Source organism: Streptomyces sp. DSM 116793, from assembly GCF_057320905.1.
The window spans coordinates 7418646-7476316 of sequence record NZ_CM170494.1 but is presented as its reverse complement, the minus strand read 5'-3'; the positions used below and the strand labels follow the sequence as shown (position 1 = coordinate 7476316).

General features: G+C 72.6%; 38 protein-coding genes and 2 pseudogenes (2 of these 40 cut by a window edge). 18 read left to right on the top strand and 22 right to left on the bottom strand.

The genetic code is table 11. From position 1 onward, the window contains the following. The 3 genes from murC to ACSMXW_RS29370 form a co-directional block, all read right to left on the bottom strand. Positions 1-1017, bottom strand: the 5' portion of a protein-coding gene (murC, locus tag ACSMXW_RS29380) for a UDP-N-acetylmuramate--L-alanine ligase (RefSeq protein ID WP_485800756.1). 381 nt of this gene lie to the left of the window's left edge; 1017 of the gene's 1398 nt are visible here — the first part of the coding sequence; it begins with the start codon at positions 1015-1017; its stop codon lies beyond the left edge, outside the window. Between the two features lie 782 nt (positions 1018-1799). Continuing rightward, on the bottom strand, positions 1800-2273 hold the full coding sequence (locus tag ACSMXW_RS29375; RefSeq protein ID WP_485800754.1) for an indole-3-glycerol phosphate synthase: 474 nt from the start codon (positions 2271-2273) through the stop codon (positions 1800-1802). Between the two features lie 343 nt (positions 2274-2616). Next, the gene (locus ACSMXW_RS29370; protein WP_485808387.1) at positions 2617-3393 is read right to left on the bottom strand and encodes a pyrimidine reductase family protein; all 777 of its coding nucleotides are present in this window, start codon (positions 3391-3393) and stop codon (positions 2617-2619) included. Positions 3394-4057: 664 nt separating this feature from the next. Between ACSMXW_RS29370 and zapE the strand changes: the two genes are divergently transcribed. Next, positions 4058-5218 carry a cell division protein ZapE gene (gene zapE / locus ACSMXW_RS29365; RefSeq protein WP_485800753.1) on the top strand — a complete coding sequence of 387 codons (1161 nt, stop codon included), beginning with the start codon at positions 4058-4060 and terminating at the stop codon, positions 5216-5218. A gap of 305 nt (positions 5219-5523) precedes the next feature. Continuing rightward, positions 5524-5706: a hypothetical protein gene (locus ACSMXW_RS29360; RefSeq protein WP_485800751.1), complete on the top strand. Its 183-nt coding sequence runs from the start codon at positions 5524-5526 to the stop codon at positions 5704-5706. A gap of 174 nt (positions 5707-5880) precedes the next feature. On the opposite strand, the gene ACSMXW_RS29355 is transcribed toward ACSMXW_RS29360, so the two are convergent. Together ACSMXW_RS29355 and ACSMXW_RS29350 are read right to left on the bottom strand one after the other, a co-directional pair. After that, positions 5881-6549: an ABC transporter gene (locus ACSMXW_RS29355; RefSeq protein ID WP_485800749.1), complete on the bottom strand. Its 669-nt coding sequence runs from the start codon at positions 6547-6549 to the stop codon at positions 5881-5883. A gap of 446 nt (positions 6550-6995) precedes the next feature. Beyond that, a pseudogene (locus ACSMXW_RS29350) lies at positions 6996-7823 on the bottom strand (ABC transporter ATP-binding protein); the annotation flags it as partial. Positions 7824-8399: 576 nt separating this feature from the next. Here ACSMXW_RS29350 and ACSMXW_RS29345 point away from each other — a divergent pair. Together ACSMXW_RS29345 and ACSMXW_RS29340 are read left to right on the top strand one after the other, a co-directional pair. Then, the gene (locus ACSMXW_RS29345; protein WP_485800747.1) at positions 8400-9194 is read left to right on the top strand and encodes a peptidyl-tRNA hydrolase; all 795 of its coding nucleotides are present in this window, start codon (positions 8400-8402) and stop codon (positions 9192-9194) included. Between the two features lie 525 nt (positions 9195-9719). Further along, the gene (locus ACSMXW_RS29340; RefSeq protein ID WP_485800746.1) at positions 9720-11201 is read left to right on the top strand and encodes an MbnB/TglH/ChrH family RiPP precursor modification enzyme; all 1482 of its coding nucleotides are present in this window, start codon (positions 9720-9722) and stop codon (positions 11199-11201) included. Positions 11202-11222: 21 nt separating this feature from the next. Here the strand turns inward: ACSMXW_RS29340 and hemQ are convergent, their stop codons facing one another. Both hemQ and hemG read right to left on the bottom strand, forming a co-directional pair. After that, positions 11223-11966: a hydrogen peroxide-dependent heme synthase gene (gene hemQ, locus ACSMXW_RS29335; protein ID WP_485800745.1), complete on the bottom strand. Its 744-nt coding sequence runs from the start codon at positions 11964-11966 to the stop codon at positions 11223-11225. 4 nt (positions 11967-11970) lie between these two features. Next, entirely contained in the window at positions 11971-13626 is a 1656-nt protein-coding gene (gene hemG, locus ACSMXW_RS29330) for a protoporphyrinogen oxidase (protein WP_485800743.1), read from the bottom strand. A gap of 893 nt (positions 13627-14519) precedes the next feature. Here hemG and ACSMXW_RS29325 point away from each other — a divergent pair. Next, a complete protein-coding gene (locus tag ACSMXW_RS29325; protein ID WP_485800741.1) occupies positions 14520-15914 on the top strand; it encodes an FAD-dependent oxidoreductase in 1395 nt (464 codons plus the stop codon). A 125-nt stretch (positions 15915-16039) separates the two neighbouring features. Here ACSMXW_RS29325 and hemE read toward each other — a convergent pair whose 3' ends face one another. Then, positions 16040-17047 (bottom strand): uroporphyrinogen decarboxylase, encoded by a 1008-nt coding sequence (gene hemE, locus ACSMXW_RS29320; RefSeq protein WP_485808386.1) that lies wholly within the window; start codon positions 17045-17047, stop codon positions 16040-16042. Between the two features lie 217 nt (positions 17048-17264). Between hemE and ACSMXW_RS29315 the strand changes: the two genes are divergently transcribed. From ACSMXW_RS29315 to ACSMXW_RS29290, 6 genes are all read left to right on the top strand, one after another. Further along, on the top strand, positions 17265-17954 hold the full coding sequence (locus ACSMXW_RS29315) for a DUF3000 domain-containing protein (protein WP_485800739.1): 690 nt from the start codon (positions 17265-17267) through the stop codon (positions 17952-17954). A gap of 481 nt (positions 17955-18435) precedes the next feature. Beyond that, the gene (locus ACSMXW_RS29310; protein ID WP_485800737.1) at positions 18436-19098 is read left to right on the top strand and encodes a LuxR C-terminal-related transcriptional regulator; all 663 of its coding nucleotides are present in this window, start codon (positions 18436-18438) and stop codon (positions 19096-19098) included. A 122-nt stretch (positions 19099-19220) separates the two neighbouring features. After that, the gene (locus ACSMXW_RS29305) at positions 19221-20519 is read left to right on the top strand and encodes an HRDC domain-containing protein (protein WP_485800735.1); all 1299 of its coding nucleotides are present in this window, start codon (positions 19221-19223) and stop codon (positions 20517-20519) included. A 368-nt stretch (positions 20520-20887) separates the two neighbouring features. Next, positions 20888-22114, top strand: a complete 1227-nt coding sequence (locus ACSMXW_RS29300) for a thiolase family protein (protein ID WP_485800734.1) — start codon at positions 20888-20890, stop codon at positions 22112-22114. Then, entirely contained in the window at positions 22111-24243 is a 2133-nt protein-coding gene (locus tag ACSMXW_RS29295; protein WP_485800732.1) for a 3-hydroxyacyl-CoA dehydrogenase NAD-binding domain-containing protein, read from the top strand. The genes ACSMXW_RS29300 and ACSMXW_RS29295 overlap by 4 nt, the downstream gene beginning before the upstream one ends. A gap of 297 nt (positions 24244-24540) precedes the next feature. Then, positions 24541-24933: a PIN domain-containing protein gene (locus ACSMXW_RS29290; RefSeq protein WP_485800730.1), complete on the top strand. Its 393-nt coding sequence runs from the start codon at positions 24541-24543 to the stop codon at positions 24931-24933. A 195-nt stretch (positions 24934-25128) separates the two neighbouring features. Here ACSMXW_RS29290 and ACSMXW_RS29285 read toward each other — a convergent pair whose 3' ends face one another. The 10 genes from ACSMXW_RS29285 to ACSMXW_RS29240 all read right to left on the bottom strand — a co-directional run bounded on the left by ACSMXW_RS29285 (position 25129) and on the right by ACSMXW_RS29240 (position 39074). Further along, complete coding sequence (locus ACSMXW_RS29285; protein WP_485800728.1) at positions 25129-26601, bottom strand: amino acid permease; 1473 nt, start codon at positions 26599-26601, stop codon at positions 25129-25131. Positions 26602-26888: 287 nt separating this feature from the next. Then, positions 26889-28799: a 1-deoxy-D-xylulose-5-phosphate synthase gene (gene dxs, locus ACSMXW_RS29280; protein ID WP_485800727.1), complete on the bottom strand. Its 1911-nt coding sequence runs from the start codon at positions 28797-28799 to the stop codon at positions 26889-26891. Between the two features lie 291 nt (positions 28800-29090). After that, positions 29091-30380 carry a sugar ABC transporter permease gene (locus tag ACSMXW_RS29275; protein ID WP_485800725.1) on the bottom strand — a complete coding sequence of 430 codons (1290 nt, stop codon included), beginning with the start codon at positions 30378-30380 and terminating at the stop codon, positions 29091-29093. Further along, a complete protein-coding gene (locus tag ACSMXW_RS29270) occupies positions 30377-31165 on the bottom strand; it encodes an ATP-binding cassette domain-containing protein (protein WP_485800723.1) in 789 nt (262 codons plus the stop codon). Before ACSMXW_RS29270 ends, ACSMXW_RS29275 begins: the two co-directional genes overlap by 4 nt. 347 nt (positions 31166-31512) lie before the next feature. Continuing rightward, complete coding sequence (locus ACSMXW_RS29265; RefSeq protein WP_485808384.1) at positions 31513-32616, bottom strand: ABC transporter substrate-binding protein; 1104 nt, start codon at positions 32614-32616, stop codon at positions 31513-31515. A 133-nt stretch (positions 32617-32749) separates the two neighbouring features. Continuing rightward, entirely contained in the window at positions 32750-33949 is a 1200-nt protein-coding gene (locus ACSMXW_RS29260) for an ROK family transcriptional regulator (protein ID WP_485800721.1), read from the bottom strand. Positions 33950-34378: 429 nt separating this feature from the next. Further along, a complete protein-coding gene (locus tag ACSMXW_RS29255; RefSeq protein WP_485800719.1) occupies positions 34379-35296 on the bottom strand; it encodes a carbohydrate ABC transporter permease in 918 nt (305 codons plus the stop codon). Continuing rightward, complete coding sequence (locus ACSMXW_RS29250; protein WP_485800716.1) at positions 35296-36216, bottom strand: carbohydrate ABC transporter permease; 921 nt, start codon at positions 36214-36216, stop codon at positions 35296-35298. The genes ACSMXW_RS29255 and ACSMXW_RS29250 overlap by 1 nt, the downstream gene beginning before the upstream one ends. Positions 36217-36296: 80 nt before the next feature. Next, positions 36297-37742: an N-acetylglucosamine/diacetylchitobiose ABC transporter substrate-binding protein gene (ngcE, locus tag ACSMXW_RS29245; RefSeq protein ID WP_485800713.1), complete on the bottom strand. Its 1446-nt coding sequence runs from the start codon at positions 37740-37742 to the stop codon at positions 36297-36299. A gap of 489 nt (positions 37743-38231) precedes the next feature. After that, positions 38232-39074: a metallophosphoesterase family protein gene (locus ACSMXW_RS29240; protein ID WP_485800711.1), complete on the bottom strand. Its 843-nt coding sequence runs from the start codon at positions 39072-39074 to the stop codon at positions 38232-38234. A gap of 611 nt (positions 39075-39685) precedes the next feature. Between ACSMXW_RS29240 and ACSMXW_RS29235 the strand changes: the two genes are divergently transcribed. From ACSMXW_RS29235 to ACSMXW_RS29215, 5 genes are all read left to right on the top strand, one after another. Next, positions 39686-40804: a hypothetical protein gene (locus ACSMXW_RS29235; RefSeq protein WP_485800709.1), complete on the top strand. Its 1119-nt coding sequence runs from the start codon at positions 39686-39688 to the stop codon at positions 40802-40804. A 349-nt stretch (positions 40805-41153) separates the two neighbouring features. Next, the gene (locus ACSMXW_RS29230; protein WP_485800707.1) at positions 41154-43919 is read left to right on the top strand and encodes a helix-turn-helix transcriptional regulator; all 2766 of its coding nucleotides are present in this window, start codon (positions 41154-41156) and stop codon (positions 43917-43919) included. 746 nt (positions 43920-44665) lie between these two features. Continuing rightward, positions 44666-45625, top strand: coding sequence for a 4'-phosphopantetheinyl transferase family protein (locus tag ACSMXW_RS29225; RefSeq protein WP_485800705.1), 960 nt, complete (start codon positions 44666-44668; stop codon positions 45623-45625). A 308-nt stretch (positions 45626-45933) separates the two neighbouring features. Then, complete coding sequence (locus ACSMXW_RS29220) at positions 45934-46920, top strand: SRPBCC family protein (protein WP_485800703.1); 987 nt, start codon at positions 45934-45936, stop codon at positions 46918-46920. Further along, positions 46917-48086 (top strand): zinc-dependent alcohol dehydrogenase, encoded by a 1170-nt coding sequence (locus ACSMXW_RS29215; RefSeq protein ID WP_485800701.1) that lies wholly within the window; start codon positions 46917-46919, stop codon positions 48084-48086. The genes ACSMXW_RS29220 and ACSMXW_RS29215 overlap by 4 nt, the downstream gene beginning before the upstream one ends. Before the next feature lie 178 nt (positions 48087-48264). Here ACSMXW_RS29215 and ACSMXW_RS29210 read toward each other — a convergent pair whose 3' ends face one another. After that, the gene (locus ACSMXW_RS29210; protein ID WP_485800700.1) at positions 48265-48789 is read right to left on the bottom strand and encodes a GNAT family N-acetyltransferase; all 525 of its coding nucleotides are present in this window, start codon (positions 48787-48789) and stop codon (positions 48265-48267) included. A gap of 248 nt (positions 48790-49037) precedes the next feature. Beyond that, on the bottom strand, positions 49038-51767 hold the full coding sequence (acnA, locus tag ACSMXW_RS29205; protein WP_485800698.1) for an aconitate hydratase AcnA: 2730 nt from the start codon (positions 51765-51767) through the stop codon (positions 49038-49040). A gap of 617 nt (positions 51768-52384) precedes the next feature. On the opposite strand from acnA, the pseudogene ACSMXW_RS29200 reads away from it, so the two are divergent. Together ACSMXW_RS29200 and ACSMXW_RS29195 are read left to right on the top strand one after the other, a co-directional pair. After that, positions 52385-52762 (top strand): annotated as a pseudogene (locus ACSMXW_RS29200) (MerR family transcriptional regulator); the annotation flags it as partial. 496 nt (positions 52763-53258) lie between these two features. Continuing rightward, positions 53259-54788: a helix-turn-helix domain-containing protein gene (locus tag ACSMXW_RS29195; RefSeq protein ID WP_485800696.1), complete on the top strand. Its 1530-nt coding sequence runs from the start codon at positions 53259-53261 to the stop codon at positions 54786-54788. A gap of 257 nt (positions 54789-55045) precedes the next feature. Here the strand turns inward: ACSMXW_RS29195 and ACSMXW_RS29190 are convergent, their stop codons facing one another. After that, positions 55046-56602 carry an MFS transporter gene (locus ACSMXW_RS29190; protein ID WP_485800694.1) on the bottom strand — a complete coding sequence of 519 codons (1557 nt, stop codon included), beginning with the start codon at positions 56600-56602 and terminating at the stop codon, positions 55046-55048. 115 nt (positions 56603-56717) lie between these two features. Further along, positions 56718-57671, bottom strand: the 3' portion of a protein-coding gene (locus tag ACSMXW_RS29185) for a glycoside hydrolase family 13 protein (protein ID WP_485808382.1). 702 nt of this gene lie beyond the right edge of the window; only the last 954 of its 1656 coding nucleotides appear in the window; its start codon lies beyond the right edge, outside the window — the gene reads right to left on this strand; the stop codon is at positions 56718-56720.

The following is a 57671-nucleotide window of genomic DNA, read 5'->3' as shown; positions in this document are numbered from 1 at the left end:
GGTGGGGTGGTGTGCGTAGGAGTCGATGACCTGCACCCCCGCCTGCTCGCCGCGGAGCTGGAGGCGGCGCTTGACACCGGTGTAGGAGGCGAGTGCGGGGGCGAGGTCGGCGGCCGGGACGCCCAGCGCCACGCCCGCGGTGAGCGCCGCCACGGCGTTGTGCGCGTAGTGCCGGCCCGGCACGGAGACGGTGAAGGTCAGCTCGGCACCGTCCATCAGCACCGTGACCTCGCTGCGCAGCCCCTGCGGCCGCACGGACAGCACGCGCACGTCCGCGTCGGCCGCCGCACCGTACGTCACCACACGGGGCCCCTCGGGCAGGCTGCGCGTCAGCTCCCGGGCCCCCTCGTGGTCGGCGGACACGACGAGCGTCCCGCCGTCGGCGATCCGGCCCGCGAAGGTCACGAACGCGTCGTGGATCTCGTCCATGGACGCGTAGGTGGTGTGGTGGTCGAGTTCCACGTTGAGGACGACGGCGACCTCGGGCGCGTACTTGTGGAAGCTGCGGTCGCTTTCGTCCGCCTCCGCCACGAAGATGTCGCCCTTGCCGTGGTGGGCGCTGGAACCCGGCGCGTCCAGGTCGCCGCCGATGACGTACGTCGGGTCGAGGCCCAGGGACGTCAGCGCCACCGCCAGCATGGAGGTGGTCGTGGTCTTGCCGTGGGTGCCGGCCACGGCGATCGGCCGCAGGCCCGTCATCAGGGCGGCGAGCGCGTCCGCGCGGTGCAGGACCGGGATGCCCAGCTCGGCGGCGCGGACCAGCTCCGGATTGTCCGCCCGGATCGCCGAGGAGACGACGACGCAGCTCGCCTCCGGCGCCACGTGCTCCGGGTCGTGCCCGATGTGCACGGTCGCGCCCAGCTCGCGCAGGGCCTGTACGGTCGCGGACGCCCGTGTGTCACTGCCCGTGACGGCCGCGCCGCGCTCGGCCAGGACCCTCGCGACGCCTGACATTCCGGCGCCGCCGATGCCGATGAAGTGCGGTCGGGTCAGCTCGGCAGGAAGGCCGGGTGCCATGCGTGTCTCTCCAGGTGCGTGTGTGCGGACGGTTCTGTGGATGGTCATGGACGGACGGACGGACGGACGGTCGGGCGGACGGTGCGGGGCCGGGGCCTTCGCGGTGTGTGCGGGCGGTACGGCACGGGGTGCGTACGCGCGCGTACGGGGCGGGGCCACGGGGCCGGTCGCATCGGTGCCCGCACGCGGGACGCCCACGGGCGGGCCCAGCCTATGCCCTCGGGTCCCGGACCGCCGCGACCGGCGCCCACGGCATACGGCGCGGGACCGCGAGGGCATGCGGCGCGGGCTCGTACGGTTTGCGGCGCGGGGGCCCGTCCGGCCTGCGGCGCGGGGGCCCGTACGGCCTGCGGCATGGGCTCGTTCGGTCTGCGGCGCGGGGCCGGTACGACCTGCGGCGCGGGGCTCGTTCAGTCCCCGGCGTCGGGGGGAGGTGGGTGCGCGGTGGGCATCCCGGGGCCGGCCGGGGACCGTCGAGGGGCGCGGTCAGGTGTGGCGCGGGGGATACGGAGACCTGCGCGGAGGTACGGCTGTCCGCGGGGGCGGATGTGTGCCGGGCAGAAGGGGGGCTGGCGCGAGTCGTGGCGCGGGATGCGTACGCGGCGGAGGCGTACGCGGGTCTGCGTGCGCGGAGGGGCGTATGGGCGCGAACGGGGCGTGCCGGCGGGCGGTCTGCGGGGGTGGCGGGGGGCCGGGCCGGTCCGGGCACGTGGGGTGCGGACCTGCGGGCGTGCGGGCGTGCGGAGTTCCTGCGGGGCGGGGCGGCCTGGGGTGCGGGCGCCCTACGCCTTGCTGTGCGAGAAGAGCTTCAGCACCGGAACGCCCACCTTGTGGCGGGCCCGCGACGCCCAGTCGCGGTGGAAGAACTCCTCCACATAGTGCGGATCGGTCAGCACGATCACCTCGTCCGCGTCGGCCTCCTCCACCAGCGACTTCAGCGCGTCCAGCGGGTGGTCCTCGATCAGCCGCCCCTCCGCCTCGCAGCCCGCCGCGTGCAGCGCGGCCAGCGAGACCTCCAGGGCCTGCTCGGCCTGGCCCTCGGTGTCCCGGCCCGCGGACGACGGGGGCTCGTGCGCCGCCTCGTCCAGCTCGCCCATCGCCACGTCGTCGATGGCTCTCAGCAGCCGGTCGGCCTGATCGCCACGGGGCTGCAGCATCACCTGGAAGGAGACGCCCTCGTCTCCGTGCAATGTGGTGACGAATTCGACGTCGGCGGATGTCAGGGCTTTCTCGATCATCAGTACGCTCGTGAACACGACAGACGCCCCTCTCCTCCTCGGGCCCGCCCTCGTCAGGCCCCTGCGGAAACCATCCTGCCCCTTGGGCACACACACGCGGTGTCTTTCCGTGTGCCCGGCAACGGCAATGCGGAACTTCTCGTCCTCCTTGCCACCCGGAGCGGGTGCAGCGGCCGAAGTGGCTGGTCGAGCCGGTCGAGATGGCCCGACAGGCATGACTCGTATGATCGATTGTGCGTGTCGCCCAGGGGGAACACACGCGCCACGTTCACCTATTCGGGTATGTCGCGACGACCATTCCGCTAACGCCATCGACATTTTCCGACCGTTGTGTTAGTGGAATTGTCCCGGCGGTGGGGCACTACGGCTCGGGGGATTCCGCCGCCCGGCGGTACCGGGTGAAGAGGAAGCCGTCCTCCTCCAGGATGGAAACCAGTTCGAAGCGGTGCGGCACCGTGACGCGCGGCCCTTCCGCGATGCGCGGGGCCCGGCCCGCGGTGAGCACCGGGGACAGGGTCAGGCAGAGCTCGTCGAGCACGCCGGCTGCCACGAACTGGCCCAGCAGCCGTGGCCCGCCCTCCAGCAGCAGCCGCCGGTGGCCGCGCTCGGCCAGCGCCCGCACCACCTGCGACGGCTCCGCGCCGGCGCCCGCGCCCGCGATCACCACCTGTGCGCCGGCCGCGCGCGCGGCGGCCAGCCGGTCGGCCGGTGCCCCGGCCCCGGTGACGACCAGCGTCGGCACCAGCGGGTCGGTGAACAGCGGCCGGGAGAAGTCCAGATCCAGGCCGGCGCTCACCACCGCGATGGCGGGCGCGGGGCCCTGGCCGGCCGCCGCCCGGCGAGCCGCGAACGCCTGGCGCGCGCGTGCCGGACGGTACCCCTCGTCGCGCACGGTGCCCGCGCCGACGATCACGACGTCGGCGAGGGCCCGCAGCACTCCGAAGACGCGCATGTCGGCGGGGCTGGAGAGGGGCTGCGAGCGGCCGTCGTGCTCGCCTGCGCCGTCGAGGCTGGAGACCATGTTGGCGCGCAGCCAGGGGCGGGGGGCGGCGCCCCCCGCCCGGGTCCGGTTCCGGGTCCGGTCCTGCTCCCGGGACCAGGCGTCCGGGGTGCTCCTGCGGTCCGGTACATCCCGGATATCCGGGGCGTCCGGGGCGTCCGGGGCGTCCCGGGTTGGGGCGCGGCCACTCCCCGCCTCTGCGCTGCGGCTCCGCTGTGAGCCCCTCGCTGTCTCGTCGCCGGGTGACGGCCCCTCGGGGCTGGTCGCGCAGCTCCCCGTGCCCGTTTCCCGGCGCTTCGCGCCCCCGTCCCGGCGGCCGGACAGCGTCTCCCCGGGCCCCCTCCGCCCGGGCTCCTGCCCCGCCCCCGGCCCCTGCCCCTGCCCCGGCTCCGGCTCCGGCTCCGGCTCCGGCTCCGGCTCCGGCTCCGGGTATGCGTACGCGTCGGCGAGTTCGTCGAATCCCCACTCGGGGCTCTCCGGGTCCGCCGGGCGTCCGGGCGTCGCGGGCCGTGCGGGCGCGGGCTCCGGGCCGGTACCGGCCGTGGCGCCCGGCGCCGTCCTCGGCTCCGCCACCGCGTCGGCACCGGGTCCCAGAAGCCCCGTGGGCTCGCCGGACGCTCCGGGTTCCCCGGGCTCTCCGGGTGCCCCGGCCCCCGGCGGCGCCCCGGGTCCCCCGGTCTCCCCCGCGCCCGGGGTCCGCTCCCGTGCCCCCCGACGCCCCGTCCTGTCTGGTGTCTCCTCGGTCACAGGGAAGAGTCGTCGCATGCCGTGCAGTCTCGCACGGTGCTTACGCTGGGGAAGCGTGTCATGGTCCGCCGCCTCCCCCGAGAACGGCCCCCGGCCCGCCCTGGAGCCGGCGTCGCTGTCCGCCCGCGTGCCCGAGGCCGGGGCGGACCGGCTGGTCGCCGAGCTGGTGCCGCCGCCGCGCTTCGGCTCCGCACGCTTCGCGACATACGTGCCGGATCCCGGGATCCCCAGCCAGGCGGCGGCCGTACAGGCGCTCAGCGCCTTCGCGGCGGAGGTCGGCGGCTCCGGCGATGGGCGGTCGGGGCGATCGGGGCGGTCGGGGCGATCGGGGCGGTCGGGGCGACGCCGCTGGTTCGGGGCGCGGACGGCACCGCCGGCGGGTCCTGGCGGCGTGTACCTGGACGGCGGCTTCGGGGTCGGCAAGACGCACCTGCTCGCCGCGCTCTGGCACGCCGTCCCGGTTCCCGTCGAGCGCAAGGGCTTCTGCACCTTCTCCGAGCTGACGCATCTGGTGGGTGCGCTGGGCTTCCGGGAGACGGTACGGGCGCTGAGCGGGCACCGGCTGCTGTGCATCGACGAGTTCGAGCTCGACGACCCCGGGGACACCGTTCTCGTCTCGTCCCTGCTCGACCGGCTCGGCGAGGCTGGCGTGGCGCTCGCCGCCACCTCGAACACGCTGCCCGGCCGGCTCGGCGAGGGCCGGTTCGCTGCCGGGGACTTCCTCCGTGAGATCCAGGGCCTCGCGGCACGGTTCCGGACGTTCCGCATCGACGGGTCCGACCACCGCCACCGCGGGTCGGCGCCCGCCCCGCCGCCGGTACCGCCGGAGCAGGTCGTCAGGGCGGCGCACACCCTGCCCGGGGCCTGTCTCGACGACTTCCCGCGGCTGCTCGGGCACCTGGCCGGGCTGCATCCGAGCCGCTACGGTGCGCTGCTCGACGGGGTCACGGCCCTCTGTCTCACCGGGGTGCGCCCGGTGGCGGACCAGGCGGCGGCGCTGCGGCTCGTGGTCCTCGCCGACCGGCTGTACGACCGGCAGGTGCCCGTCCTCGCCGCGGGCGAGCCGCTCGACCTGCTCTTCGGCGAGGAGATGCTGGCCGGGGGCTACCGGAAGAAGTACCTCCGCGCCCTGTCCCGCCTCACCGCCCTGGCCCGCGAGGCCCGGGACCTCCCCGTGCCGACGGTCCCGGCCGCCCGGCCTCCCGCGGAGGACTGAACGGAGAGCGGATACCCGGCGCGGGCACGCCCCGCCGTCCCGGTACGGGGCCGGTCCCGGCGCACGTACGGCACCGGGACCGCGCCCTCTGGCGGCGGGGGAGCGCCCACTCGCGGTGGCGGAGAGCTCGCCGTGGCGGAGAGACGGGGAAGAGATTCCTGGTGAGGACCGTTAAGGCAGGTGTGGCTGCTGGTGAGCCACAGGCGTGTCGTGCCGGTGAGCCACGGGTGCGTCTGACGGTGAGCCACCGAGAGCGTCGAGGGGCGCGGGCAGGCACAGGGCACAAAGCGCGGAGGGAGCAGGACGTGGCGGACGAGTGTGGGACCGGTACGGTCGGCCGGGCCCCGGCGGGCGAGACGGCCGGGCCGCCGTACGCGGAGTGCGTGCTGTGCCGGGCCACCACGGAGTACCCCGAGAGCCACCGGGGCATCACGCTCTGCCCGGTGTGCGAGTGGCAGGAGGCGCAGCGCACGGCGTGCTCCGGATGAGAGCGGCGGGGCACGCCCGCACTGCGCCCGCCGGGTGCCGGGCGGCGGCCTCGGGACCGCCACGGGAGGGCGCCGGTCGACGCGACGGTCGTCACCGGCGCTGCCACGCGTCGGCGGGGAGCCGCGGGCACGGCCCCCGGCCGACGGCCCTCAGTCGCGGCGGGAGGTCGGCCCTCAGTCGCGGCGGGAGGTCAGCGCACAGGCCACGGCGGTGGCCGCGCCGGCGATGACGGCGCCCGCGACGAAGGGCAGCAGCGGCACACGGATCGCGCCGTCCTGGGAACCGGTGACCATGTCCGTGAGGGCCTGCCGGGCCGGCGAACCCGCCAGGACCAGCGCCAGGATCACGGCCAGCACCAGCGCCGGCACGGCACGCCCCGTGGTGCGCAGCAGCGGCCTGCTGGTGACGGCCCCGACCGCGGTGCCCAGCAGGGCGCAGGCCAGCATGGCGAGCAGCCCGGCGCCGGCGGCGGGCACCTTGGGCACCGGCACCTGGTGGTCACTGCTCGCCGGGTCGCTGATCGCGGTGATGAGCAGGACGGCCACGGTGCCGAGCAGCGCCGCCGTGCAGAACGCGACCAGCAGCGAGGCGAGGTGCGCCCGACCCGGGCCGGCGGGCGCGGCCACGCAACCGCGCGCCGCGGGCGGCTCGTTCGTCACGCAGATGCGCGCCAGCCAGGCCGCCACGGGCAGCAGGCAGGCGGCCGCATATCCCAGGCTGTCCAGCACGGGCTGGCCGGATCTGACGCCGACGCCGAGGAAGACGGCGTAGAGGAAGAGCGGCGGCAGCCAGCGCTGGGAACGCACCAGCAGGGCGAAGTGGTAGTGGAGCAGCGCGCTCACGCGGCGCCTCCGTCCGTCGCCGGGGCCGGCACGGAGGGGGCGGTGCGCGGCGCGGGCGTGAGGGGCGCCCTGCTTGCGGCACCTCCGGTGCTTCCGGTGTCCGCGGCGCCTCCGGTGCTCCCGGTGCTCCCGGTCCTTCCGCCGGCTTCGGTGCTTCCGGTGTTTTCGGCGCTTCCGGTCCTTCCGCCGGCTTCGGTGCTTCCGGCTCTCCCGGTGCCTCCGCCCCCGGTGGCACCGCCGTGTTCGGCGTTCCCAGTACTCCCGGTGCTCCCGAAGCCCCCGGTGGCCCTGCCGTGTTCGGCGTCCCCGGCACTCCCGAGGCTCCCGGTATTCCCAAGGCTCCCGCTGCTCCCGGTGGTTCCGTTCCTCGCAGACGGTTCCCCCGTGGTCGGCGTCACCACCGGGGTGGCCGGCGGCACGGTGGGCGCTTCGGGGGCGGTCCTCGTCGGCGTCACCGAGACCACGTGCCACGGCGGCCGTGCGGTCAACAGGCCGCGGAGGACGGCGTCCGAATCGGTGGCGGGCACCGTCAGCCGGAGAGCACCGGAGGGCGTGCGCGTGACCGGGAGCGGGCCGACGGGCGGCGGCGCGGCCGGGTCGGCGCCCGGAGGGGCGAGGGTCTCGACGGTGACGGACGGGACGGGGGCCGCGGTCACCCGGCGGTGCAGGGTGCCGTCCGCCACCATGTACGTCGCGTCGGGCAGACCCGCGAGCCGGTGGGGGTCGTGGTCGACGAAGACGACGGCGCAGCCCGCGGCGGTGCGTTCGAGGACGGCGGCGTCGAATTCCGCGCGGGCGGCGGTGTCCAGTCCTGTCCAGGCCTCGTCGAGCAGCAGCAGGTCCGGTTCGGCGAGCAGCGCCTGGGCGACGGCGACCTTCTGGCTGCTGCCCTTGGACAGCTCGGACAGCGGTGTGCGCAGGTGCTGCGCGGCGCCGAAACGCTCCAGCCACCGGGCGGCGCCACGCTCAGCGGCGGCGCGGGTGAGGCCGTGCACCCGGCCGAGGTGGATCAGGTATCCCTCGGCGGTGAAGGGCAGCTGGGCCGGGAAGCGCTCGGGTACGTAGGCGGTGCGCGGACGGCCGGTGACTCGGCCCTCGCTGGGTGCGTCGATGCCGGCGAGCAGGCGCAGCAGCGTCGACTTGCCGCTGCCGTTCACGCCGTCGATCCTCAGCAGTGCCCCGGCGGGCACCTCCAGGTCTACCCCGCGCAGCACCCACGGGCCCCGCAGGCCGTACCGGCGGCCGGCCCCGTCCAGCCGGACACGGGCGGCCATCGGGTCGCGGGTGCGGTCCGGGGCGTTGCGGCCCGGGGAGCGGCGGCCCGGACCGCTGGGGCGGGAGACGTGAGCACGCGTCATGCGCCCCATCCTGGCGCCCGGGACGGACAACGCCAAGCGACGCCGTGGACGGGCCGGTTCCGGTGATCCCGGTGGGCTTCAGGGGCGGGCGGAAGGACGTGCGCGGCGGCGCCGGGGCTCCGCACGTGCCGCCGGAACGCGTCCGGTACGCGTCCGGCGCGGCGCGTGTCCGGCGCGGCGCGTGTCCGGCGCGCCCACAGGCGTCCGCCCCGGAACGTCCGAAGCCGTAGGCCAGGTAGGCCATGGCCATGGGTCGGACGACCGGCGGGCCCGCACCGGCCACCCCTCCGTACCGACCGCACGTCCGCACGGCCCTCCCACCGTAACCGCGGGCCGGGAGCCAGCCGGCCGGAGGCCGAGGTCCGCAGACGACGGAGCCGGAAGCCATGGGGCCGACGGCCACGGAGCCGTGCGCCACGAGGCCGGAAGCCACCGGAAGGAGACGGGGGCCGGGGCTGCGGGAGCCGCGCGAGTTGCTGGCAGACTGGACGCGTGACCAGTGAGAACGCCAGTGAGAACACGGGTGGGGACAGCGCGGCGCCGCGGGTGGCCGAGGGGCTGGACGACGGCCGGGACAGCCCGTTCCAGGACGTCGGGTCGGCGCGCGACGAGGCGCGGGAGTTCGTGCTGCCGCTGGTCGTACGGATCGAGCGCGCCGCTCCCCCGGCCCGTACCGACGCGTTGGAGACCGCGGCCCGTGCGGTGCTGGTGATGCTCAGCGACCCGCGGTCCCTCGGCGCGGGGCTCTGGGCGCAGGCCGTGCGGGACTGGCAGGACGCCCGGATCCGGAAGGTGGTGCGCCGGGCGCGCGGCGCCGAATGGCGTCGCGCGGGCGCGCTGGACGGCATCACGGTCACCGGACGGAGCGCCGAGATACGGGTCTTCCCCCCGGTCCCGCTGGACGGCTGGCCGAAGGAACTGGCCCGGCTCCAGGTCTCCGGCACCCAGCTCGACGACCCGGAGCCGCCCGGCGAGCCCGACCCCGCGGCCCCCGTGCTGTGGATAAGTCCGCATGTCGATATGACCGCGGGCAAGGCCATGGCCCAGGCCGGGCACGGCGCCCAACTCGCCTGGTGGGACCTGTCCGAGCCGGAGCGCACGGCGTGGCGCCAGGCCGGTTTCCCCCTCTCCGTGCGCACCGCCGACCCCGCCCACTGGCGCACCGTCACGGCAAGCGGGACGCCGGTGGTGCGCGACGCGGGCTTCACGGAGATCGCGCCCGGCGACACGGTGGCGGTCGAGGGCCATCACCGGGTGACGGGCCTGTCCGGCACCCGGCGGCCGTAACGCGGCTGCGCGCCAGGGGAACGCGGCGCGCCGGGCAGCGGCACGGCGGCCGCCTCGCCCCGAGGCCGCCGAGCCACCCGAGCCACCCGAGCCACCGGGGATTCTCGGCATCGGCACCGTCGAGATGGCGGAGGCCCTGCGCACGCAACGCGTCGGCGCTGCGGCGCACCGCGGCCATGCGGCCCGCACGGATCGTGGCGCGTCGAAGTACGGCACCGCGACGGCCGGGGCCCCAGGGGCACCGCACCACTTCCACCGCACGACGGCAGCGTCCGGCCGCAAAGCTCAAATGTTCCTCTGAAGGCGCGCACCGACGATTCGCAGGCCGCCACCCTGGTCATGACAACGTCACGGCGCGGCACAGGTCCGGCGCGGCGATGCGGCGCGCCCCGGGCACGGGGGGCTCGGGGCGGGGCGCCGGTCCCCGCCGGCCCGGCGGGGACACGGCGTGAACCGGCCGCACGGCGGAGACAGGGAGAGGACCGGCCGGACGGCAACGACGAAGGAGACGAAGGGGGAGGGCACATGGAGCAGCTGGGGACCGGGATCGGCTGGCGGCCCGAGATCGCCGAGGCGGTGGAGCGGATGTCCGGCGTCGACTGGGTCGAGGCCGTCGCCGAGAACCTCTGTCCGGACCACCTCCCCGACTCCCTGCTGCGCCTGCGCGAACGCGGCGTGACCGTGGTGCCGCACGGCGTCGGCCTCGGACTCGGCGGCGCCGAGCGGCCCGACCCCGGGCGGCTCTCCGATCTCGCCGCGCGTGCCGAGGCCCTCGGGTCTCCGCTGGTCACCGAGCACATCGCCTTCGTGCGGGCCGGTGGCGAGCTGACCGCGTCGCCGCGGCTGGAAGCGGGCCACCTGCTGCCGGTGCCCCGCACCCGGGACGCGCTGGACGTGCTCTGCGAGAACATCCGGATCGCCCAGGACGCCCTCCCGGTGCCGCTCGCGGTGGAGAACATCGCGGCCCTGTTCTCGTGGCCGGCCGAGGAGATGACGGAGGGCCGGTTCCTCTCGGAGCTGGTGGAGCGCACCGGTGTGCGGCTGCTGATCGACGTGGCCAATCTGCACACCAACCACGTCAACCGCGGCGAGGACCCCGCGACGGCCCTCGACGAACTGCCCGTGGAGGCCATCGCCTACGTGCACGTGGCGGGCGGCTTCGAGCGGGACGGCGTCTGGCACGACAGCCACGCCCACCCGGTCCCCCGCCCGGTGCTCGGCATCCTCGCCGACCTGGCCGCGCGGATGGCCCCGCCCGGCGTCCTCCTGGAGCGCGACGAGAACTTCCCGGCCCCGGCCGAGCTGGAGGCCGAACTCCGGACGATCCGCGAGACGGTCACGGCGGCACGGCACGGCCGGCTGGCCACCAAGGGGACCACTGCGGGGGGAAAGACCGCCTTCGGGGGAGAGGCGGCCACGGGGGGCGCGGTGGTGGAAGCTCCGGAGGCCGGCACGGCCGCCGCGGCTTCCACCACCGCGACGACGCACCGCACACCGGCACCGGCATGGGCACCGGCGCCGGGTGCGCCCACCTCACCGGAAGCCCCGGCCGGCACGCCCGCCACCGGCACGCAGGCCGCACCGGGCACCGACCCCGCGCGTCAGCGGCTGGCTCTGGCGCAGGCCGCGCTGCTCTCCTCTCTGGTGGCCGGCACGCCGGCGCCGGAGGGCTTCGACCGGGCCCGGCTCGCGGTGCAGGGCCGTGCGCTGGCCGGCAAGCGTGCGGACATCGTGGCGAAGGTCGCGCCGGAGCTGCCCGGCATCCTCGGTGACGCCTACCGCGCCGCCTTCCTCTCGTACGCCCACACCCGTCCGTTGACCGATGGGTACCGGCGCGACGCGCTCGACTTCGCCGAGCACTTGCTCCTCGCCGGCCGCCCGGACGAGGCGGGCGCCCGGCGCCGCCTGACGGCCTGGTGGCTGGAGCGCTCCGGCCCGAAGCCGCCGTCGAGCCATCCGGTCACCCGGATGGTGCGGGCGGCCCGGGTGGCGCTGACGCGGGTGTGACGGCGCCGGCCGCCGGAGGCGTCAGGCGAGCCCGGCCACCAGGTCGGCGATGGGCTTGCGGCGGCCCGTGAAGAAGGGCACCTCCTCGCGCACGTGCCGGCGGGCCTCCGAGCCGCGCAGATGGCGCATCAGGTCGACGATGCGGTGCAGCTCGTCGGCCTCGAAGGCGAGGATCCACTCGTAGTCGCCGAGCGAGAACGAGGCGACCGTGTTCGCGCGCACGTCCGGGAAGCCGCGGGCCATCTTGCCGTGTTCCGCGAGCAGGGTGCGCCGCTCGTCGTCGGGCAGCAGATACCACTCGTAGGAGCGCACGAACGGGTAGACGCTGACGTACGCGCGGGGCGACTCGTCGGCGAGGAACGCCGGGATGTGCGAGCGGTTGAACTCGGCCGGGCGGTGCAGGGCCATGTTCGACCAGACCGGCTCCATGGCGCGGCCGAGGCGGGTGCGGCGGAAGAGGTTGTACGCCTCCTGGAGCTGGTCGGAGCTCTCCGCGTGCCACCAGATCATCAGGTCGGCGTCGGCCCGCAGCGCCGAGAGGTCGTAGGTACCGCGGATGGTGACGTCCTTGGCGGCGAGCTGGTCGAACAGCTCCTGGACCTCGGCGATGTGCGCCGCGCGGTCCTCGGGCAGCGCCTCGCGGAGCCGGAAGACGGACCACAGCGTGTAGCGGATGGTCTCGTTCAGGTCCTTGGCCTTCTTGCCGGCGTTCGGGATCCGCTCGGGGGCCTGGGGCTCGCGGGCATCGGGGTCAGCAGCACTCATGGGGCTATTCTCCCGCGCCGCCGTGCAGACTCTGCACCGGGTTCCGGGTGAGGTCGGCCGTGCCGGACGGGTCGCCCGCGAGGTGGTCCACCGCGGCCTGGGCGCCGGCGATGCAGGCGGGGATGCCGACGCCGTCGTACGCCGCGCCGCACACCGCGAGGCCCGGGAGCTTCGCCAGCTGGTCGCGTATCCGGGCCACCCGCGCCTGGTGACCCACCGGGTACTGCGGCAGGCCCTGGTGCCAGCGGGTGACGACGGACGCGACGGGGGTGGCGGCGAGCCCCGTCGCGGCGCCCAGGTCGCGGCGGGAGGCGGCCACCAGGTCGGCGTCCGGGCGGTCGAGGACCTCCTCCTCTCCGTGGCGGCCGACCGAGGTGCGCAGCAGCAGCAGGCCGGGGTCCTCCTCGGCGGCCCACGACCACTTCTGGCCGGAGAACGTGGACGCCTTGATGGTGCGCCCGTCGACCGGCGGCACCAGGAAGCCGCTGCCGGCGGGCAGCGCCGCCTCCGCACGGCGGTAGGCGAGGGTCACCAGGGCCATCGACGCGTACTCGATGCGGCTCAGCTCCGCTGCCGCCGCCGGTGACTCGGGGGCCAGCAGGCGGGCGGCGGCGGGGGCGGGGAGGGCGAGGACGACCGCGTCGGCGTCGATGGTGCGGCCGGGAGCGCCCGCGGGGGGTGCGCCCGAGCCACTGCCGGGGCCCGTGGGAGCGCCGGCGCCCGTGCCGCCCGGGCTCTCCCCGGAGCCTGGCCACGCCCCGGTCGCGCCCGGGCCGGGGCCGGCCGGTCCGCTCTCCGGGGCCGGTCCGCCCGCCCCCGCCGGGCCGCCGACGGTGATCCGCCACCGGCCGCCCGCCGGGTCCCCGGCCGCGCCGCCGGCCCCCGCTGCGGGCCGTGCCCTGCGCAGGGCGGTGACCGGGGCCTCGGTCAGGATCTCGCCGCCACCGGCCCGTACCGCGTCCGCGACCGCCGCGGGCAGGCTTCCCACGCCGCCCTCGATGCCCATGAACACCGGGCCCTGCTGCTGCCGCCCGGCCGCGCGGCGCTGGATCTCGCGCACGCCCTCCGTGAGCGAGGTGTGCGCGCGGGCGGCCTCGAAGAGCGGGGGGACGGCGGCGCGCATCGAGATGCGGTAGGCGTCGCCCGCGTAGACACCGCCCAGGAGCGGCTCCACCAGGCGGTCGACGACCTCGCGGCCGAGCCGCCGGGCGACGTACTCCCCCACGGCGACGTCGTCGCCGACCTCGGTGCGCGGCAGGGTGCGGTCCTCCTCGATGCGGCGCAGGCCCTCCTCGGTGAGCACGCCGGCGAGCGCCGCGGCGTCCGCGGGCACGCCCATCACATGGCCCCTGGGCATGGGCCGCAGGGCGCCGCGCGTCCAGAGCGCGGCGGTGGCCGTCGCGGGTGGCTGGAGGCGGTCGCCGAGGCCGACCTCCCGGGCCAGCGCGACCGCCTCGGGCCGCCGCGCGAGCATCGACTCCGCGCCCAGGTCCACCCGGGCGCCCGCCAGCTCGCCGACGAGCAGCTTGCCGCCCAGCCGCGGGGAGGCCTCGAGCAGTGTCACCGCCGCGCCCCTGGCGAGCAGTCGGTGTGCCGCGGCGAGGCCGGTGATGCCGCCTCCGATCACCACGACGTGGCGGCCGCCCATGCCCGCATTCATCTCCGCGCTCCTCTCCGCGCCGTGCCCGCGCCCGGCCCCGCCGCGCTCTCGGCTCCGGCCATGTCCCCACTCTCTCAGACCGGTCCGTCACGCCGTCCGGGCCTGTGGGTATCTCCCATTCCGCTTTCGCCCGCGCGACGGGCGGGGCGGCGTGGGGCCGCACCCCGGGGTGCGGTGGGCCCCGCGGCCGGCCGCGCACACGCCTGCGGCGGGCCTCCGCCTGCGGCGGGACCTGCGCCTGCGGCGGGCCACCCCGGTCTCTGCCCCGTGCGGTCTCGCGACGGACCACCGGCCGGTGGGGGCTGGTCGCGCAGTTCCCCGCGCCCCTGACGGACACCGGGCGAACCCCCCGCCGCCTCGCGCCCCACCACCAGCGAGAACCACCCCCGCCCCTACCCCCTACGGCCTCGCGACGGACCACCGGCCAGGTGGGGGCCGGTCCCGCAGTCCCCCGCGCCCCTGACGGACACCGGGCGAACCCCCCGCCGCCTCGCGCCCCACCACCAGCGAGAACCACCCCCGCCCCTACCACCTGCGGCCTCGCGAACGGACCACCGGCCGGTTGGGGGCCGGTCGCGCAGTCCCCCGCGCCCCTCACGGACACCAGGCGAACCCCCCGCCACCCCGCGCCCCCCACCAACCAGAACCACCACCCCCGCCCCTCCCCCTGCGGTCTCGCGACGGACCACCGGCCGGTGGGGGCCAGCCGCCCGCGCAGTGCCCCGCGCCCCTCACGGACACCAGGCGAACCCCCCGCCGCCCCGCGCCCCCCACCAGCCGGTGGAGGCCGCCCGCGCAGTCCCCCGTGCCCCGCGCGGAGCACCGGGCGAACCCCCTGCCCCGCCCGTGCCCCTGCTGGGGCGGGCGCAGGTGGGGGACCGTAGCGTGTGGCCATGAGTGGAGCTGAGGGGCGCGAGCGGCTGGTGGTCGTCGGGGGTGACGCTGCGGGTATGTCCGCCGCGTCGCAGGCACGTAGGCTCAGGCCGCCGGACGACCTGGAGATCGTCGCCTTCGAGCGGGGCAGGTTCACGTCGTTCTCCGCCTGCGGCATCCCGTACTGGGTGGGCGGGGAGGTCGACGACATGGAGCGCCTGGTGGCCCGGTCGCCCGAGGAGCACCGGGCCCGCGGGATCGACGTGCGGATGCGCACCGAGGTGACCGCCGTCGACGTCGCCGGCGGCCGGGTCCGCAGCCGCGACCTGGACTCGGGGGCGGTGGAGTGGACCGGCTACGACCGGCTGGTGATCGCCACCGGCGCCCGGCCCGCACGCCCTCCGCTGCCCGGGATCGACGCGCCCGGAGTGCACGGTGTGCAGACCCTGGACGACGGGCAGGCGCTCCTCGACGCGCTGCGCGGTACACGGGGCCGCCGTGCGGTGGTGGTGGGCGCCGGGTACATCGGCCTGGAGATGGCCGAGGCGATGCTGCGCCGCGGGTACGAGGTGACCGTCGTCAACAGCAGCAGCGCACCGATGTCGACCCTGGACCCGGACATGGGGCGCCTGGTGCACGACGCCATGACCGCCATGGGCGTCACGGTCGTGAACGGCGCCGAGGTGACCAGGATCCTCACCGGCGGGGACGGCCGGGCCCGCGCCGTGGCCACCGACGACGCCGAGTACCCGGCGGACGTGGTGATCCTCGGCATCGGCGTACGGCCGGAGACCGCGTTGGCCCGGGAGGCCGGGCTGCCGCTCGGCGAGAGCGGCGGGCTGCTGACGGACCTGTCGATGCGGGTGCGCGGGCACGAGAACATCTGGGCCGGCGGCGACTGCGTGGAGGTCCTGGACCTGGTGTCGGGCCGGCAGCGCCATATCGCGCTGGGCACGCACGCCAACAAGCACGGCCAGATCATCGGCACCAACGTCGGGGGCGGCTATGCCACGTTCCCCGGGGTCGTCGGGACCGCCGTCAGCAAGATCTGCGACCTGGAGATCGCCCGGACCGGGCTGCGGGAGAAGGACGCGCGGGCGGCCGGCCGCCAGTTCGTGACGGCGACCGTCGAGTCCACGGCACGCGCCGGGTACTACCCGGGCGCCGGCATGATGACGGTGAAGATGATCGCCGAGCGCCGCACAGGACGGCTGCTCGGTGTCCAGATCATCGGCCGTGAGGGGGCGGCGAAGCGGGTGGACGTGGCGGCGGTCGCCCTCACCGCGGGCCTCACCGTCGAGCAGATCGTCAACCTGGACCTCGGCTACGCCCCGCCGTTCTCCCCGGTGTGGGACCCGGTGCTGGTGGCCGCCCGGAAGGCGGCCAAGGCGGTGCAGGGCGCCACGCGCGCGTGAACGCTGCCCCCGAGGGGACACGGACGTAGTCGCCCACCGGACCACAGGAGCCCGGGGGCCACACCCGAGGCCCCCCGCGCCCATGACGGGGCCCCGCGCCCATGACGGGGCCCCGCTGCCGCGAGCTACCGCCCCGTGCGCTCGTGCACGAACTCCACCAGCCGGGTCAGGGCGTCGGGATCGGTGGTCGGCAGGACGCCGTGACCGAGGTTGAAGACGTGCCCTTCGAGGTCGCGGGCGGCGTCCAGGACCTCGGCCGCCTTGGCGCGCACCGCCTCCTCGGGGGCGAACAGCACCGCGGGGTCGAGGTTCCCCTGGAGTGCCTTCCCCGGACCGACCCGGCGGGCGGCCTCGTCCAGCGGCACCCGCCAGTCGACGCCCACGACGTCCGCCCCGGCCTCGCCCAGCAGGCCGAGCAGCTCGCCGGTGCCGACGCCGAAGTGGATGCGCGGCACCCCGTATCCCGCGACCGCGGACAAGACCTTGACGGAGGCGGGCAGCACGCTGCGGCGGTAGTCGGCGGGCGCCAGGGCGCCCGCCCAGGAGTCGAAGAGCTGCACCGCCGAGGCGCCCGCCTCGATCTGCACCTTCAGGAAGGCGGCGGTGATCCCGGCGAGCCGGTCGAGCAGCTCGGCCCAGAGCTCCGGATCGCCGTACATGAGCGCCTTGGTGCGTTCGTGATTGCGTGAGGGGCCGCCCTCCACCAGGTAGCTGGCCAGGGTGAACGGCGCCCCGGCGAACCCGATGAGCGGGGTGCCGCCGAGCTCGGCCGTCAGCAGCCGGATGGCCTCGGTGACGTAGGGGACGTCCTCGGGGGTGAGGTCCCGCAGCCGGGCGAGGTCGGCCCGGGTGCGGATGGGCTCGTCCACGACGGGGCCGACGCCCGGCTTGATGTCCAGGCCGACGCCGATGGCCTTGAGGGGGACGACGATGTCGCTGAAGTAGACCGCGGCGTCCACGCTGTGCCGCCGCACCGGCTGGAGGGTGATCTCGGTGACCAGCTCCGGGATCGTGCACGACTCCAGCATGGGGACGCCCTCGCGCACCTTGCGGTACTCGGGGAGCGAGCGCCCGGCCTGCCGCATGAACCAGACGGGGGTGTGCGGCACCGGCTCGCGGCGGCAGGCCCGCAGGAAGGCGGATTCCCTGGGGCTCTCCTTGACATCCGGCTTGACGTCGTCCTTGACGCCGCCCTGGACGGGGGACGCGCCGGAGCGGGGGGTGCGGGGAAGGTCGTTGGCACTCACACGGCAAAGTCTCGCATGCGGGGGACGACACGATCCGGACAGCCCGCGCCCCGCCGGGTGTCCCTGCCTGCACCCGGGCCCGGTTCCCCTTACTCTTCCCCGCATGGCTGCGGCTCAGGGACGACTGTCGGACGGCGCCGACGGAACGAACGGGACGGACAACGGCACGGGCGGAGCGGGGCAGGCACCGCTGGAGCCGGCGGATCCGGTCCCGGTGTGCTTCCGCAGGGCCGTGGACGGCCTGCTGACCGCACGGCTGCGGCCCGGCGTGGAGATCGAACCGGTCCGCCCGCCGCGCCGGCTCGCCCCCCATGCGTATGCGCTGGAGGCCACGGTCGTGGACGGCGAGGACGACCTCGCGGACGGGCGCCTGGTGCTGCTGCACGACCCGGAGGGGCACGAGGGCTGGCACGGCGCGTTCCGCCTCGTCACCCTGGTCCGCGCGGAGCTGGAGCCGGAGATGGCGGCCGACCCGCTGCTGCCCGAGGTGTGCTGGACCTGGCTGACGGGGGCCCTGCAGAACCGGGGGCTGGCGTACGGGGAGCCCAGCGGCACGGTCACACGGGCCAGTTCGCACCACTTCGGGGGTCTCGCGGAGCGGCCGGCGACGTCGCAGATCGAGATCCGGGCCTCCTGGACGCCGCGCGAGGGCCCGGGCGGCGCCCCGGACACGGCGGCACACCTGGCGGCCTGGTGCGACCTGCTCTGCCAGGTGGCGGGCCTGCCCCCGGCGGCCCCCGGCGACCCCTCGGTGGTGTCTCTACCGCAACGCAGGGGCCCCCGCACGCCCTGAGCCCCGGCGACCCCGGACCATGAGCCCGCCCGCCCCGGCGCGTTCCGACATGAGCCCTGGCGCCCCGGGGCGTTCGGAAAAGGCGCGGCTCCGTGCGCCGGGGCTCCCCCCACGCCCTGGGGCAGCAGGGCGGGCTCCGCCGCGTCACGCGACGCCCCCGACGCGACGCCGCTCAAGGGGCACGAGTGACGCCAAGCGACGTTCCTCGTTCAACAAATGGCCGAAAACCGTCACCCCACTACCCGCCGCCTGAAAACGCACAGTTTCCGCCTCGTATCGACCCGATTCGATCTCCGAACGATCCCCGAGCGATCCCTGAACGATCGACCGCGTGTCCGATTCGCACGAATTATTACTCACCAAATCGTGATCATTCCCTAAAGGCGGACGTGCGGGCTGCCGAAGACGTCTGTGACCTTGAAAGCACGACTCCCCCCGGTTTCATCCCCGAGCCGGCCCACCCGCACCCCCAGGAGGCCTGGTGTCCGTTCTCCTTGAGCAGCCCGCAAGCCTGGTCGCCTACCGCCCCAACAAGCCGACCGCCATGGTGGTCGTGGCCGACCCGCGTGTCCGCTCCACCGTCACCCGCCACCTGTGGGCGCTCGGCGTGCGCGACGTCATCGAGGCGTCGTCCATCGCGGAGGCACGACCCCGTATCGGAAACCCCCGTGACATCTGCGTCGCCGATGTCCACCTGCCCGACGGCAGCGGCCTCACCCTGCTGTCCGAGACCCGCGCCGCCGGCTGGCCCAACGGCCTCGCCCTGTCCGCGGCCGACGACATCGGCGCCGTGCGCAACGCCCTCGCGGGCGGCGTGAAGGGCTATGTCGTCACCGGCACCCGCACCAACGTCGGCGTGCCCCTGCGCCCCGGCGCCGCACCCATCGGCGCCGCCGCGGCCCGTATGCACCGCCGCCCCCCGGGCGCCCCGAGCCACCCGGGCGGCTACCGCGAGCTGTCCGGCCGTGAGGTGGAGGTGCTGCGGCTGGTCGCGGAGGGCCAGTCGAACAAGGCCATCGGCGTCTCGATGGGCCTGTCCGCCCTGACCGTCAAGAGCCACCTCGCACGGATCGCGCGCAAGCTCGGCACCGGCGACCGCGCCGGCATGGTCGCGGTCGCCCTGCGCACCGGCATCATCCACTGACCCGCCCGCACCGAGCCCCAGGGGGCGCGCGGAGCCCACGGGACGCCGGTACGACCGGTGCCGCGCCCGTCGACGGAACGTTACGTCGGCGGGCGCCGTGCATCCGCGGATACCCTTGACAGGTGACCGACGCCGAAGACACCGCAGCAGACAGCCCACTGCGCACCACCGGAGACCCGGGGCAGGAGCACCCGGCGAAAGAGGCTCCGGACGAAGGCGTCGCCGGCGACCGCGGTCCCGTCCCCCTGCTGGAGCCGCGGGACGGCATCCCGCCGGTGATCGCCGACGCGGACGCGCTCGCGGAGGTGGTCGCCGCGTTCGCCGCGGGCACCGGGCCCGTCGCGGTGGACGCCGAGCGTGCGTCCGGGTACCGCTACGGCCAGCGCGCGTATCTGGTCCAGTTGCGCCGCGCGGGCGCGGGGAGCGCGCTGATCGACCCCGTGGCCTGCCCCGACCTGTCCGGCCTCGGCGCGGCGATCGGCGACGCGGAGTGGGTGCTGCACGCGGCCAGCCAGGACCTCCCCTGCCTGCGCGAGATAGGCATGGTGCCGAGCCGGATCTTCGACACGGAGCTGGCGGGACGGCTCGCCGGATACCCCCGGGTCGGGCTCGGCGCGATGGTCGAGAACGTCCTCGGGTATGTCCTGGAGAAGGGCCACTCCGCGGTCGACTGGTCCACCCGGCCGTTGCCCGAGCCGTGGCTGCGCTATGCGGCGCTCGACGTGGAGTTGCTGGTGGACCTGCGCGACAGCCTGGAGAAGGAGCTGGACCGGCAGGGCAAGCTCGACTGGGCCCGGCAGGAGTTCGCGGCCATCGCCGCGGCGCCGCCCGCGCCGCCCCGCAAGGACCCGTGGCGGCGCACGTCCGGCATGCACAAGGTGCGGCGGCGGCGCCAGATGGCGGTGGTCCGTGAGCTGTGGCAGACGCGGGACCACATCGCACAGCGGCGGGACGTCTCGCCGGGCAAGGTGCTCGGGGACGCGGCGATCGTCGAGGCCGCCCTCGCGCTGCCCGCGAACGCCGCCGCGCTCGCCCAGCTGCCCGGCTTCGGGCGGGTGGGACGGCGGCAGTTGGAAAACTGGCAGAGCGCCGTGGACCGCGCCAGGGCCCTGCCGGACTCCGCGCTGCCCGGCCCCGGCCAGGCCGTCGCGGGCCCGCCTCCGCCGCGGGCCTGGGCGGACAAGGACCCGGCGGCGGCGGCCCGGCTGTCCGCCGCGCGGGCCGGGGTGTCCGCGCTGGCCGAGCGGCTCGGCATGCCCCAGGAGAACCTGGTCACGCCGGACACGGTGCGGCGGGTCTGCTGGGAGCCGCCCGCCGTGGTGTCCGCGGAGACCGTGGCCGCGGCGCTTGCGGGGTACGGGGCGCGGCAGTGGCAGATCGAGCAGGTGACGCCGGTGTTGGTCGCCGCGCTCGCGCAGTGATGGCCCTGTGCGGCGGGCCGCGGCCCGCCGGCCTCCGGCCGGACCGGTTCCGGCCCCCACCGGCGGGTGGGACGGCCGCACCCCGGACTGCCCCCTTGGGACGGTGAATCGACCCGCGGGTCCCATCGGGGCTTGTCGCGCAGTTCCCCGCGCCCCCTCAGCCGGGCCGGGTCCAACCCCACGTACCGGTCCACCCCGAAAGGGGCGCCCCTGAAATACGCGTGCGGGGGACACGGCACCGCTCGTGTGACCCTCGCCGCTCCGGAGGAGGGGCCTACCCCGTATGGTTACTGGTAAGTAGCATAGTGTCTGCCGCACAGCGCAGAGCACCCGCGGCCGTGTCACCCGCGTTCTGGAGGAGGGCCATCGTGCCTCGTACCGTCAGGGACGTCGTCTTCGTGGACGGCGTCCGCACCCCGTTCGGCAAGGCGGGCCCGAAGGGCATCTACCACGAGACCCGTGCCGACGATCTCGTGGTGAAGGCCATCCGGGAACTGCTGCGCCGCAACCCGTCACTGGACCCGGCCGGCATCGACGACGTGGCCATCGCGGCGACCACCCAGATCGGCGACCAGGGCCTCACCATCGGCCGTACCGCCGGCATCCTCGCCGGGCTTCCGCAGTCCGTGCCGGGCTACGCCATCGACCGGATGTGCGCGGGGGCACTGACCGCGGTCACCAGCACCGCGGGGTCCATCGCCTTCGGCGCGTACGACGTCGTCATCGCGGGCGGCGTGGAGCACATGGGGCGGCACCCGATGGGCGAGGCCGTCGATCCGAACCCACGGTTCGTCAGCGAGAAGCTCGTCGACGAGTCCGCGCTGTTCATGGGGATGACGGCGGAGAACCTGCACGACCGCTTCCCGCACCTCACCAAGGAGCGCGCCGACGCCTACGCCGTCCGTTCGCAGGAGAAGGCCGCGAAGGCGTACGCCAACGGGCTGATCCAGCAGGACCTGGTGCCGATCGCCGTGCGCCGGACGAGCGAGGAGGGCGGCGAGGTCGGCTGGGGCCTGGCCACCGCCGACGAGCCGATGCGGCCCGGCACCACGCTGGAGCAGCTGGCCGGCCTCAAGACGCCCTTCCGGGTGCACGGCCGTGTCACGGCCGGGAACAGCGCGGGGCTCAACGACGGCGCCACCGCCTCCCTCGTCGCCGCCGAGGACTTCGCCCGCGAGCACGACCTCCCGGTGAAGATGCGGCTGGTCTCGTACGCGTTCGCGGGCGTGGAGCCGGAGGTGATGGGCTACGGCCCGATCCCGGCGACCGAGAAGGCGCTCGCCAAGGCGGGACTGAGCATCTCGGACATCGGCCTCTTCGAGATCAACGAGGCGTTCGCCGTGCAGGTCCTGGCCTTCCTGGACCACTACGGCATCGACGACGACGATCCCCGGGTCAACCAGTACGGCGGCGCCATCGCCTTCGGCCACCCGCTGGCGTCCTCGGGCGTACGGCTGATGACGCAGCTCGCCCGTCAGTTCGAGGAGCAGCCGCAGGTCCGCTACGGCATCACCACCATGTGCGTCGGCTTCGGCATGGGCGCCACGGTCATCTGGGAGAACCCGCACTTCACCGACGCCGGAGGCACCAAGTGAGCACCACCACCGCCGAGCTGCTGAAGGGCGCCGCGGAGCTGTTCCCCGACGAGGTGGTCACCGAGGCGCACGTACGCCACCTGGACCTGCCGAACGGCGCGGGCCGCTTCGCCCTCATCACCCTCGACAACGGCTTCGACCACACCAAGCCCACCACCTTCGGGCCCCAGTCGCTGGCCAACCTCGACACGGCCCTGGACCAGGTCGAGAAGGAGGCCGCCGAGGGCTTGATCACCGGCATCGGGCTCACCGGCAAGCCGTTCATCTTCGCCGTCGGCGCCGACCTCAAGGGCATGGAGCTGCTGCGCAGCCGCGAGGACGCGCTCGCCATCGGCAAGGGTGGCCACGACGTCTTCAAGCGCCTCGCGCACCTCGCGGTGCCGACGTTCGCGTACTACAACGGCGCGACGATGGGCGGCGGCGCCGAGGTCGGCCTGCACTGCACCTACCGGACGGTCTCCAGGGCTTTGCCCGCCTTCTCGTTCCCCGAGGTCTTCCTCGGCCTGGTGCCCGCCTGGGGCGGCTGCACCCTGCTGCCGAACCTGATCGGCGCCGACCGCGCGATCAAGGTGATCATCGAGAACAGCCTCAACCAGAACAAGCAGCTGGGGGGCCCCGAGGTCTACGAACTCGGCATCGCCGACGCCCTCTTCGACAGCCAGGACTTCCTGGAGCAGTCGCTGCGCTGGACGGCCGCCGTGCTCAGCGGCGAGCTGGAGGTCGAACGCCCCGACGTGGACCGCGGCGAGACCTGGGACCAGGCCGTCGAGCGCGGTCGCGCGCTCGCGGACGCCAAGGTGCACGGCGCGGCCCCGGCCGCGTACCGCGCGCTGGACATCATCGCCTCGGTCAAGGACGGCGACCTCCAGCAGGGCTACGACGCCGAGGACCGCGCGCTCGCCGACCTGACCATGAGCGGGGAGCTGCGCAGCGGCATCTACGCCTTCAACCTGGTGCAGAAGCGCGCCAAGCGTCCGGCGGGCGCCCCGGACAGGAACCTGGCGCGACCGGTCACCAAGGTGGGCGTGGTCGGGGCGGGCCTGATGGCCAGCCAGCTCGCGCTGCTGTTCCTGCGCCGCCTCGAGGTGCCGGTGGTGCTCACCGACATCGACCAGGAGCGGATCGACAAGGGCGTCGGCTACGTCCACGACGAGATCGACAAGCTGCTGGCCAAGGGGCGGGTCGGCCAGGACAAGGCCAACCGCCTCAAGGCCCTGGTGACCGGCGTGCTGGACAAGGCCGAGGGCTTCGCGGACGCGGACTTCGTCATCGAGGCCGTGTTCGAGGAGATGAGCGTCAAGCAGCAGGTGTTCGCGGAGGTGGAGGCGGTCGCTCCGGAGCACGCCGTGCTCGCCACCAACACCTCGTCGCTCTCCGTCTCCGAGATGGCCAAGGGGCTGGCACACCCGGAGCGGGTGGTCGGCTTCCACTTCTTCAACCCGGTCGCCGTCCTGCCGCTGCTGGAGATCGTGCGCGGCGAGGACACCGACGACGCGACGCTGGCCACCGCGTTCGCCGTCGCCAAGAAGCTGCGCAAGACCGCGGTGCTGGTGAAGGACGCCCCGGCGTTCGTGGTCAACCGCATCCTGACCCGCTTCATGGGTGAGATCCAGAACGTCATCGACGAGGGCACCCCGGTGGACGTCGCCGAGCGCGCGGTCGAGCCGCTGGGCCTGCCGATGTCACCGCTGGTGCTGCTGGAGCTGGTCGGGCCCGCGATCGGGCTGCACGTCTCCGAGACGCTGCACCGCGCTTTCCCCGACCGGTTCAAGGTCTCCCCCAACCTCAAGGCCGTGGTGGACGCCGGCAAGCGCGGCTTCTACGTGTACGACAGCGGGAAGCCGGAGCTGGACCCGGAGGTCGCGGCGCTGCTCAGGCAGGGCGACACGGTGCTCACCGAGGAGCAGACCCGCGCCCGGGTGCTGGACGCGGTGGCCGAGGAGATCCGGCTGATGCTCGACGAGGGCGTGGTCGCCGAGGCCCAGGACATCGACCTGTGCCTGATCACCGGCGCGGGCTGGCCCTTCCACCTGGGCGGGCTCACCCCGTACCTGGACCGTGCGGGCGTCAGCGAGCGGGTGACCGGCAAGCGGTTCCTGGCGCCGGGCGTGGCCAGCGTGCCCGCATAACCGACCACTTTCCCACCCCCCACGGCACGGGCCGTGCCGGAGTCCGCTCCGGCACGGCCCGTCGCCGTGGCCGGCGGACACCTCCCGTGCCCGGCAGACATCCCCCGTGCCCGGCGGACACCTCCCGTGCCCGGCGGACACCTCCCGTGCCCGGCAGACATCCCCCGTGCCCGGCGGACACCTCCCGTGCCCGGCGGCAACCCGTGTCGGGTGGCGGACTATGGTCGGCGGACACCCTTCGCCTCCGCCACGGCCCGCCCGGGCCGCGGGCACGACTTCCGGAAAGGCCGGTGGCCCATGACGGCAGCACCGAAACCCCTGCTCGTCGTCGACGCCGCCAATGTGGTGGGCTCGGTGCCGGACGGCTGGTGGCGCGACCGGCGCGCCGCGGCGGAACGGCTGCGGGACCACCTGCTGCCGCTGGCCGAGCGGGGCGTGCCGGGGCTGCCGGGGCCGCCGGAGGTGGTGCTCGTCGTGGAGGGCGCGGCCCGCGGCGTGCCGTCGGTGCCCGGGGTAGGGGTGACCGAGGCGCCCGGCAGCGGCGACGACCGGATCGTCGAACTCGTGGACGCGGCCGGCGACCGGCCCGTGCTCGTGGTGACCGCCGACCGTGAGCTGCGCCGCCGGGTGCGGGCGCTGGGCGCCGCGGTGACCGGGCCGCGCACGGTGTACGGGGACGACGCTTCCTGACCCCTCCCCTCCGGTGTGCCGCGCCCCGGCAGGGGCGCGGGGAACCGCGCGGCAAGCCACGACCAGACCGTCAGGTCGTCACCGACCCGGAGGGGCGGTCTCTGCCGTTGCCGGACCACCGGCAGGTGGGTGGTTGCTCGCGCAGCCCCCCGCGCCCCGGCAGGGTCGCGGCCCCGCATGGGGGTGCGGGGGCGGCTACGCCGCCCTCCGCAGCCTGCTGTGCCTGCGGCCGTAGACGGCGTAGACCGCCAGGCCGACCGCCATCCAGATCGCGAACCGCAGCCAGGTCTCCGCGGTGAGGTTGAGCATCAGCCAGAGCGAGGCGAGCACGGACAGCACGGGCACCAGCGGCACCAGCGGGGTGCGGAACGCCCGGGGCAGGTCGGGCCGCCGCCGGCGCAGCACCAGCACGCCGAGGGCGACCACCACGAAGGCGAAGAGGGTGCCGATGTTCACCAGCTCGGCCAGTACGTCGATCGAGGTGAAGCCGGCCACCACCGCCACGACCAGGCCGAGCAGCAGCGTGGTGCGGTAGGGGGTGCCGAAGCGCGGGTGCACCCGGGAGAAGGCGGGCGGCAGCAGCCCGTCACGGCTCATCGCGAAGAACACCCGGGTCTGGCCGAGCAGCAGGATCAGGCAGACGGAGGTCAGCCCGACGGCGGCGCCGAAGCTGATGACGCCCGCCCAGAACGGGTGGTGGACGGCCTTGAAGGCGTCCGCGAGGGGCGCGTCGGTGGAGAGCCGGGTGTACTTCTGCATCCCGGTGACGACCAGCGACACGGCCACGTACAGCACCGTGCAGATGACCAGCGAGCCGATGATGCCGCGCGGCATGTCCCGCTGCGGACTGCGGGTCTCCTCCGCGGTGGTCGCCACGATGTCGAAGCCGATGAAGGCGAAGAAGACCACGGCCGCGGCGGTGAAGACGCCCATCACGCCGAAGTTGGCGGGGGTGTATCCCGCGATGAGCTGGATGAGCGGCGCCCTGAGCCCGGAGCCCCCGCTGACCTCCTGGGTGCCCGGGACGAACGGGTGGTAGTTGGCACCCTTGACGAAGAACGCGCCCACGGCGATGACCAGCAGCACCACGGTCACCTTGACGGCCACGATGGCACCGGTCACCCGGGAGGAGAACTTCATGCCGGCCATCAGGATGCCGGTGAGGGCGAGCACCAGGACCGCCGCGAGCAGGTCGAAGCCGAACCCGCCGCCGTCCGGGCCGCTGAGCGCCCCCGGCATCGGGATCCCCGCGGAGTCCATCAGCGAGCGCAGGTACCCGGACCAGCCGACCGCCACCACCGCACAGGCCAGCGCCAGCTCGAGCACCAGGTCCCAGCCGATCACCCAGGCAGGGAACTCGCCCAGCGAGGCGTACGAGAACGTGTACGCGGACCCGGCCACCGGCACCGTCGAGGCGAACTCCGCGTAACACAGTGCGGCCAGGGCGCAGACCGCGCCCGCGGCCACGAAGGCCAGCGCGGTGGAGGGTCCCGCGTTCTCCTTGGCCACCTTGCCGGTCAGCACGAAGATGCCGGTGCCGATGATGACACCGACGCCGAAGACCGTCAGATCGAGCGCGGAGAGGGTCTTCCGCAGGCCGCGTTCGGGCTGTTCGGTGTCCTTGATGCACTGCTCTACCGACTTTGTCCGGAAGATGGTGTTAGTCACGGTTGAGTGCGCCTCCCAGACCCCTGTCCCCCGGCGGGGGCATCGCGTCGGCTCCGTCTCGGTCGGCAAGCGCGCCCACGGGGGTGAACGGGGTCGGTCGGGGCGCACTCATGCACCTCCGTTGCCCCGGCGCCCGGATTTTCATACGCAAGGGCCGGGCCCGCCACCTGAAGGGCGGCGGGCCCGGGGGCCTGGAGCTGTCGGCCTGCGGCAGGTCGCGTTTCCCGTCGGGCTCCGGCCCGCCGCACGGTGGCCGCTCGGCCCCCGGCAGCTCCCATGAGCCCGGTTCAGTCCCTGGCGGGTTGCACGGCCTCGGCGGTGGCGCCGTCGAGGCGGGCGACCAGGCCGGTGACCTGGCGGGCGATGTCGGGCGCGGTCAGCCCGATCTCCGCCATGACCTCCTTGCGGGAGGCGTGCTGCAGGAAGCGCGGCGGGATGCCGAAGTCGCGCAGTGGCAGGTCGACGCCCGCGTCCCGCAGGGCCTGCGCGATGGCGGCACCCACCCCGCCGACGCGGGAGTTGTCCTCGACGGTGACGACCACCCGGTGCCGTTCGGCCAAGGGGGCCATGGCCTCGTCGACGGGCTTGACCCAGCGCGGGTCGACGACCGTGGTGGAGATGCCCTGCTTGTCGAGGAGCGCGGCGATCTCCAGGCACATCGGCGCGAGCGCGCCCACCGACACCAGCAGGACGTCCGGCCGGTCGGTGCCCGCCTCGCGCAGCACGTCCATGCCGCCGACCGTGCCCACGGCCTCCACCGCGGGCCCCACCGCGCCCTTCGAGTAGCGCACCACCGTCGGCGCGTCGTCGACCTCGACGGCCTCCCTGAGCTGGAGCCTGACCTGCTCGGCGTCGCGCGGGGCGGCGATGCGCAGGCCCGGCACGACCTGGAGGACGGACATGTCCCACATGCCGTTGTGCGAGGCGCCGTCGCTGCCGGTGATGCCGGCCCGGTCCAGCACGAAGGTCACGCCGCACCCGTGCAGGGCGACGTCCATCAGGAGCTGGTCGAAGGCGCGGTTGAGGAACGTGGCGTAGACGGCGAAGACCGGGTGCAGGCCGCCGGTGGCGAGGCCGGCCGCGGAGACCGCGGCGTGCTGCTCGGCGATGCCGACGTCGTAGATCCGGTCGGGGAACTCCTCGGCGAAGCGTTTCAGGCCCACCGGCTGGAGCATGGCCGCGGTGATCGCCACGATGTCGTCGCGCTCCCGGCCGAGTTTGACCATCTCCTCGCCGAAGACGGAGGTCCAGTCGGTGCCGGCGGCGGCCAGCGGCAGGCCGGTGTCCGGGTGGATCGGGCTGATGCCGTGGAAGCGGTCGGCCTCGTCCTGCTCGGCCGGCTGGTAGCCGCGGCCCTTCTGAGTGATGCAGTGCACGATGACGGGGCCGTTGAACCGCTTGGCGCGGGACAGCGCGGACTGAAGCGCCTCGATGTCGTGGCCGTCGATCGGGCCGACGTACTTCAGGCCCAGGTCCTCGAACATGCCCTGCGGCGCGATGAAGTCCTTCAGGCCCTTCTTCGCCCCGTGCAGCGTGTCGTACAGGGGCCTGCCGACGACGGGGGTGCGCTCCAGGAGGTCCTTGCCGCGCGCCAGGAAGCGCTCGTAGCCGTCGGTGGTGCGCAGCGTGGCGAGGTGGTTGGCGAGGCCGCCGATGGTGGGCGCGTAGGAGCGCTCGTTGTCGTTGACGACGATCACCAGCGGGCGGTCCTTGGCGACGGCGATGTTGTTGAGCGCCTCCCAGGCCATGCCGCCGGTCAGCGCGCCGTCCCCGATGACGGCGACCACGTGGTCGTCGCGGCCGAGCACCTGGTTGGCCTTGGCGAGCCCGTCGGCCCAGCCCAGCACGGTGGAGGCGTGTGAGTTCTCGATGAGGTCGTGCTCGGACTCGGCGCGGGACGGGTAGCCGGACAGGCCGCCCTTGGCGCGCAGCGCGGAGAAGTCCTGACGGCCGGTGAGGAGCTTGTGCACATAGGACTGGTGGCCGGTGTCGAAGAGCACCCGGTCCTTCGGCGACTCGAAGACGCGGTGCAGCGCGATGGTGAGTTCCACGACGCCCAGGTTGGGGCCGAGGTGACCGCCGGTCCTCGCCACCGCCTCGACCAGGAAGCCACGGATCTCCGCGGCCAGCTCGTCGAGCTGCTCCGGGGTGAGCCGGTCCAGGTCACGGGGTCCCCTGATACGGGCGAGCAGCGGCACCGGTGCCTCCTTGCGTAGGGCGGTTCGAGCTTTCCGGGCTGGCCCGAGTCTAATGTTGCGGTTGTGGCCGCCGCGTCCGGGTCGTGCCGAGGGCGTCCGGCGCCAGGTCACCGGCGTCCGCACGGCGCGCCGCACCGCCCGTACCGCCAAAGACGCACCACCCCGGACGCACCCCCCGGCCACGCGCCCGCCCGGGACGCGCCCCCCGGGCCACCCCGCCAGGACACGCGGGTGCCCCGCGCCGGTGGCCGGCACGGGGCACCCGGGTGGTTCCCGGTCGGGACGGCACCGTCAGGCGCGGCCCGCGGTGCGCTGGGTCCTGCGGGTGATCGAGTCGATGCAGACCGTCGCGAGCAGCACCGCACCCGTGATCATGTACTGGATCGGGGTGGCGATGCCCTGCAGGGCGAGGCCGTACTGGATCGAGGTGATCACCATCACACCGAGCAGCGCGTTCCAGGTGCGGCCCCGGCCGCCGAAGAGGCTGGTGCCGCCGATGACGGCCGCCGCGATGGCGTTCATCAGCAGGTCACCGGTGCCGGCACCCTGGTTGGCCGCGGCGATCTTGGAGGCCAGGAAGAGGCCGCCGAGGGCGGCGAACCCGCCGGCGATGGCGTAGACGGAGATCCGCACCCTCGTGACGTTGATGCCGGCCCTGCGGGACGCCTCGACGCTGCCACCGAGGGCGAACACCTTCCGGCCGTAGGTGGTGCGCCGCAGGATGAAGTCCGTCAGCACCAGCACGACGAGGAAGATGACCAGCGCCAGGGGCAGGCCCTTGTACTGGTTGAACATGATGGCCGCGGCGAAGGCGACGACGGCGAGCAGCACGGTGCGCAGCACGATCTCGCTCAGCGGCCGGGAGGGCACGCCCGCGGCCTGCCGGCGCCTGCTGTCCAGGAAGGACGACAGGAAGAAGACCACGACGGCGACCAGGGCGAGGCCGTAGGCGGCGGCGACGTCCGAGAAGTAGTACGACGTCAGCTTGGCGATGAGCCCGTCGCTGTCGAGGTTGATGGTGCCGTCGTCGCCCAGGATCTGGAGCATCAGACCCTGCCAGAACAGCAGGCCGGCCAGGGTGACGGCGAACGCGGGCGCGCCGATCCTGGCGAAGAAGAACCCGTGGATGACACCGATCACGATGCCGGTGATGATGGCGCCGATGAGGGCCACCCACTCGGACTGGCCGTGGTTGACCGCGAGCACCGCGGCGAAGGCACCCGCGACACCGCTGACGGAGCCCACGGACAGGTCGATCTCACCGAGCAGCAGCACGAAGACGATACCGACGGCGATCATGCCGGTGCCGACCATCGCGACGGAGATGTTGCTCAGGTTCTCGGCCGTCAGGAAGCGGGAGTTGATGCTGGAGAAGATCGCCCAGATGATGATCAGGCCCACGACGACCGGGACGGAGCCCAGGTCACCGGCGCGCATCCGGCGCTTGAACTCGCCGAGGTAACCGGCGAAGCCCTGCTCGCGGACGAGCAGCCGGGGGTCGACCACCGGCGCTGCGTCGGCGGGCACCTCCGGGTTCACGGCGGTGGGGGAAGCGGTGGTCGTGGTCTTGTCGATGCTCACTTCTGAGCCTCCCCGTGGCGCGACGCACGACGGGTCACGGCGTTGTCCGTGGCGCCCGTGATGGCAGAGATGATCTCTTCCTGCGAGGTCGATTTGACGTCGAAGACGCCGTTGTTGCGGCCCAGCCTGAGCACGGCGACCTTGTCCGCGACGGCCTTGACGTCGGCCATGTTGTGGCTGATGAGCATCACCGCGAGGCCGCGCTCGCGCAGCCGCTCCACCAGGTCGAGGACCTGCGCGGTCTGCTCGACGCCGAGGGCCGCGGTGGGCTCGTCGAGGATCACCAGCTTGGGCTCGCCGAGCATGGAGCGGGCGATGGCCACCGTCTGGCGCTGACCACCGGAGAGCGAGGCGATGGGTATGCGCACGCTGGGAATCCGGATGGACAGGGTGTTCAGGAGCTCGCGGGAGCGGCGCTCCATCTCCACCTCGTTGAGGACGCCGCGCCTCTTGATCTCCCGGCCGAGGAAGAGGTTGCCGACCACATCGATGTTGTCGCACAGCGCGAGGTCCTGGTAGACGGTCGCGATGCCCAGGTGCTGGGCGTCGTGCGGCTTGCCGATGTGGACGGTGCTGCCTTCCCATTCGACGCGGCCGTCATCGATGGGGTGCACGCCGGCGATCGTCTTGACCAGCGTGGATTTTCCGGCGCCGTTGTCGCCCACCAGGGCGACCACCTCACCGGCGTGGACCTCAAGCTCTACGTCGGTGAGTGCTTGGACGGCACCGAACCGCTTGGAGACCCCGCGCAACGCCAACACGGGCGTAGCGGACACGTAAACCATCTCCTTCGCCGCCTGACCGGCGGGGATGCCGCGCCCGGGTCAGGCGCGGAGGTTGAGCAGGGGGAAAGGCACTGGACAAGCCAGCCGATCCAGCCGACCCGGTCGGGGCGCTGGATCGCGGGACATCGGGGATATCACGGGCGGCAAGAGCCTTGGGGCCGCTGGGGCCCGGTGGGATCGTCCGCCGAGAAGCGGGGTGGCGGGGCCGGTGCGGGCGGCGCCGGGTTCTGTCCGGCGCCCCGCCGAAGCGGCGGGGCGATGGTGGCGGGGCGCCGGACAGGCCTGTCAGCCGCCCCCGGGGGCCGGGGGCCACTGGATCCGCTCGGCCGGTGGACGGCCGTCCCGGTCTACTTCAGACCGATCTTGTCGCACGCGGCCTTGTACTTGGGGGTGCAGATCTCGTTGACGGTGTAGAAGCCGTCCTTGATCACGGTCTGCTTGATGTTGTCCTGGGTCAGCGAGACCACGGGGACGATCGTGCTCGGCACGCCCTTGGTGGTGGGGCTGTCGACCTTCGTCTTGGCGATGGAGTCCAGCTTCTGACCCTTGCCCAGCGCCACCGCCATCTCCGCGGCGACCTGCGCCTCCGCCGGGTAGGACTTGTAGACGCTCATGTACTGGGTGCCGGCCACGATCCGCTGCACGCCGTTGATCTCGGCGTCCTGGCCGGTGACCGGCGGCAGCTTGGACAGGCCGGCGCTCTGCAGGGCCGTGATGACACCGCCGGCCATGCCGTCGTTGGCGGAGTAGACGCCGATGACCTTGTTCTTGCCGAGCGCGGTGAGCGCGCCCTCGACCTCGGCGTTGGCCTTCTGCGCGTTCCAGTCCGGGGTGTCGTACTCCTTGGCGATGTCGACCTTGCCGTCCAGCACCGAGTGCGCGCCCTGCTTGAACTGGGCGGCGTTCGGGTCGGTGGCGGAGCCGTTCACCATGACGACCTTGCCGGACTTGGCCTTGCTGCCCAGCGCCTTCAGCAGGGCCTGGCCCTGCACCTTGCCCACCTCCACGTTGTCGAAGGAGGTGTAGGCGCTGATGGGGCCCTCGGCCAGGCGGTCGTAGGCGACGACGGGGATGCCCGCGTCGTGCGCCTTCTGGACCGAGCTGGCGATGGCCTTGGAGTCCACCGCGTCCACGATCAGGACGTCCACCTTGTTGGTGATCATGGTGTCGGCCTGCTGGTTCTGGGTGGTGGCGTCCTGCTTGGCGTTGGCGTACTTCACCGTGGCCTTGCCGTGCGTCAGCTCGCTGACCTTCTTCTCGATCATCGGCTTGTCGAACTTCTCGTACCGCGCGGTCTGGTTCTCCGGAAGGAGCAGACCGATGGTCAGCGCGTCGCCCTTCTTGGCGCTGTCGCTCTTGGTGCTGTCGCCGCCGGACTCCTTGGCGCTGCCACAGGCGGCCAGCGCTATGGCCATGGTGCCGGCGGACACGACCACGGCGGCACGACGCATACGCGTGTTCACTTAAGAAACCTCCCTGACGCGGCCGCGTCGCTGCGGCCGAGGTGGCTGGAAGTCAACTCGGCCGTAACGTCGGCGTCAAGGAGTAAATCCTTAACGAGATGACAACGGTGCCATGCGTGAACTAAGTGAAGGCAGGAGTAGCCGCCGGATGGACCCCATCCAAAAGGGTCGAATCGCCCATTTCACTTAGCGCCAGAGCCAGCGCCCCGAGCACCTCCGCACGGCCGCCCAGCGCCCCGGGACGGACCGAGAGCTGCCGCCCGGCGCTGGGGATCGCATAGCGGCCGACGGACTCCCTTATGGGCCCCAGCACCAGCTCACCGGCCTCCGCGAGGTCCCCGCCGAGCACCACCCGGCTGGGGTTGAGCAGATTGCACAGGTTCGCCACGCCGCTGCCGATGTGCCGCCCGACGTCGGCGATCACCCGCCGGCAGCCCGGGTCGCCCTCGCGCGCCAGCCTGACGACGCCCTCCATGGTCAGCCCGGTGCCGTGGCTGGACCGCAGCAGGGGAAGAACGTACCGCGCCGCCGCAAAGGTTTCGAGGCAGCCCCGGTTGCCGCAGCGGCAGACGGGACCCGACTCGTCCAGGGTGATGTGCCCGATCTCCCCGGCCGTGCCGCCCGGGCCCCGGTAGATCTTTCCGCTGATCACCAGGCCCGCGCCGACCCCGCTGGCGACCTTGATGTAGGCGAGGTCCTTCACGCCCCGGCCGCTGCCCCAGACCAGCTCGCCGAGGGCGCCGAGGTTGGCGTCGTTGTCGACGTGTACCGGTGCGCCAAGGCGGGCCCTGAGCTCCTCGGCGGGGTTGGTGCCGCCCCAGCCCGGCAGTATCGACGTGGACCCCAGGGTGCCGGACTCCACGTCGATCGGGCCCGGTACGCCGAGCCCGACGCCCGCGACCTTCGTGCGGTCCACGCCGGTGGCCGTGATCAGGCGGGTGACCAGCTCCTCGGCGCGGTCGAAGCCCTGGTCGGCGGAGGCGTCCACGTCCAGCGGCTCGGCCTCCTCGGCGAGCACCTGGTGGGCGAGGTTGCCGATCGCGACCCTCAGGTGGGTGTGGCCGAAGTCCACGCCGATGACGATGCCGGCGTCCCCACTCAGCGAGACGCTGCGGGCCCGGCGGCCGCCCGCGGAGGTGGGCGTGACCTCGACCGTCCCGGCCTCCTTGAGCTCGCGGACGATATTGGAGACGGTGGCCGCGGACAGGCCCGTCGTCCTCGCGATCTCCGCCTGCGTGAGCGAACCGGCGAGCCGCACGGCGCGTACGACCCGCTCCAGATTGGCCCGGTGCAGCGACGACTGCGACCCCGGAGTCTCCATCGACCCATCCACTCCTGCCCTCTGCCGGGCGACGGCGCTGCCGCCCGTGCCCCGGGTCACGGCAGCGGAACCCGGGCCATTTACAAGTTGTGAACTCCAAGCTCCGCTGAACGGGTTACCGCAGTCAAGTCCTTGACAGAAATCGATCTCACCGGTGAGGGGCGGACGAGGCGTTCCCGGCCGCCCGGAAGGACCTGTTCCGGGCATGTTCGGGCCGCCGGGGGCGCCGGGCGCCGCGGCCCGCGCGGCCAACCTCCGAACGCGTGGTGCCGGTGCGCAGGCAGCCGACCACCCCGCGCGCCGGGCGCCCGGGGTGGGGCGGGGGCGTGCGGGGTGGCCGGGCGGCGCGTGGCCGGGCCGTCGGGAGCGGGCCGGCCCTCGGAAGCGGGAAGGGGTCTGCGGCGCGCGGGCGTCCGCGTGGCCCGCGGGCTACTTCAGGGCGCCCGCGGTGAGACCCGCCACCACCTGCCGCTGGAAGATGATGTAGGCGGCCAGCACCGGCAGCATGGCCATCACCAGACCCGCGAACAGGCCGGACCAGTCGCCCTTGTACCCCTGGCTCACGGCCAGCTCGACCAGCCCCTGCGAGAGCACCTTCCGGTCGGGGTCGGTGTTGAGCACCGTCGGCAGCATGTACTGGTTCCACTGCCCCAGGAAGTTGAAGATGCCGACGCTGATCAGGCCCGGCTTGGCCATCGGCAGCATGATCTGGAAGAACGTCCGGGTGTGCGAGGCACCGTCGACGAAGGCGGCCTCCGCGATCGAGGTGGGCAGCGTCCTGAAGAACGACGTCAGGAAGAAGACCGTGAACGGCAGCGAGTAGGCGATGTAGACCAGCACCAGGCCCGGCAGCGTGTTCAGCAGCCCCATGTTGTTCATGACGTAGAACAACGGCACCAGGGCCAGCATCACCGGGAAGCTCATGCCCCCGACGAACAGGTAGTAGATGAACCGGTTGAGGGGGAAGTCGAAGCGCGCCAGTACGTAGGCGGCCATCGAGCCGAGCACCAGCGTGCCGACCAGCGAGCAGCCCACCACGAGGATGGTGTTGAGGAAGTAGTCGCTCATGTGCGCCTGCGACCAGGCGCGCGACCAGTTCTCGAAGTGCAGGCGGTCCGGCAGGCCCCAGGGCTCGGTGAAGATGGACCTGTCGTCCTTGAACGACGTCATCACGGCCCACAGCAGCGGCAGCACGACCATGATCGCCCACAGCACGAGCATGCCGTGCGAGAAGACGTTCAGGACGCCGCCCTTGCCACCGCGTTCCTGAGGCGCCTGCGGGATCTTGGCGATCCGGCCGGTGGCCTCGGTGGTCCCTGCGGCCGGCGGGGTGTCAGTGGTCTTCATCAGTACTCCAGCCGCTCACGCCTGCCGAGCCTCATCACGATCGCCGCGAACAGCAGCGTGACGAAGAGCAGGGCGACACCGATCGTGGTTGCGTAGGCGGCCTGCCCGTCGTGGAAGGCCTTCTGGTAGACGTACAGCGGCATGACGATCGTCGAGTCGGCGGGGCCGCCGGGGCCGACGGTCATGATCTGCACCGTCGCGAAGGCCTCCGCGCCGAGCGCCATGATCCCCATGTAGACCCAGCCGGACTGCACGGTGTCCCACAGCAGCGGCAGGGTGATCCGGAAGAAGGTGGTGGCGCGGCCCGCGCCGTCGAGCAGCGCGGCCTCGTAGAAGTCCTTGGGGATGGACGACATGCCGGCCGAGAACAGCACCACGAAGAAGCCGACGGTGCTCCAGACCAGGACCGCCATCACACACCACAGGGCCCACTTGGGGTCGCCCAGCCACTCCGGCGGGTCGCTCACGCCCACCGCCTCCAGCAGGCCGTTGATGGCGCCCTGCCGGGGGTTGTACGCGAACTGGAAGAGCAGCGCGACGATCGCGATGGAGAGCACCTGCGGGAAGAAGTAGGCGATCTTGTAGAACTCCGCGCCGCGCACGCCGGCGACGGCGGCGTCCTTCCGCTGCCTGCCGCCGACGTTGAGCATGAACGAGAAGAACAGCGCCAGGGAGAGCGTCACGAGCGGGAGCAGGATCACGAACAGCACACTGTGCTCGAAGGACTTCCAGAACAACGGATCGCCGAACAGCTTCGTGTAGTTCTTGAAGCCCACCATCGCGAACTCGGGGCTCAGGCCGGTCCAGTCCGTGAACGAGTAGTAGATCGCCTGGATGAACGGCCAGATCACAAAGATCGCGTACAGCGCGAGGGGGATCACCAGGAACCCCACGACAAAACGGTACTTTCCGTGTTGCATGGTCTACCGACCCCGATCCGTTCGAGGGTGCTCCCGGCACCTGACGGCCCCGGGAGACGCCCCCAGCTCGTGACGCCTGCTCACCTGTGCTTGTACTTCTTGATCGAGTCGTCCTTGGCCGTGGCGTCCGCGGCGGCCTGGCACTTCTTGACGGCCTCGGCGGGCGTCATACGGCCGGCCATCATCTCGCCGAGCACGGCCACGCCGATGCGCTGCTTGTTGAGGTCGGTGTACCAGTCCTGGAGGCGGGGGTTGAGGACGTTGCTGCCGGCCTTGTCGAGCGCGGTGACCGCGGAGGACAGCCCCGGCGGCAGGTCGAGGCCGGTGGTGCCGCCCTTCAGCGAGGTGAGCGAGGAGACCTGCTTGGTGAAGTTCGCCGAGGACTTCTTGCCGAGCATGACGCGCAGCAACTCCATGCCGCCCAGCGGGTTCTTCGCCTTCTTCGGCACGATGAACGGCTCACTGCCCGCCGCCCAGAGGGTGCCGAACGGCATCTTGTCGTTCTTGTCCAGGCTGGAGGGCCCGGCGACGGCCATCTGGAAGTCCTTGGGCGTGGTCTTCGCCGACTCGTTCTCCACCCAGGAGCCGTTGGGGATGAAGAGCGCCTTGCCCTCGTTCCACGCCGTCTGCGACTCGATGTGGGTGAGGCCGGGGGTGCCCTGGAGGATGTAGCCCTTCTTGTAGAGCTCGTAGTACGCCTCGAAGGCGGCCTTCACCGCGGGGTCGTACCAGGCCTTGGGCGCCAGGTTGTCGATGGCGTCGAGGACCCCGGGGCCGCCGATCTTCCCGATGAAGGGGTACAGCGAGAACGGGATGTAGTACGGGTACTTGCCCGCGTACGTCCAGCCCGCGACGCCCTTCTTCTTCGCCTTGGCGCAGAGCGCCAGCATGTCGTCCCAGGTCTCCGGGTACTCGGCGTCGAACTTGGCCAGGTTGGTCCTGGAGTACCAGACGCCGTACACGGTGTACGCGTAGTACAGGAGCCAGACCTGGTCGCCGTCGAACTGGCCCATCTCCACCACGCCGGGCCGCAGGGTGTCGCGGACCTTGGTGTTCGGGTCGTCGATGGAGGGCGCGTCCATCAGCGGGGTGAGGTCGGAGAGCTGGTTCTTGCCGACCAGGACACCGGTGTCCATCTGCTCGGCGCCGTTGTCGTCGATCAGGTCCGGGGGCGTGCCGCCGTTGAAGCGGGGCTGCAGTTCGGTCTGGATCTTCTGGGTCGCGTGGTGCTTGATCGTCGCCTTCGGGTAGCTCTTCTTGTAGAGCGCCTCGGCGTCCACGGCGTACTTGTCACCGAATCCGCCGTCGAAAATGACGACGTCGAGCGGCGCGTCCTCTTTGACGCCGAGTGGGTTGGTCGCGGACTTCTTGCCCTTTTCGACCTGGTTGTTTCCGCTGTCGCTGCTGGCACAGGCGGAAAGGAAACTCATCGTGGGGACGGCGATCACGCCGAGCGCCGCGGACCGCTTGATCAGATCACGCCGGCCAAGGCCGTCATGCGGGTGCTGCGCGGAAGTGGATCCCATGCTCAAGTCCTCGCTCTCTCCAGGACTCAGGCGGTGAACCGGATCCTCCCCGGCACCGCGGTGATGTGAAGCTGGGGTCGTGCTCGAAAACTGAGTTCCTGCTTGAAAATACCGGGATCGCACGGAATATCCGACAGTTGGCGCTCTGACACCGCGTGCCGCCTCCCCACACCCCCGGACCGCGCGATAAGCCTGGCCACCCCGCGGACGCCGACAGGTATAGTCCACTTCCCGAGACGGGGGCAAGATCGAATGCAGGTTTGGTCGGCAGTCTTTCCCTAGTTGAGACCTCGCGGATACCTGCCGTGGCCGCGGTGCCACGGCACCCGCCGGGCCTGCCGCGCCCCCGCTCACCGGGGGTCTGACGGGCCGTCGGCGAGCGCTCCGCCGCGCGCTTTCGGCCGTCCCCGCCGCGCCCCCTCGGCCGTCCCCGCCGCGCCCCCTCGGCCGTCCCCGCCGCGCTCCCTCGGCCGTCCCCGCCGAGCGCCGTCAGGCCCGTTCGTACGGCAGGATCCGGCGCGGCGGCACCGTGCGCCGGTGCCCGGGGCGGCGCCATTCGCGCGGGTAGCCCACGGAGACCTCCTCACAGCGGACGCCCCGGTACCAGGTGGTGCGGGGGATGTGCAGATGGCCGTAGACCACCGCCTCGACGGGGAAGCGGGTCAGCCAGTCGGCGGTGTGCTCGGTGCCGCACCAGAGGGCGAAGTCCGGGTAGTACAAGACGTCGGTCGGCTCGCGGGTGAGCGGGAAGTGGTTGACGAGCACCAGCGGCAGGTCGGACCCGTGGGCGACGAGCCGGGCCTCGGTCTGCTCCAGGCGCGCGGCGCACCACGCCTGGCGGCTCGGGTACGGGTCGGGGTGCAGCAGGAACTCGTCCGTGCACACCACCCCGTTGTCGTAGGCCTGCTCCAGCGCCTGCCTGCGGGTGTGGGAGGGGTTGGCCCTGAAGGTGTAGTCGTAGAGGAGGAAGAGCGGGGCGACGGCCACCGGGCCGCCGGGGCCCTCCCAGACGGGGTAGGGGTCCTCGGGGGTGACGATGCCCAGGCTCCGGCAGACCTCCACCAGGTGCTCGTAGCGCGCGACGCCGCGCAGCTTCAGCGGGTCCTCCCGGGGCGTCCACAGCTCGTGGTTGCCGGGGGCCCAGACGACCTTGGCGAAGTTCCGGCTGAGCGTCGTGAGGGCCCAGGTGATGTCCGCGGAGAGCTCTCCGACGTCCCCCGCGACGATGAGCCAGTCGCGGTCGGAAACGGGACGCAGTTCCTCGACGATCCGGCGATTCTCGGGATGCACGACGTGAAGATCGCTGATGGCCAAGAGGTGTGCCTGGTCCATTCCCTGCCCGTCCGTAGAGAGATTGGGGAGCCTCCGCCGGGGCGACGGCGGAGGCTCCGGAACACCGGCCATCCGGGGCGGGGGGTCCCCTGAAATGCGCGGTGCGCTCTGGGGCGGGGTCCATTGCGGACGATCAACAGGCTGGCAGACCTGATCCGCACACAGAACCCCTAGCACCCCCTAACTGCGCACCTTCCGCGCCTGCCGCCGACGGCGGCTCCCCTCGCCCCGCCGTCCGCGCCGCCCTTGAGGCCCGTACGAGAAGGGCGCCCGCGTCCACGCGGGCACCCGTGCGCCAGAGCCTACAGCGCGGAGCGCGCCCGCCCCCACGGGTCGTCAGTTCAGGGGGGCGCGCTCCGCCTCCGTGTGCCCGGAGCCGCGTGCCGCACAGCCGGCGGGGCCGGTACCCGCCGGCGGCGGGGCGGAACCGGGGGATCCGGGCGGTCCGAGTGCGCCGCCGTGCGCCGTGGCGTGCTTCCGGATCCGCCCGGGGTCACCGAGCCATGAGGCGGCCGAAGAGCGGACGCCCTAATGTGAGCAACGCAAGACCCTTCGCCCGAGCAACGGCGGCCGGGCTTTGTGGGGGCATGCGCAGAACGGGGGATTTCACCATGCCGGAACGTACCGATCCCGATCACACCACCGCCCTGGTGTTCGGGCAGGCAGCCCGACTCGGGCACTTCAACACCGACGAGATAGCCGGAAGGCTGGGCCTGCCCGCGCAAACCGTCGAGAAGGTCCGCAGAGAACTGCTCGACCTCAACCTCCTGCAATCACCCGCGCATAATCCGGAATTGTTGATTCCCGTACATCCCGAGGTCGCGGTCACGGAGCTGACCACGCCCGCCGAGCGGGACATCACCCGTCTTCAGCAACGGATCAGCGATATCCGGCTGCGGCTGAGCAGGCTCACCCCGGCGTATTCCGAGGGACGAAGAGCACTGCACCGCGCACACCAGGGTTTTCACCCCATCGAGACCAACGGCCAGATCAAATGGATCCTCAAGGAGCAGATCACCCGGTGCCGCAGTGAACTGCTCATCAGCGGACAGAGCGAGCCGGTTCCCGAGGACATCCTGGAGGTGGTCAGGGAGAACATCCGGGATGCGGCCCGGCGTGGCATCCGCATTCGCGCACTGTGCCGCCATTCGGCCCTGGCCGACCCCGCGGCGCACGCCGGCACGGCCGCGCTCGCCGCGCTCGGCGTCACCCTCCGCTCCCGTGCCGAACTGGTGGGACAGGTCGTCATCTTCGACCGGGAGCACGCGCTCCTGCTCGACCGCGGGCGCGGCACGGCACCACAGGACGCGGCGGACCGGGACCCCCGGGAGGACCTGGACCGCCGGGAGGACCTGGGCCCCCGGGCCCGGGAGGACCGGGAAGCCCGGGAGCCCCGGGCGCCGGCGGTCTCCGTCAGCGAGCAGACCACCGTGGGCGTGCTCTGCGCCACCTTCGACCAGCTCTGGCACGACGCCACCCCGCTGGACATGAACGGCTCCGGGTACACGGCCGTCGTCGGCGATCTCAAGAAGGCCATCGTGCGGCTGCTGGCGCAGGGGCACAAGGACGAGGTGGTGGCCCGCAGGCTCGGCCTCTCTGTACGCCAGTGCCGCCGCCATGTCAAGGAGATCATGGACGAACTGGAGGCCGACAGCCGCTTCCAGGCGGGCGTGAGGGTGGCACTGGGGGGCGCATTGACGCTCGATCAGACCCGTTCGGATGTCGCTTGACGGGAAGAGCGGCCGATCGGCACCGGCGCCTGAACTATCATGCGCCGAGTTGTTTCACGGGCCATTGATGATGTCTTGACCAATCGATGGCCCGGTAACAAGCAGGGAGGAACTTCCTGCCATGCAGGTTGTTGCCGCGCGATTCAATCTGAGGCCGATCTAGACTCGCCAGCGCCTGCGAGTTGAATGCTGGCTGGATTGTGCCCATGCCGAGGGCGCCACGGCGTCCCGGACCACCATGGGCGTCCAGGGGGAAGCGGAGGGGGCTCGACGGAACGCCGGCGACACGCAGCGACAATGCACTGAGTGCATACTGCATATAGATGCATATGGGTACATCGGGGGATGCATGCAACTCATCGACCAGAAGGCCGAGATCACTGCTCTTGAGTCGGCTCTGGAGGACTGCCGGGCAGGCCGGAACGGTATCGTCCTCATCGAGGGAGCGGCCGGCTGCGGCAAAAGCGAACTCCTGGCCACATTCGCCGGCCAGGCCTCGGCCACGGGTGCGACCGTCCTGTTCGCAGCGGGTTCCGTCACCGAGCGCGACACCCCTCTGGGCACCCTGCGGCAGCTCTTCGAGGGTGCGCCGCCGCCGGCCCCGGCCGGGCTCCCGGAGGGCGGAACGGGGTTCCTCAGAAGTGAGGAAATGCGTGAGCTGTACCTGCGTCTGTGCAGGATCTCCGATTGTGCACCTGTCGTGTGCTGCATCGACGATCTGCACTATGTCGATGCGGCATCGCAGCAATTTCTGCACTATGTGGCGCGTCATCATAATCGTTCAGCCAGGATCCTTCTGGTCGTCACCCAGACGCTGCATTACAGCCCGTTCGACGCGAGGTTCAGCACGGAGTTCCTGCTGCGCCGTCCCAGTGTGAGGCTGCAACCCCAGCCATTGACGGCGAATGAGGTGGTGCACGCCCTTTCCCGTTTTCCGGGACTGAACGGACACGACGGGATGGCCGCCGATCTGCACCGGATCAGCGGCGGAAATCCGCTGCTGCTGCGCGCCCTGATCTCGGAGCACACGGGCGTGCGCACCCCCTCCGCGCCCGGCTCCCGCGACGTCCAGCCGCGCCCCGGCGGGGCGTTCGCCAGGGCCGTGGTGAGCTGCCTGCAGAGCTGCGGGCAGAACGTCCTGACCCTCGCCGCGGCGATGATCGTGCTGGAGAGCCTGGCCACCACCCAGCTGCTGGCCCGGCTGATCGGCACCACCAGGACGGCGGTGGCCCAGGGCATGTCGGCGCTGGAGTCGTCCGGGCTGCTGAGCGGCGAGGGACTGCGGCACTCCGTCGTGCGGACCACCGTGCTCGACCACCTGCCGCCCGGCACGCTCGCCGAGCTGCACCGGCGCGCCGCGGACCTCCTGCACACCCAGGGTGCCGAGGCCGCGCTGGTGGCCCGGCACCTCGTCGCGGCCGTCACGGAGGGCGCCACCCCCGAGTTCCCCGAGTGGGCGGCGGACGTGCTGCGCAGCGCTGCCGAGGAGGCGGTGGAGGCCGACGGGATCAGCCGGGCCGTCGCCCTGCTGGAGCTGGCCCACCGCTCATGCGCCGACACCGAGAAGCGCGTGGCCATCAAGACCCGGCTCGCCGCGATCGTCTGGCGGCTCGACCCGGGAGTCTCCGAGCAGCACCTCGCCGCGGCGGTGCACGGGGCGCGCACCGGCCAGGTCGCGGTGGCCGGGCTGCTGCCGTTGCTCCACCTGCTGGTCGCCCAGGGCCGGATGGCCGAGGCGGCCGAGGTGCGGGGCCTGATCTCCGCGCGGCCGGAGGACTCCTCGTCGGACACCTCCGACCGGGTGTACCGGGCGGCGATGGACCCGGACGGCGCCCCGGTGAGCACGGACCCGGACTACCTGGTCCCCTCGCCGCTGTCGCCCCAGCCGGCCACCGGCTTCCCGGCCGGGCGGCCCGGCAAGGGCAGCCCCTTCTCCGCGCTCGGCGCCGACGCCACCGACATCACCCGCTTCCTGCGGGCCACCAAGCTGACCGGCGCCACCGTCCCGCCCATCGTGCAGGCCATCATGGCGCTGACCACCTCGGAGGGCCTGGAGCGCGGCGTCCACTGGTGCCGGGTGTTCTTCGACGAGTCGCTGCGCTTCGACGCACCTGGCTGGCAGGCCCTGTTCTCGGCCCTGCGCGCGCAGGCGCTGCTGCGGCTCGGCGACCTGGCCGGCGCCGAGCGGCATGCGCTGGAGTCGCTGGAACGGGTCTCCGACCAGCGGACCAGCGACTTCTCGTACTCGGCGCTGTCCTCCCTGGTGCGCGCCCGTACCGAGATGGGCAAGTACGCGGAGGCCGCCGAGATCGTGGAGCAGCCGGTTCCGGACACCCTGCACCTCACCGTGCACGGCCTGGCGTACTTCCGCTCCCGGGCCCAGTACTACATGGCGACACGGCAGTTCCAGGCGGCCCTCATCGACCTCTTCCAGGTCGGACGGCTGATGAAGAAGTGGGGCATAGACCGCCCACTGGTCCTGCCGTGGCGCACGGACGTCGCCGAGGTGCTGCTCCAGCTCGGCCAGGTCGCGCGGGCCGAGCAACTGGTGCACCGTCAGCTCTCGATGGTGGACGCCCGGCACCCCTGGGTGCGCGGCACCTCCCTGCGGCTGCGGGCCGCCACGTCCGAGCCCAAGCGGCGGCCCGGCCTGCTGCACCAGGCCATCGCCGAGCTGAGGAAGTCCGGGGACCGGGTCGCGCTGGCCCGTGCCCTCGCCGATCTCAGCGATGCGCTCACCGCCCTGGGCGACCCGCTGGCGGCGGCCATCCGGCAGGAGGCGCTGAGCCTCGCCGCCGAGTGCCGTGCCGCCGTCCTGCACGAGCGGATCCTGCAGGGCGGCCCGCCCACCGTCACCGCCGACGGCACCGTCTCCGAGCTGTCGCAGCGGCAGGAGCGGGACGCGACCGCGGCGCTCAGCGAGTCGGAGCGCCGGGTGGCCTCGCTCGCCGCGCTGAAGTACACCAACCGCGAGATCTCCGGAATCCTGCACATCACGGTCAGCACCGTGGAGCAGCACCTCACGCGGGTGTACCGCAAGCTGGACATCACCCGCAGGCAGGACCTCCCGGCACGCCTCGACCTGCATCCGCTGGACGTCTCGGAGGCCCTGTAGCGGTGTTCATGACCGCGCTCCGGGGCCGCTCCTGGGCGGGTCGCCCCGGGGCGTGTGGTGCGGGGCCGTGTGGTCGCCCCGGGGCGTGTGGTGCCGGCCCCGGGGCCCGGTCCCGGGGCCCGTCGCGTCCCGTGTCACTTTCACGGGACGTCAGATTACGGTTCCTCTCCCGTGGGAGTAACCCCTAATTACCGGCGGCCCGTCAGGGGGCGCACGACTCCGCTGATGGATCGCTGAAACGGCGCTGAAGGAACATCTGAAGGAACGCTGAATTCCGCCGGATCAATCAGCGGGAAACGGCCATGGCAGCGCCATGCGGGCGTGACGCTGCCGGTCCCGCCGGCCGGGCGCTGGCTCACTCGGAAAATCCCGGCCGACGGTCGGGGCAGGCGCGGGGACAGGGCGGGACAGGCGCGCGAACGGGGTGCGACAGGGGGTCGATAGGGGTGTTGACCAGGCGAACAGGGGTGGTGAGCAGGACGGAACAGGGGTATCCAGGGACGGTCCCGCGGCCCCATGATGGCCCTCTGATTTTGCCGTTTCGGTGATACGTCGAAACGAGCGCGAAAGGTCCGCAGGCTACTTTGCGACGGTCGTGGGACGGGGTCCGCAGGACGGTCAGGGACGGATACCGCGGCGCAAAAGAGGCGGTCGGCCACGGAGACCGTGGTGTGTGCACGCGACGGTTCCGGGGGGAGAGGAAGAGACGTGACGGGGGAATGGAAGCGGGTCCGGGTGATGGCCGCATGATCGAGGACATACTTCCCGAAGGCATCGTGGTCACCGAGTCGGCGTTCTCCGACCACCTCGCGGAACCGGAGCTCGGGCTCTTCCCTGAGGAGGCCGCGCTCGTCGAGCGGGCGGTGCCGCAGCGGCGGCGGGAGTTCGCGACCGTGCGCGCCTGCGCGCGGCGGGCCCTGGGGCGCCTCGGGGTGCCGCCGGTGCCGTTGCTCTGGGCCCGCCGCGGCGCCCCCACATGGCCGGAGGGCATCGTCGGCAGCATGACGCACTGCAGTGGCTTCCGGGGCGCGGCCGTGGCCCGCGCCGAGGACGTCGCCGCGGTCGGCATCGACGCCGAACCCGACAAGCCCCTGCCCGAGGGCGTGCTCGACGCGATCGCGCTGCGCAGGGAGGCGATCCGGCTGCGCGAGCTGGCGGACTGCCACCCCGGGGTGTGCTGGGACCGGCTGCTGTTCAGCGCCAAGGAGAGCGTCTACAAGACCTGGTTCCCGCTCACGGGGCGTGAACTGGACTTCGACGAGGCGGACATCCGGATCGACCCGCCTGAGGGCGCGAGCCCGGGTCACCCGGGGGCCGCGCCGTACGCCGGTTCGTTCACCGGAGACGGGACGTTCACCGGCAGCGGGGCGTTCAGCGGAAGCGGGGCGTTCACCGAAGGCGGTTCCTTCAACGGGGGCGGAGTGTTCACCGGCGGTTCCGCGCCGGCCGGTGGTGCGCCAGCAGGAGGCGCCTCGTCCACGGGCGATGGTGCGTTCGCCGGCCGTGGCTCGCTCACCGGCGGCTTCACCGCACGGCTGCTGGTGCCCGGGCCGGTGGTCGACGGGGTGGCGCTGGGGTCGTTCTCCGGCCGCTGGCTGGTCCGGCGGGGCCTTGTCGTCACCGCCATCGCGCTCACCCGTGTCCCGGCGGCCACGCCGGTGCGGCCCCGCAGCGCCGCGCTGCCGGGTGACGTGATCAGCGCCTGAGACCCGTCCGTGCGGGGCGGCGGCCGGTGCTCCGGCCCCCGTCCTGGTCCCACCGCCGTCCTGGTGCCCACCGCCGGTTCCGGCGGCCCCGCGCATCCCCGTACACACCACCGCACTGCCACCGGCCCGCGGGCCGCAACCGGCGTGGTCAGCGCCACCGGCCCACAACCGGCACAGCGCCTCGGCCCGCCACCGGCACACCGCCGCACCACCACCGCTACCGCCACCCTCTTGGGTCACCGCACCGGCATGGTCACCGCCCCCGGGGGTACTCCGGCAGAGTTTGCCGACCTGGGAGGTGAGGACGGATGGCCGTCACACGGACGACGGGCGCACGGCTGGCCCGGGGGCTGGGCTGGGCCAGCCTTGGCCTGGGGGTCGCGCAGCTCGCCGCGCCCCGCGCGGTCAGCCGGATCAGCGGGGTCGACGACTCGGCGACGGGCCGGATCATGGTGCCCTTGGCGGGCGCCCGGGAGCTGTCGCACGCGGCGGCGCTGCTGGGCAGCAAGCGGCCGGGGCCCTGGGCCTGGGCCCGGGTGGCGGGCGACGCCCTGGACCTCGCGCTGCTGGGCACGGCGCTGCGCGGGCGCGACGGCACCCGCAGGATACGCACGGGCGCGGCCACCGCGACGATCGCCGGGATCACCGCCGTGGACGTCTACACCGCGGCGCGCGCCATGCGGGAGGAGGCCGCCGCCGACGGCGGGGCCCGGTCGGCCGACGCGTCGGTCACGGTCAACCGGCCCCGCGACCAGGTCGCCGCCTTCTGGCAGGACCTGGCCCTGCTGCCGTCCTTCATGGCGCACCTGGAGTCGGTGGAGGACCTCGGCGGCGGGCGGTCCCGGTGGACCGTGAAGGCGCCGCTCGGGCGGACCGTCTCCTGGGAGGCGGAGATCGTCGAGGACCGCCCCGGCGAGCTGCTGGCCTGGCGCTCCCGGCCGGAGGGCCAGGTGGACACCGAGGGCCGGGTGCGGTTCCGCGACGCCCCGGGCGGGCGCGGCACCGAGGTCCACGTCACGATGGCGTACGCGGTGCCCGCGGGCCGGGCCGGGGCGGCGGCCGCCCGGCTGCTGGGCGAGCACCCCGTGCAGCAGATCCGCGACGACCTGCGGCGCTTCAAGCAGGTCATGGAGACCGGTGAGGTGGTCCGCTCCGAGTCCGCCCCGGAGGGCACCCGTGCCTTCCGGCAGGTGCGCCAGCGGCCCGCGCGCCCGCCGCGCCGCGCGCCGCACCCGGTCACGACCGCCGTCACGACCGTGACCGGTGGACGCCGGAGGAAGGAGACGGGCCGATGAGGGCCACCTGTTACCGGGGCAAGAACGACATACGGATCGAGAACGTCCCCGACCCGAAGATCCTCAACTCCCGGGACGCCGTCGTGCGCATCACCACGTCGGCGATCTGCGGCTCCGACCTGCACATGTACGACGGGTACGTGCCCACGATGAAGCACGGCGACGTGCTGGGGCACGAGTTCATGGGCGAGGTCGTCGAGGTCGGCCCGGACGTCTCCAACCTCAGGGTCGGCGACCGGGTCGTGGTGCCGTTCCCGATCGCGTGCGGGAACTGTTTCTCCTGCGCGCAGGGGCTGTACTCGACGTGCGAGAACTCCAATCCCAACGCGCCGATCGCGGAGAAGCTGATGGGGCACTCGCCGTCCGCGATCTTCGGCTACTCACACATGCTCGGCGGCATCCCGGGCGGCCAGGCCGAGTACGCGCGGGTGCCCTTCGCCGACGTCGGCCCGCTGAAGATCGAAGACGACCTCTCCGACGAGCAGGTGCTGTTCCTCTCCGACATCTTCCCCACCGGGTACATGGGCGCGGAGATGTGCGACATCCGGCCCGGGGACGTGGTGGCCGTCTGGGGCGCCGGCCCGGTGGGGCAGTTCGCCGTCGCGAGCGCCCTTATGCTCGGTGCCGACCGGGTGATCGCGATCGACCGGGTGCCCTACCGGCTGCGGATCGCCGAGCGTGCCGGGGCACAGACCCTCGACTACGAGGAGACCGACGTCCTGGAGGCGCTGCGGGACATGACGGCGGGCCGCGGCCCGGACGCCTGCATCGACGCGGTGGGCATGGAGGCGGGCCACCCCACGCCCGCGATCCACGGATACGACCGCGTCAAGCAGGCCACCCGCATGGAGACCGAGCGGCCGCACGCCCTGCGTGAGGCCATCATGGCCTGCCGCACCGGCGGCACGGTCTCGGTCATCGGTGTCTACGGCGGCCTGCTGGACAAGTTCCCGATGGGCGCGGTGATGAACAAGTCGCTCACCATCCGCTCGGGGCAGTGCCACGTCCACCGGTACATGGCTCCCCTGCTGGACCGCATCCGCCGCGGTGAGATCGACCCCTCGTTCGTCATCACGCACCGCCTGGGGCTGGACCAGGCCCCGGAGGGGTACGCGATGTTCCGGGACAAGCAGGACGAGTGCAACAAGGTCGTCCTCACACCGTGAGGGCCCGCCCACCGGCCGACGGGACCTGGACGGGCAGGTCCCCACCTTGACGGGCAGGTCCCCACCTGGACGGGCAGTCCCCCGCGCCCCTCTTGCGACCGGGACCAGGATCGGGATCGGGGCCGGGGCGGGTGACGGCCGGGCGGGCGGGCGGGGCCGGCAACGGTACCGGGCCGCCTCAGAACTCCTCCCCCGCTCCGAGATCGAACCGCCAGTCGTTCGACGTCATCCAGCTGCCCTTCGGATACTCGAACCGGACGGCCCCGAGCAGCTCGAATCCCGCCCTGCGGCAGACCCCGTTCGACGCGGCGTGCGCCACGCCGGGAAAGGCATGCAGGTACCGGTGGAGTCCGGCTGTCCGCGCCACGGCTGTGAGGGCTCGGGCCGCGCTGGTGGCGAGTCCCCGGCCCTGGAACTCGGGCAGCACCGCCCACCCCGTCTCCCAGACCGTCCCGTCCCGCCACTCCCGCTCCCAGAAGCCGATCGACCCGGCCGTCTCCCCGGTGGACGCCAGCGTGACCCGGTACATCCGTCCCCGCTCGCGCAGCTCGACGCAGCGCCGATGGCGGACCCTCAGCCGCTCCTCGGTCTCGGGGCCGCCCAGGTACTCGGTCATTCCGGGCGCGTTGATCCTCCGCAGCAGCCAGAAGTCGCCGTCCTCCCACGGCACCAGCTCCACCCGCCCCGCGTCTGCATCACCCATGACGGCCACCCTAGGCGGAGCCTCTGACACTCACCGCCCAGTGCGCGAGACGGCGGACGTCGGCCGGCAGTTGGCGTGGTGTGGCCCGGCCTCCCGGGCGTCCGCGGCGTCCTGGTGAAGCAGGGCGTGTTCCGCGGCGTCCGCGGCGAGGTGCTGCCGCCGCTCGAGCTGTCGCCGCGGGGGCCGGCGGACGGCCACGGGGCCGCGCCCGGGTGGGCGCGGCCCCGTGGGCTGCTGGTGCGGTGCGGTCAGGCGCGGATCAGGCTGCGCAGCACGAACGGCAGGATGCCGCCGTTGCGGTAGTAGTCGGCCTCGCCGGGGGTGTCGATGCGGACGACCGCGTCGAACTCCACGCCGGTGTCGGTGCTGACCTTGACCGTGGCGGGGGTCGTGCCGTCGTTGAGCGCGGTGACGCCGGTGATGGAGAAGGTCTCCTCGCCGGTCAGACGGAGCGTCTCGGCGTTCTGGCCCTCGGGGAACTGCAGCGGCAGGACGCCCATGCCGATCAGGTTCGAGCGGTGGATGCGCTCGTACGACTCGGCGATCACGGCCTTGACGCCCAGCAGCGCGGTGCCCTTGGCCGCCCAGTCGCGGGACGAGCCCGAGCCGTACTCCTTGCCGGCCAGCACCACCAGCGGGACGCCCGCCGCCTGGTAGTTCTGCGCGGCGTCGTAGATGAAGGAGACCGGGGCACCTCCTTCGCCTTCGGCCGCCCGGGTGAAGTCGCGGGTGTAGCCGCCCTCGGTGCCCGGCGCGATCTGGTTGCGGAGCCGGATGTTGGCGAACGTGCCGCGGATCATGACCTCGTGGTTGCCGCGCCGGGAGCCGTAGCTGTTGAAGTCGCGGCGCTCGACGCCGTGCTCCGTGAGGTACTTGCCGGCCGGGGTGTCGGCCTTGATCGCGCCGGCCGGCGAGATGTGGTCGGTGGTCACCGAGTCGCCCAGCTTGGCCAGCACCCGCGCGCCCGTGATGTCCCCCACCGGGCTGGGCTCCAGGCCCATGCCCTCGAAGTACGGGGGCTTGCGGACGTACGTCGACTCGGCGTCCCACTCGAAGGTGTTGCCGGTCGGCACGGGCAGCGCCTGCCACTGCGCGTCGCCCGCGAAGACGTCCTGGTAGGACTTGGTGAACATGTCCTCGCCGATGGCGCTCGCCACGACCTCGTTGACCTCGGCCTCGGAGGGCCAGATGTCCTTGAGGTAGACCGGGTTGCCGTCCTGGTCGGTGCCGAGCTGGTCCTTGGTGATGTTCACCTTCATGGAGCCGGCGATGGCGTAGGCGACGACCAGCGGCGGCGACGCGAGGTAGTTCATCTTGACGTCGGGGTTGATCCGGCCCTCGAAGTTGCGGTTGCCGGAGAGCACCGCGGCCACGGCGAGGTCGTTCTCGTTGACCGCCTTCGAGACCTCCTCGGGCAGCGGGCCCGAGTTGCCGATGCAGGTGGTGCAGCCGTAGCCGACCAGGTTGAAGCCGACCTTGTCCAGGTACGGCGTCAGGCCCGCCTTGTCGAAGTAGTCGGTGACGACCTTGGAGCCGGGCGCGAGGGTGGTCTTCACCCACGGCTTGCGGGTGAGGCCCTTCTCGACGGCCTTCTTGGCGACCAGGGCGGCGGCCACCATGACGTAGGGGTTGGAGGTGTTGGTGCAGGAGGTGATCGCGGCGACGGTGACGGCGCCGTGGTCGAGGTGGTAGCTGGTGCCGTCGGGGGCGGTGACCTGGACGCGCTGGGTCGGCACGCCGTTCACCGTGGTCGGGGTGTCGGAGGCCGGGAAGGACTCCTTGCCCGCCTCCTCGTCCTCGACGACGTAGTTCCGCACGTCCTGCGCGAACTGCTGGGCGGCCTGGGCGAGGACGATGCGGTCCTGCGGGCGCTTCGGCCCCGCGATGGACGGCACGACCGTGGCGAGGTCGAGCTCCAGCTTCTCGGAGAAGTCCGGCTCGGCGGCCGGGTCGAGCCACAGGCCCTGCTCCTTGGCGTAGGCCTCGACGAGGGCGACCTGCTGGTCGCTGCGGCCGGTCAGGCGCAGGTAGTTCAGGGTCTCGTCGTCCACGGGGAAGATCGCGGCGGTGGACCCGAACTCCGGGGACATGTTGCCGATGGTGGCGCGGTTGGCGAGGCTGGTGGCGGCGACGCCCTCGCCGTAGAACTCGACGAACTTGCCGACGACCCCGTGCCCCCGGAGCATCTCGGTGATGGTGAGCACCAGGTCGGTGGCGGTGGTGCCGGCCCCCAGCTCGCCGGTCAGCTTGAAGCCGACGACGCGCGGGATGAGCATCGAGACGGGCTGGCCGAGCATCGCGGCCTCGGCCTCGATGCCGCCCACGCCCCAGCCGAGCACGCCCAGGCCGTTGACCATGGTGGTGTGCGAGTCGGTGCCGACCAGCGTGTCCGGGTAGGCCTGGCCGTTCCTGACCATGACCGTGCGGGCCAGGTGCTCGATGTTGACCTGGTGGACGATGCCGGTGCCGGGCGGCACGACCTTGAACTCGTCGAACGCGGTCTGCCCCCAGCGCAGGAACTGGTAGCGCTCCCTGTTGCGGCCGTACTCCAGCTCCACGTTCTGCGCGAAGGAGTCCGGCGTGCCGAACTTGTCGGCGATCACGGAGTGGTCGATGACCAGCTCGGCGGGGGCGAGCGGGTTGATCTTCGCCGGGTCGCCGCCCAGCTCCTTGACGGCCTCGCGCATGGTGGCGAGGTCGACGACGCAGGGCACACCGGTGAAGTCCTGCATGATCACGCGGGCCGGGGTGAACTGGATCTCCTGGCTGGGCTGCGCCTGGGAGTCCCAGCCGCCGAGCGCCCGGATGTGGTCGGCGGTGATGTTCGCGCCGTCCTCGTTGCGGAGCAGGTTCTCCAGCAGCACCTTCAGGCTGTAGGGAAGGCGCGCGGAGCCCTCGACCTTGTCCAGCCTGAAGATCTCGTACGACTCGTCGCCCACGCGCAGCGTGCTGCGGGCGTCGAAGCTGTTGGCCGACACGACAGTCTCCTTCGTGTGTACGTATCCGCGCATACCACCGACCGCAAGGCAGGTGCGGCTGCCGCCGCGCGGTGCCGTCACGGCCCACCCGCCGGTCCGGCGGGGCCCTCGGCGCCCCGGAGACCGGAGGCCTTCCGGCCTGGCGGGCGCCCCCGGGGTGAGGCAGGTGACCCCACCGAGACGGCGGCCGGTGCGCCCCGGCAGATATCTCGATGTCGAGATAACTCTAGTACATCGGTGCGGGTCGGTCATGCCCGGAGGGGGTGTGGAAGGGGTGCGGGCGGAGACGGCCGACGGCCGGGGTGGACGGCGGGCGGCGGGCGGCGGTCCGCGCGGCCGCCAGGGGCCCGCCCGCCACCACGCCGTAGGTGGTCACCACCTGCCCGGCCGTGGCGACGGGCGCCCCGAGATCCGACCCGGTCTCCGGGCAGCAGCCCGGAGACTGGGTACTCCGATGTCCCGCCGACGCGGACGCAACCGCACAGGCGGCAGGCATGGGCAGGCTCTTCCGCATGCCGGGACGGTAGAGCATGCCGGGACGGTAGAGTCCGACACGAATGTCAGAGTCACCTCCGCGCCTCCGGCAGGCGGGGCGGAGGTCCGGCGAGGAGGCAGGCGTGCGGATCGGCGAGTTGTCCCGGCGCACCGGGGTCCACGAGCGGCTGCTGCGCTACTACGAGCAGCAGGGTCTGCTGCACCCCGAGCGCCGCCCCAGCGGCTACCGGGAGTACGCCGAGCGGGACGCCGAGACCGTCCGCCGCATCCGGGCGCTGCTCGCCGCCGGGCTGAGCACCGCCACGATCGCCACGATCCTGCCGTGCCTGCGCGGCGGCGCCGGCGAGCCTCTGGTGCCCACCTGTCCCGGCCTCGTCGCCGACCTGCACCGCGAGCGCGACCGGATCACCCGCTCCATCCGGGACCTGACGACGTCGCTCGGCGCCCTGGACGAGGTGATCGCGGCGGCGCCACCGGAGGTCGCCCGGCAGGCGGTCGGCACACTCGGGCCGCTCGCCGCGGCCGGCGGACCCACCGCGCCCGCCGCGCCCGCCCCGCCTGGCGCACTCGCCACACCGGATGCGCCAGGCACACCGGGCACGCCGGGCACACGGAACACATCGAACGCACGGGACGCGTCCGGCACCCCGGCGCGGGTGTGAGGCCCGCCGATGGCATCCCGCGGCACCGGCGGGGCGTGAACGCGCACATCCGGGGCGTCCGCACCGACGGACCCGGTGGCGCCGGGACCGAGCGGCCGCACCGGGGACCGAATGGTCCGCACCGCGGCCGAACGGTCCGGGTGGTGCCCCCGGACGGCGCCGTGGAGGGCGCCGTCGAGTTGCGGGCGGTTCCCTTTCGGCGGACCGTCGAAGTGCACCTCGGTGCGCCCGGGCTCACCGAGCCCACCACCTGCCCTTGTCCCCGCCCGGCCCGCCACGCCAGCGCGCCAACCTCAACGCGCGACACATCTCATATCTGAGATATCCTGCCCGTATGTCAGATGACTACCTCGTACGCATCGGCAAGCTCATCCGTGACGCCCGTCAGCATCGTGGCTGGACACAAACGCAGCTGGCCGAAGCGCTCGGCACCAGCCAGAGCGCGGTCAATCGTATTGAGCGCGGGAACCAGAACATCAGTCTTGAGATGATCGCCCGGATCGGAGAAGCTCTGGACAGCGAGATCGTCTCCCTCGGCTATGCAGGTCCCATGCACCTGCGGGTGGTCGGCGGACGCCGCCTCTCCGGCTCCATCGACGTCAAGACGAGCAAGAACGCCTGCGTGGCGCTGCTCTGCGCCAGCCTGCTCAACAAGGGCAGGACGCTGCTCCGCAGGGTCGCCCGCATCGAGGAGGTCTACCGTCTCCTGGAGGTGCTGAACTCGATCGGTGTCCGCACCCGGTGGGTCAACGACGGTGTGGACCTGGAGATCGTGCCGCCGGCCCAGCTCGACATGGACGCGATCGACGCGGAGGCCGCCCGGCGCACCCGGTCGATCATTATGTTCCTGGGCCCGCTGCTGCACCGGATGGACAGCTTCCGGCTGCCCTACGCGGGCGGCTGCGACCTCGGCACCCGCACCATCGAGCCGCACATGATCGCGCTGCGCCGCTTCGGCCTGGAGATCACCGCGACCGAGGGCCTCTACCACGCCGACGTACAGCGGGACGTCAGCCCCGGCCGTCCCATCGTGCTGACCGAGCGCGGCGACACCGTCACCGAGAACACCCTGCTGGCCGCCGCGCGGCACGACGGCGTGACCGTCATCCGCAACGCCTCCTCCAACTACATGGTCCAGGACCTCTGCTTCTTCCTGGAGGCGCTGGGCGTCCGGGTGGACGGCATCGGCACCACCACGCTGACCGTGCACGGCGTGCCCACCATCGACGTCGACGTGGACTACTCGCCGTCCGAGGACCCGGTGGAGGCGATGAGCCTGGTGGCCGCCGCCGTCGTCACCGAGTCGGAGCTGACGGTGCGCCGGGTGCCGATCGAGTTCCTGGAGATCGAGCTCGCGGTGCTGGAGGAGATGGGGCTCGACCACGACAGGTCCACGGAGTACGTGGCGGACAACGGCCGGACCCGCCTGGTGGACCTCACCGTCCGCCCGTCCAAACTGCAGGCCCCGATCGACAAGATCCACCCGATGCCGTTCCCCGGGCTGAACATCGACAACGTGCCCTTCTTCGCGGCCATCGCCGCCTCCGCGCAGGGCAAGACGCTGATCCACGACTGGGTGTACGACAACCGGGCGATCTACCTCACCGACCTCAACCGCATCGGCGGCCGGCTCCAACTGCTCGACCCGCACCGGGTGCTGGTCGAGGGGCCCACCCGGTGGCGCGCCGCCGAGATGATGTGCCCGCCCGCGCTGCGCCCCGCCGTGGTGGTCCTGCTGGCGATGATGGCCGCGGAGGGCACGTCGGTGCTGCGCAACGTCTACGTCATCAACCGCGGCTACGAGGACCTGGCGGAACGCCTGAACTCCGTGGGAGCGCAGATCGAGACGTTCCGGGACATCTGAACGATGAATGCCGCCACCCCCGCCTGACCTGCACGAATGCGGGTCAGACGGGGGTGCGGCGGCATCTCTGGGACATGTCTGGGACGTCAAGCCGGGATCGGGCTGTTGCCGGCCGCCCGGGGCCACGGCGGCGCGAAGAACGCGTCGATGGCGGCGCTGCCACGTGCACCCGCACGAGGCAGGAAGCCCTGGACATCTTCATCGGATCCCTACCTCAGAGGACCAGGGGGACGATCAGGCGCGATGCGACCTTGTCCTCACTCAGCGAGTGGGCTCCGCTTGTCAGCGGGCGGCCGGTTTCCGACGCTCTCCTCGGTGGACTTGGCGACCTTGCGCACTACGGACAGTGGCGTCGCGATCTCCTCCAGGGACTTGCCCTCGGCGGCCACACCCAGCATCGCGGCGATCAGCCCACCGACGATCATCAGGACCGCTCCGACGGTGTACCCGATGAACAGGTGCGTCGTGTTGGGATGGTCCTTGTTGATCAGCGCGCCATAGAAGAGCGGGGCCAGGGCGCCGACGATCTGGGCGATGGAGAAGAACACCGCGATGGCCTGTGCACGCACCTCCAGCGGGAATATCTCGCTGGCCGTCAGGTAACCGGCGCTGGCACCGGCGGATGCGAAGAAAAAGATGATCACCCAGGCGGCGGTCTGGGTGACGGCGGTCAAGTCGCCCATCTTGAAGAGAAACCCGCTGACCAGCAGCAGGAAGCCGGACAAGAGATAGGTTCCGGAGATCATCTTCTTGCGGCCCACGGTGTCGAACAGCCAGCCCAGGGCGAGCGGACCCAGGAGGTTGCCGGCGGCGAAGGCAAGCCCGTACAGCGGAATGCTCGCGTCGGGGACCTTGAAGAACACCCCCAGTACGATCGCGTACGTGAAGTAGATCGCGTTGTAGAGGAACGACTGGGTCATCATGAGCCCGAGGGCGTAGACGGAGCGTCCGGGGAACCGCTTGAAGAGCACGATCAGCAGCGTCAGGTAGCCCGACCGGCCCGCCGGCTTGATCTCCAGCGCCTTCGCCTCGTCGACGGGGGCGAGGGTGCGTCCGGAGTCCCTCACCTGCTGCTCGATGTACGCGATGGACCGCTCCGCCTCGTCCGCCCTGCCGTGCATGATCTGCCATCGAGGGCTCTCCGGCAGGTTGCGCCGAACATAGATGATCACCAGGCCGAGCACCGGGCCGATCAGGAAGCCGACCCGCCAGGCCAGGCCCGGATTGGTGGCGATGAACTCGTTGTAGATACCCAGTTGGAGGAGCGTGCCGCCGATCGCACCGGCCCAGTACGTCCCGTTGATCCCGATATCCACTCGGCCCCGGTAACGCGCCGGGATGAGCTCGTCGACCGCCGAGTTGATCGCCGCGTACTCACCACCGATGCCCATGCCTGCGATGAACCGGGTGGCGTACAGGAACACCACCCAGCCGGCACCGGCACCAGCGGTGGCCGCGGTCAGTCCGCTGCCGACCAGGTACACAGCGAGCGTCAGGACGAACAGGTTCTTGCGGCCCAGCTTGTCCGACATACGGCCGAAGACGAGCGCCCCGACGACCTGTCCCACGAGGTACACCGTCGCCGTCGCAGCCGACGCCGTGGCGGACAGGTTCAACGTATCCGGCTTGGTCAGGATGCTGCTCACCACGCTGGCGAGCGTTATCTCCAGGCCATCGAGGATCCAGGCCACCCCGAGTGCCAGAACGAGTTTCGTGTGGAAGCGCGACCACGGCAGGCGGTCGATGCGCGCCGGGATGAGACTCCTGATGACATCAGGCGCCTGTTGGTCCTCCGGTAGCGTTGCCGTTTGCAAAGGAATCGCCTCTCTCCTGGTTGTTCGGGTGGGTGGGGGGCGTGGAACGCCCGGGCCGCTCCTGGGGCGCGGGGCTCGGCTCGTCCGAAGTGCCGCTGCGTTGGGCGCCGCAGGGTCAGGAATCGTGGATCCACCAAGCCGCAGTGTCGCCGTCGAGGATGCCTGGCGGCATTGGCCGACTCGACAGCAGTGCAACTCCGGGAACCGGTGCCGGCACCGGCTGGTCGCCGAAGTTGACGGCGCACACCAACCCGTCGCCGCGTTCGAAGGCCAGCACCTGCGGCGGCGACTCGATCCACGTCAGTGACCCGTCCCCCAGCTGGGGTAGCTGGGAGCGCAGGCGCAAGGCGTCGCGGTAGAGGTGAAGGAAGGAACCGGTGTCCAGCAGCTCCCGGTCGGTGGTGTGCTCGGCGAACCACTCGGGCTGCGGGAGCCAGGGCCGGTTGGGGCTGCCTTCGGCGGTGAAGCCGAAGGGGGACATGTGGCCGGACCACGGGAGCGGGACCCGGCAGCCGTCGCGGATGCGCAGCCGGCTCCCGGTGCGTCGGAAGATCGGATCGGTGAGGACCTCGTCCGGGAGGTCGACGACCTCGGGCAGCCCCAGCTCCTCACCTTGGTACAGGTAGGCAGCGCCGGGCAGGGCGAGCATCAGCAGGGCAGCGGCGCGGGCCCGTTGCGTTCCCTGGACCGCCGACTCATTGCCGTAGCGGGTCACCGAACGTACCTGGTCGTGATTGTTGAGCACCCAGGTGACCGTGGAGCCCGTCGTTGCGATGTCCTGCAAGGCCGAGGTGACGGTTGCGCGGAAGACTTCGGCGTTCCAGGGAGCGCTCAGGAGGTGGAAGAAGAAGGCCTGGTGCAGTTCGTCGGGACGGACGTAGGCGGCCTGATCGGACGCCGTAGGTACGGAGACCTCGCCGACCAGCAAGCGCTCCTTGCCATCGCGGCAGGTGTATTCCTCGCAGATCGACCGCCAGCGACGCCAGACTCCGTGTACTTCCGGTTGGTTCCACGCAAGGGGGTTGACGGAGTCGCGGGCGCGCTCGTCGGCCTCGGGATCCAGGGAGTC

Coding starts and splice junctions, on each gene's coding strand:
- ACSMXW_RS29340 (WP_485800746.1), top strand. CDS start 9,720: ATGGAGCAGCTGGGGACCGGGATCGGCTGGCGGCCCGAGATCGCCGAG.
- hemQ (WP_485800745.1), bottom strand. CDS start 11,966: ATGAGTGCTGCTGACCCCGATGCCCGCGAGCCCCAGGCCCCCGAGCGG.
- hemG (WP_485800743.1), bottom strand. CDS start 13,626: ATGAATGCGGGCATGGGCGGCCGCCACGTCGTGGTGATCGGAGGCGGC.
- ACSMXW_RS29325 (WP_485800741.1), top strand. CDS start 14,520: ATGAGTGGAGCTGAGGGGCGCGAGCGGCTGGTGGTCGTCGGGGGTGAC.
- ACSMXW_RS29315 (WP_485800739.1), top strand. CDS start 17,265: ATGGCTGCGGCTCAGGGACGACTGTCGGACGGCGCCGACGGAACGAAC.
- ACSMXW_RS29290 (WP_485800730.1), top strand. CDS start 24,541: ATGACGGCAGCACCGAAACCCCTGCTCGTCGTCGACGCCGCCAATGTG.
- ACSMXW_RS29270 (WP_485800723.1), bottom strand. CDS start 31,165: ATGGTTTACGTGTCCGCTACGCCCGTGTTGGCGTTGCGCGGGGTCTCC.
- ACSMXW_RS29265 (WP_485808384.1), bottom strand. CDS start 32,616: ATGCGTCGTGCCGCCGTGGTCGTGTCCGCCGGCACCATGGCCATAGCG.
- ACSMXW_RS29260 (WP_485800721.1), bottom strand. CDS start 33,949: ATGGAGACTCCGGGGTCGCAGTCGTCGCTGCACCGGGCCAATCTGGAG.
- ACSMXW_RS29255 (WP_485800719.1), bottom strand. CDS start 35,296: ATGAAGACCACTGACACCCCGCCGGCCGCAGGGACCACCGAGGCCACC.
- ACSMXW_RS29250 (WP_485800716.1), bottom strand. CDS start 36,216: ATGCAACACGGAAAGTACCGTTTTGTCGTGGGGTTCCTGGTGATCCCC.
- ngcE (WP_485800713.1), bottom strand. CDS start 37,742: ATGGGATCCACTTCCGCGCAGCACCCGCATGACGGCCTTGGCCGGCGT.
- ACSMXW_RS29240 (WP_485800711.1), bottom strand. CDS start 39,074: ATGGACCAGGCACACCTCTTGGCCATCAGCGATCTTCACGTCGTGCAT.
- ACSMXW_RS29235 (WP_485800709.1), top strand. CDS start 39,686: ATGCCGGAACGTACCGATCCCGATCACACCACCGCCCTGGTGTTCGGG.
- ACSMXW_RS29230 (WP_485800707.1), top strand. CDS start 41,154: ATGCAACTCATCGACCAGAAGGCCGAGATCACTGCTCTTGAGTCGGCT.
- ACSMXW_RS29225 (WP_485800705.1), top strand. CDS start 44,666: ATGATCGAGGACATACTTCCCGAAGGCATCGTGGTCACCGAGTCGGCG.
- ACSMXW_RS29220 (WP_485800703.1), top strand. CDS start 45,934: ATGGCCGTCACACGGACGACGGGCGCACGGCTGGCCCGGGGGCTGGGC.
- ACSMXW_RS29215 (WP_485800701.1), top strand. CDS start 46,917: ATGAGGGCCACCTGTTACCGGGGCAAGAACGACATACGGATCGAGAAC.
- ACSMXW_RS29210 (WP_485800700.1), bottom strand. CDS start 48,789: ATGGGTGATGCAGACGCGGGGCGGGTGGAGCTGGTGCCGTGGGAGGAC.
- ACSMXW_RS29195 (WP_485800696.1), top strand. CDS start 53,259: ATGTCAGATGACTACCTCGTACGCATCGGCAAGCTCATCCGTGACGCC.